General features: G+C 69.7%; 55 protein-coding genes (1 of these 55 cut by a window edge). 21 read left to right on the top strand and 34 right to left on the bottom strand.

Annotated features, from left to right (window positions below):
- The 12 genes from VFR64_09915 to VFR64_09860 all read right to left on the bottom strand — a co-directional run.
- Window positions 1-51 carry the beginning of a cytochrome c oxidase assembly protein gene (locus VFR64_09915; protein ID HET9490053.1) on the bottom strand. 714 nt of this gene lie to the left of the window's left edge, so only the first 51 of its 765 coding nucleotides appear in the window; its start codon is at window positions 49-51; the stop codon falls past the left edge of the window.
- Between the two features lie 324 nt (window positions 52-375).
- The gene (locus tag VFR64_09910; GenBank protein HET9490052.1) at window positions 376-591 is read right to left on the bottom strand and encodes a hypothetical protein; all 216 of its coding nucleotides are present in this window, start codon (window positions 589-591) and stop codon (window positions 376-378) included.
- Window positions 572-748, bottom strand: coding sequence for a cbb3-type cytochrome oxidase assembly protein CcoS (gene ccoS, locus VFR64_09905; protein ID HET9490051.1), 177 nt, complete (start codon window positions 746-748; stop codon window positions 572-574). The genes VFR64_09910 and ccoS overlap by 20 nt, the downstream gene beginning before the upstream one ends.
- A 3-nt stretch (window positions 749-751) precedes the next feature.
- Complete coding sequence (locus VFR64_09900; protein HET9490050.1) at window positions 752-2395, bottom strand: cbb3-type cytochrome c oxidase subunit II; 1644 nt, start codon at window positions 2393-2395, stop codon at window positions 752-754.
- 3 nt (window positions 2396-2398) lie between these two features.
- Window positions 2399-3814 (bottom strand): cbb3-type cytochrome c oxidase subunit I, encoded by a 1416-nt coding sequence (locus VFR64_09895; protein HET9490049.1) that lies wholly within the window; start codon window positions 3812-3814, stop codon window positions 2399-2401.
- Window positions 3815-3854: 40 nt separating this feature from the next.
- Window positions 3855-4676: a thiosulfate oxidation carrier protein SoxY gene (locus tag VFR64_09890; protein HET9490048.1), complete on the bottom strand. Its 822-nt coding sequence runs from the start codon at window positions 4674-4676 to the stop codon at window positions 3855-3857.
- A gap of 31 nt (window positions 4677-4707) precedes the next feature.
- On the bottom strand, window positions 4708-5175 hold the full coding sequence (locus VFR64_09885) for a hypothetical protein (protein ID HET9490047.1): 468 nt from the start codon (window positions 5173-5175) through the stop codon (window positions 4708-4710).
- Between the two features lie 20 nt (window positions 5176-5195).
- Window positions 5196-6338, bottom strand: a complete 1143-nt coding sequence (locus VFR64_09880) for a metallophosphoesterase (protein HET9490046.1) — start codon at window positions 6336-6338, stop codon at window positions 5196-5198.
- A 17-nt stretch (window positions 6339-6355) separates the two neighbouring features.
- Window positions 6356-7084: a carboxypeptidase regulatory-like domain-containing protein gene (locus VFR64_09875; protein HET9490045.1), complete on the bottom strand. Its 729-nt coding sequence runs from the start codon at window positions 7082-7084 to the stop codon at window positions 6356-6358.
- 44 nt (window positions 7085-7128) lie between these two features.
- The gene (locus VFR64_09870; protein HET9490044.1) at window positions 7129-7959 is read right to left on the bottom strand and encodes a zf-HC2 domain-containing protein; all 831 of its coding nucleotides are present in this window, start codon (window positions 7957-7959) and stop codon (window positions 7129-7131) included.
- Complete coding sequence (locus VFR64_09865) at window positions 7949-8539, bottom strand: sigma-70 family RNA polymerase sigma factor (GenBank protein HET9490043.1); 591 nt, start codon at window positions 8537-8539, stop codon at window positions 7949-7951. The genes VFR64_09870 and VFR64_09865 overlap by 11 nt, the downstream gene beginning before the upstream one ends.
- Window positions 8540-8676: 137 nt before the next feature.
- On the bottom strand, window positions 8677-10194 hold the full coding sequence (locus tag VFR64_09860; protein ID HET9490042.1) for an amidohydrolase family protein: 1518 nt from the start codon (window positions 10192-10194) through the stop codon (window positions 8677-8679).
- A gap of 161 nt (window positions 10195-10355) precedes the next feature.
- Between VFR64_09860 and VFR64_09855 the strand changes: the two genes are divergently transcribed.
- The 4 genes from VFR64_09855 to VFR64_09840 are packed head-to-tail and all read left to right on the top strand — an operon-like array spanning window position 10356 to window position 13943.
- Window positions 10356-10823 carry a (2Fe-2S)-binding protein gene (locus tag VFR64_09855; GenBank protein ID HET9490041.1) on the top strand — a complete coding sequence of 156 codons (468 nt, stop codon included), beginning with the start codon at window positions 10356-10358 and terminating at the stop codon, window positions 10821-10823.
- The gene (locus VFR64_09850) at window positions 10820-12970 is read left to right on the top strand and encodes a xanthine dehydrogenase family protein molybdopterin-binding subunit (protein HET9490040.1); all 2151 of its coding nucleotides are present in this window, start codon (window positions 10820-10822) and stop codon (window positions 12968-12970) included. The genes VFR64_09855 and VFR64_09850 overlap by 4 nt, the downstream gene beginning before the upstream one ends.
- Window positions 12967-13431, top strand: a complete 465-nt coding sequence (locus VFR64_09845; protein ID HET9490039.1) for a hypothetical protein — start codon at window positions 12967-12969, stop codon at window positions 13429-13431. Before VFR64_09850 ends, VFR64_09845 begins: the two co-directional genes overlap by 4 nt.
- Window positions 13432-13433: 2 nt before the next feature.
- On the top strand, window positions 13434-13943 hold the full coding sequence (locus tag VFR64_09840; protein HET9490038.1) for a glycine zipper family protein: 510 nt from the start codon (window positions 13434-13436) through the stop codon (window positions 13941-13943).
- Window positions 13944-13988: 45 nt separating this feature from the next.
- Here the strand turns inward: VFR64_09840 and VFR64_09835 are convergent, their stop codons facing one another.
- A complete protein-coding gene (locus tag VFR64_09835) occupies window positions 13989-14912 on the bottom strand; it encodes an OmpA family protein (GenBank protein ID HET9490037.1) in 924 nt (307 codons plus the stop codon).
- A 284-nt stretch (window positions 14913-15196) separates the two neighbouring features.
- On the opposite strand from VFR64_09835, the gene VFR64_09830 reads away from it, so the two are divergent.
- Window positions 15197-15619 (top strand): hypothetical protein, encoded by a 423-nt coding sequence (locus VFR64_09830; GenBank protein ID HET9490036.1) that lies wholly within the window; start codon window positions 15197-15199, stop codon window positions 15617-15619.
- Between the two features lie 19 nt (window positions 15620-15638).
- On the opposite strand, the gene VFR64_09825 is transcribed toward VFR64_09830, so the two are convergent.
- The 7 genes from VFR64_09825 to VFR64_09795 all read right to left on the bottom strand — a co-directional run bounded on the left by VFR64_09825 (window position 15639) and on the right by VFR64_09795 (window position 22724).
- On the bottom strand, window positions 15639-16751 hold the full coding sequence (locus VFR64_09825; protein HET9490035.1) for an ABC transporter ATP-binding protein: 1113 nt from the start codon (window positions 16749-16751) through the stop codon (window positions 15639-15641).
- Window positions 16748-17857, bottom strand: coding sequence for an ABC transporter ATP-binding protein (locus VFR64_09820; GenBank protein ID HET9490034.1), 1110 nt, complete (start codon window positions 17855-17857; stop codon window positions 16748-16750). Before VFR64_09820 ends, VFR64_09825 begins: the two co-directional genes overlap by 4 nt.
- Window positions 17858-17877: 20 nt before the next feature.
- Window positions 17878-19641 carry an iron ABC transporter permease gene (locus tag VFR64_09815; protein HET9490033.1) on the bottom strand — a complete coding sequence of 588 codons (1764 nt, stop codon included), beginning with the start codon at window positions 19639-19641 and terminating at the stop codon, window positions 17878-17880.
- Between the two features lie 42 nt (window positions 19642-19683).
- Complete coding sequence (locus VFR64_09810; protein ID HET9490032.1) at window positions 19684-20799, bottom strand: ABC transporter substrate-binding protein; 1116 nt, start codon at window positions 20797-20799, stop codon at window positions 19684-19686.
- Between the two features lie 119 nt (window positions 20800-20918).
- Window positions 20919-21815 (bottom strand): aldo/keto reductase, encoded by an 897-nt coding sequence (locus VFR64_09805; protein ID HET9490031.1) that lies wholly within the window; start codon window positions 21813-21815, stop codon window positions 20919-20921.
- A 17-nt stretch (window positions 21816-21832) separates the two neighbouring features.
- Window positions 21833-22456, bottom strand: a complete 624-nt coding sequence (locus VFR64_09800; GenBank protein ID HET9490030.1) for a dioxygenase — start codon at window positions 22454-22456, stop codon at window positions 21833-21835.
- Window positions 22446-22724 carry a hypothetical protein gene (locus tag VFR64_09795; protein HET9490029.1) on the bottom strand — a complete coding sequence of 93 codons (279 nt, stop codon included), beginning with the start codon at window positions 22722-22724 and terminating at the stop codon, window positions 22446-22448. The genes VFR64_09800 and VFR64_09795 overlap by 11 nt, the downstream gene beginning before the upstream one ends.
- Before the next feature lie 75 nt (window positions 22725-22799).
- Between VFR64_09795 and VFR64_09790 the strand changes: the two genes are divergently transcribed.
- Genes VFR64_09790 through VFR64_09775 form a run of 4 tightly spaced genes read left to right on the top strand, consistent with a single transcriptional unit; the run spans window position 22800 to window position 28218 of the window.
- Complete coding sequence (locus VFR64_09790; protein ID HET9490028.1) at window positions 22800-24824, top strand: molybdopterin-dependent oxidoreductase; 2025 nt, start codon at window positions 22800-22802, stop codon at window positions 24822-24824.
- Window positions 24825-24884: 60 nt separating this feature from the next.
- Window positions 24885-26117 (top strand): transglycosylase SLT domain-containing protein, encoded by a 1233-nt coding sequence (locus VFR64_09785; protein HET9490027.1) that lies wholly within the window; start codon window positions 24885-24887, stop codon window positions 26115-26117.
- Window positions 26118-26164: 47 nt separating this feature from the next.
- On the top strand, window positions 26165-27061 hold the full coding sequence (locus tag VFR64_09780; GenBank protein ID HET9490026.1) for an exodeoxyribonuclease III: 897 nt from the start codon (window positions 26165-26167) through the stop codon (window positions 27059-27061).
- On the top strand, window positions 27058-28218 hold the full coding sequence (locus tag VFR64_09775) for an MFS transporter (GenBank protein ID HET9490025.1): 1161 nt from the start codon (window positions 27058-27060) through the stop codon (window positions 28216-28218). Before VFR64_09780 ends, VFR64_09775 begins: the two co-directional genes overlap by 4 nt.
- On the opposite strand, the gene VFR64_09770 is transcribed toward VFR64_09775, so the two are convergent.
- Together VFR64_09770 and VFR64_09765 are read right to left on the bottom strand one after the other, a co-directional pair.
- Window positions 28219-28491 carry an SH3-like domain-containing protein gene (locus VFR64_09770; protein ID HET9490024.1) on the bottom strand — a complete coding sequence of 91 codons (273 nt, stop codon included), beginning with the start codon at window positions 28489-28491 and terminating at the stop codon, window positions 28219-28221. It lies immediately after the preceding gene.
- Window positions 28488-29492, bottom strand: a complete 1005-nt coding sequence (locus VFR64_09765) for a nitrile hydratase subunit alpha (protein ID HET9490023.1) — start codon at window positions 29490-29492, stop codon at window positions 28488-28490. The genes VFR64_09770 and VFR64_09765 overlap by 4 nt, the downstream gene beginning before the upstream one ends.
- A 74-nt stretch (window positions 29493-29566) precedes the next feature.
- Between VFR64_09765 and VFR64_09760 the strand changes: the two genes are divergently transcribed.
- The 7 genes from VFR64_09760 to VFR64_09730 all read left to right on the top strand — a co-directional run bounded on the left by VFR64_09760 (window position 29567) and on the right by VFR64_09730 (window position 36793).
- Window positions 29567-30607 carry an LLM class flavin-dependent oxidoreductase gene (locus VFR64_09760; protein ID HET9490022.1) on the top strand — a complete coding sequence of 347 codons (1041 nt, stop codon included), beginning with the start codon at window positions 29567-29569 and terminating at the stop codon, window positions 30605-30607.
- 4 nt (window positions 30608-30611) lie between these two features.
- On the top strand, window positions 30612-31856 hold the full coding sequence (locus VFR64_09755) for an MFS transporter (protein HET9490021.1): 1245 nt from the start codon (window positions 30612-30614) through the stop codon (window positions 31854-31856).
- A 46-nt stretch (window positions 31857-31902) separates the two neighbouring features.
- Complete coding sequence (locus VFR64_09750) at window positions 31903-33312, top strand: UbiD family decarboxylase (GenBank protein HET9490020.1); 1410 nt, start codon at window positions 31903-31905, stop codon at window positions 33310-33312.
- Between the two features lie 101 nt (window positions 33313-33413).
- A complete protein-coding gene (locus VFR64_09745; protein HET9490019.1) occupies window positions 33414-34961 on the top strand; it encodes a carboxyl transferase domain-containing protein in 1548 nt (515 codons plus the stop codon).
- Window positions 34962-34978: 17 nt separating this feature from the next.
- The gene (locus VFR64_09740) at window positions 34979-35596 is read left to right on the top strand and encodes a hypothetical protein (protein ID HET9490018.1); all 618 of its coding nucleotides are present in this window, start codon (window positions 34979-34981) and stop codon (window positions 35594-35596) included.
- Window positions 35597-35821: 225 nt separating this feature from the next.
- Entirely contained in the window at window positions 35822-35995 is a 174-nt protein-coding gene (locus VFR64_09735; GenBank protein ID HET9490017.1) for a hypothetical protein, read from the top strand.
- Window positions 35996-36445: 450 nt separating this feature from the next.
- A complete protein-coding gene (locus tag VFR64_09730) occupies window positions 36446-36793 on the top strand; it encodes an HNH endonuclease signature motif containing protein (GenBank protein ID HET9490016.1) in 348 nt (115 codons plus the stop codon).
- On the opposite strand, the gene VFR64_09725 is transcribed toward VFR64_09730, so the two are convergent.
- Window positions 36790-38556: a M28 family peptidase gene (locus VFR64_09725; GenBank protein ID HET9490015.1), complete on the bottom strand. Its 1767-nt coding sequence runs from the start codon at window positions 38554-38556 to the stop codon at window positions 36790-36792. The two genes, VFR64_09730 and VFR64_09725, sit on opposite strands and share 4 nt — an antisense overlap.
- Before the next feature lie 37 nt (window positions 38557-38593).
- Window positions 38594-40384, bottom strand: a complete 1791-nt coding sequence (locus VFR64_09720; protein HET9490014.1) for a thiamine pyrophosphate-dependent enzyme — start codon at window positions 40382-40384, stop codon at window positions 38594-38596.
- A 63-nt stretch (window positions 40385-40447) separates the two neighbouring features.
- On the opposite strand from VFR64_09720, the gene VFR64_09715 reads away from it, so the two are divergent.
- Both VFR64_09715 and VFR64_09710 read left to right on the top strand, forming a co-directional pair.
- A complete protein-coding gene (locus VFR64_09715) occupies window positions 40448-41647 on the top strand; it encodes an amidohydrolase family protein (GenBank protein HET9490013.1) in 1200 nt (399 codons plus the stop codon).
- Window positions 41648-41663: 16 nt separating this feature from the next.
- Window positions 41664-42119, top strand: a complete 456-nt coding sequence (locus VFR64_09710; GenBank protein HET9490012.1) for an ester cyclase — start codon at window positions 41664-41666, stop codon at window positions 42117-42119.
- Window positions 42120-42436: 317 nt separating this feature from the next.
- On the opposite strand, the gene VFR64_09705 is transcribed toward VFR64_09710, so the two are convergent.
- The 5 genes from VFR64_09705 to VFR64_09685 are packed head-to-tail and all read right to left on the bottom strand — an operon-like array spanning window position 42437 to window position 47835.
- Entirely contained in the window at window positions 42437-43405 is a 969-nt protein-coding gene (locus VFR64_09705) for an oligopeptide/dipeptide ABC transporter ATP-binding protein (GenBank protein HET9490011.1), read from the bottom strand.
- Entirely contained in the window at window positions 43398-44387 is a 990-nt protein-coding gene (locus tag VFR64_09700; protein ID HET9490010.1) for an ABC transporter ATP-binding protein, read from the bottom strand. Before VFR64_09700 ends, VFR64_09705 begins: the two co-directional genes overlap by 8 nt.
- 7 nt (window positions 44388-44394) lie before the next feature.
- A complete protein-coding gene (locus VFR64_09695; GenBank protein HET9490009.1) occupies window positions 44395-45285 on the bottom strand; it encodes an ABC transporter permease in 891 nt (296 codons plus the stop codon).
- Window positions 45286-45290: 5 nt separating this feature from the next.
- Window positions 45291-46211 carry an ABC transporter permease gene (locus tag VFR64_09690; GenBank protein ID HET9490008.1) on the bottom strand — a complete coding sequence of 307 codons (921 nt, stop codon included), beginning with the start codon at window positions 46209-46211 and terminating at the stop codon, window positions 45291-45293.
- 34 nt (window positions 46212-46245) lie between these two features.
- On the bottom strand, window positions 46246-47835 hold the full coding sequence (locus tag VFR64_09685; GenBank protein HET9490007.1) for an ABC transporter substrate-binding protein: 1590 nt from the start codon (window positions 47833-47835) through the stop codon (window positions 46246-46248).
- A 112-nt stretch (window positions 47836-47947) separates the two neighbouring features.
- Between VFR64_09685 and VFR64_09680 the strand changes: the two genes are divergently transcribed.
- Together VFR64_09680 and VFR64_09675 are read left to right on the top strand one after the other, a co-directional pair.
- Window positions 47948-48877, top strand: a complete 930-nt coding sequence (locus tag VFR64_09680; GenBank protein ID HET9490006.1) for a kelch repeat-containing protein — start codon at window positions 47948-47950, stop codon at window positions 48875-48877.
- Window positions 48874-49740 (top strand): aldo/keto reductase, encoded by an 867-nt coding sequence (locus VFR64_09675; protein HET9490005.1) that lies wholly within the window; start codon window positions 48874-48876, stop codon window positions 49738-49740. The genes VFR64_09680 and VFR64_09675 overlap by 4 nt, the downstream gene beginning before the upstream one ends.
- A gap of 19 nt (window positions 49741-49759) precedes the next feature.
- Here VFR64_09675 and VFR64_09670 read toward each other — a convergent pair whose 3' ends face one another.
- The gene (locus VFR64_09670; GenBank protein HET9490004.1) at window positions 49760-50680 is read right to left on the bottom strand and encodes an acyl-CoA thioester hydrolase/BAAT C-terminal domain-containing protein; all 921 of its coding nucleotides are present in this window, start codon (window positions 50678-50680) and stop codon (window positions 49760-49762) included.
- A gap of 92 nt (window positions 50681-50772) precedes the next feature.
- Here VFR64_09670 and VFR64_09665 point away from each other — a divergent pair, with 92 nt between their 5' ends.
- Window positions 50773-53121 (top strand): xanthine dehydrogenase family protein molybdopterin-binding subunit, encoded by a 2349-nt coding sequence (locus VFR64_09665; GenBank protein HET9490003.1) that lies wholly within the window; start codon window positions 50773-50775, stop codon window positions 53119-53121.
- Between the two features lie 3 nt (window positions 53122-53124).
- On the opposite strand, the gene VFR64_09660 is transcribed toward VFR64_09665, so the two are convergent.
- From VFR64_09660 to VFR64_09645, 4 genes are all read right to left on the bottom strand, one after another.
- On the bottom strand, window positions 53125-53874 hold the full coding sequence (locus VFR64_09660; protein ID HET9490002.1) for a 3-oxoacyl-ACP reductase family protein: 750 nt from the start codon (window positions 53872-53874) through the stop codon (window positions 53125-53127).
- A gap of 15 nt (window positions 53875-53889) precedes the next feature.
- Complete coding sequence (locus VFR64_09655) at window positions 53890-54747, bottom strand: alpha/beta hydrolase (protein HET9490001.1); 858 nt, start codon at window positions 54745-54747, stop codon at window positions 53890-53892.
- Window positions 54740-55114 carry a hypothetical protein gene (locus VFR64_09650; protein HET9490000.1) on the bottom strand — a complete coding sequence of 125 codons (375 nt, stop codon included), beginning with the start codon at window positions 55112-55114 and terminating at the stop codon, window positions 54740-54742. Before VFR64_09650 ends, VFR64_09655 begins: the two co-directional genes overlap by 8 nt.
- Window positions 55115-55137: 23 nt before the next feature.
- The coding region (locus VFR64_09645; protein HET9489999.1) for an efflux RND transporter permease subunit at window positions 55138-56314 on the bottom strand (1177 nt) is incomplete at its 5' end.

The following is a 56314-nucleotide window of genomic DNA, read 5'->3' as shown; positions in this document are numbered from 1 at the left end:
CCGCCACCAGCCGAGCGTGTAGACCGTCAGCCAGAGCGCCAGGGGGATCACGACCTCTGGCCGCCACTCCCCGGCGAGCGCCGCAGCAGGCGCGGGAAGGCCCAGCGGCGTGGCCGCCGCCGGGCCGGTTACGGATCCGGTCGGGTGCGCGATGGGCGCGGCCTCCTCACTTGCGGACGGTGAGCAGGAGGACCCACGCGAAGAAGATCAGCGTTCCCGCCAGAAAGATCCCGAAGGCCAGCATCTCGATCGGAGGCATGGTCGTCGTCTCCGTTCAGGGCCCCTGCCAGATCACCGCCACGACGTTGAACAGCGCGTCGCTCACGAGGATCGCCAGATTGATCACGGCCAGCGCCAGGAGCAGCCACACGGCCCTCATCGGGCCAGCCCCGGCCCCAGGCCGCCCCAGAACTTCACCAGGTAATAGACGCTCCAGATCGTGAGCGCGGTGTAGACCAGCAGGAGCCACTTGTTCACGAATCCGTGATAGCTACGGATCTCGCCCTGGGCGAACTCCTCCACGGGGCCCCGGTCGGTGGCGTGTTCGGCGATCACTCGCTCGCGATCGGCACTATCGCCGGTCGGCGTCATGCTCGATCCCTTCGATCTGCAGCACCTGGTACTTCACTCGCTCGACGTTGCTCAAGGCGCCGGCGGTCAGCGCCCACACGAAGGCGCAGAGGGCGGCTAGCCCCATCAGCATCGAGACGAGGAACTCACCGACCACGAGATAGATGAGCTGCTCCATGCCCTACCTCCCTTCCCCCGGGATGCCCTTGTGGAAGCGCACGAGGACTTTGGGATCGGTCTGGGCCGGCCGGGCCGGGTCCAGAGCCAGGCGCGAGCTGCCATAGGCCTCGCGGTCTGGCGTATTGAGCTTCTCGAGGATGTCCGCCGGCAGCTTGAGCCGCTCACCGGTGAGCGGGTCGTTGAACGCAGAAAAGGACAGGACGTAGTAGCTGATGGCCCACCGGTCTTCCTCGCTCGGGATCGCGTCGGCGAAGGACGGCATGGGCGTGCCGTCGAGCCCGGTGCTCATCGTGCGGAAGATGTCCCGGACATCGGCGCCGCCCTTGAACTGGCCCTTGGTGAAGTCGGCCGGGAGAATCTTGAACCCGAGGTCATCCTCGAGCTCGTCGGCCGAGGGGCCGTCGCCCTTGCCGGTATCGCCGTGGCACTGGAAGCACTTGGCCTTGACGTACCACTCCTTGCCCCGGGCCAGCAGCTCCGGGGTGGCCGGCGGCGGTTCCCCGATCAGCATCGCAGGCTCGGGCTTCTCCTCCTTCCAGCGGTCGGAAAACGTCTTGATGAAGGTCAGCACCGCCATCCGGTCCTTCTCGGAGATCTCGTGCCAGGTGGGCATCGCGGTGAACCGGACGCCCTGGGTGACGGTGCGGAAGAGGTCGCCGTCGGTCGGCAGCGAGCCCGAGGGCGTCGTGCGGAACTTGAACGAGCCGAGGGTGAAGTTGCGAGGTCGGGGATTCAGAAAGGTGGCGACGGGCCCGTTGCCATCCCCCTTGAGACCGTGACAACCCACGCAGCGGCGCTCGTAGATCTCGCGACCCCGGGCCTCCAGCCCCTCCGTGCGCGGGATGGACATCACGCTGGCCGACAGGTTCTGCGGCTCGAAGACGTCGCGCCAGGTTCCCCGGTTCATCCCCAGCTTCTGGATGTAGGCCACCAGTCCCCGCAGTTCCTCGGTGGGCACGACGACGGTCAGGGTCTTGCCCTTCCAGGTCTCGAGCTGGTTGTAGGGCTCGGGAAGGTTCGTCACGGCGAGCGCGGGGGTGCCGTCGGTCTGTTCGGCGAAGGCCAGCCCCTCGGGATTGGGGTGGAGCTGGATCGTCTTGTCGGTCCGTCCGCTGAACAGCGCCTTGAGCGAGGCCGACTCGCCGAGGGCCGGCTCGCCGTTCTTGTCCACGATGGGCACCTGCGCCGAGCGGAAGAGCCAGCGGAAGCTCGGCATGATGGAGTCGGGCACGACCAGGGTCGGGTCCCAGTGGTGTGCGTAGTGCCACTGATCGCCATGCTTCAGGCCCACCCGCGTGAGGTCCGGCCCGATGCGCCGGGTGGACAGCAGGTGCGGACGGTCGTGGGCGTATTCGCCGACCTGCGAGACCGGCCCCCAGCGGAACTCCTCGCCGGTGACCGGGCGGACGTACTGACTGTGGCAATACCAGCAGCCTTCCCGCTGATACACCTCGCGGCCCAACTGCTCCGGCGCCGTGTAGGGCGTGGCTTCGTACCACACCCATTTGACCTGGCCGAGCTCGTTGCGGACCGCACGGGAGGCCCGCGTCTCCCGTGACTCCGGGATGGCGATGGGCAGGATGCCCTGCACGAAGATGGCCAGGGAGATGAAGAAGAATCCGGCACCGAGGGCGTAGGTCTTCATCGGCTACGCCCGGGCCAGCCGCTCGGCCGGCTGGTGTCCCGTCCGCAGGCTGGGCAGGGGTGCGCCAGCCAGCGCGGTGCGCATGAAGTTGTAGACCAGGAGTGACATGCCGAGATCCATGGAGATCCCCGCGAAGGTCCGGATGAGCCAGAAGGGCTTCATCGTGACGAGGGTGTCGACCCACTCGGCGCCCCCGATCAGCATGTAGCCCTGCTGAAGCCCCTGGGAGGAGAGGACCAGCCCCATGGTGGAAATACCCAGGGTGATCAACCAGAAGCTCCAGTTCCCGAGCCGGAAGCTCCACAGCTCGCGGCCCCACAGCCGGGGCCACACGTAGATGGCGCCGGCCATGGCCCAGACCACGAACGTCCCGAAGACGGTGAGGTGGGAATGGGAGATCACGAAGTCGGTGAAGTGGGTGGGGCGCTGGATCCAGCGGAGAGCCTCGGTCGATCCCTGGAAGCAGCCGATGAGGTACATGATGGCTCCCATCATCAGGAACTTGGCGGGCAGGTTGCGCGAGAACCCTTGCCAGTGCCCGATCATGGTCCCGAAGAAGTTCTGGAGCACAGTCCACACCGGGATGATCAGCATCATCGAAGCCACGATGGCGATGCTCTCGGCCCAGTCGGCGATCGGGCTGAAGAGATAGTGGTGGATGCCCACGAAGGGGTAGAAGAAGGCCAGGGACCAGAAGCCGATGAGAGACAGCTTGTGGCTGTAGATGGGCGCCCGGATGGAAGCGGGCAGGAAGTAGTAGATCAGTACGTAGCCGGCCGGCGTGATCCAGAGGCCGACGACGTAGTGGATGAAGAGCCCGTGCAGGGCGGCGTTGTTGATCCCGGAGGCGGTCCAGTACGGCCCCACGACCAGGAGCACGAGATTGATACTCGTCCAGACCAGGGCACCGATCAGATACCACAGGCTCACGTACAGCGGGCGCTGCAGGCGCCGGGCGATGGTCATGAGGTGCTGCAGGGTCAGCGCCCACACCAGGCCCACGAGCACGACGAGGTTGGGGAGCGGAATCTCCCCCGCTTCCCAGCCGCGATTGGCGCCCAGCAGCGAGAAGGCCAGGAAGGTGGCGGCCAGGTTCAGGTTCCAGACCCAGAGGAGCGGGTAGCCCCAGCGCTCCTTCCACATCGGCACTCCGGCCAGTCGGGGAGTCACGTAGTAGGTGAGCCCGATGAACAGCGTGGAGAAGGCGCCCCAGATGACGCCGTTGACGTGCACGGGGCGGAGCCGGCCGAAGGTGAGCCAGGACTGCTCGCCCAGGAAGGCGGGGTAGTTGAACTTCGTGGAGACGATCACGCCGATGGTGGGCGCGAACATCAGCCAGAAGAAGCCCCAGAGGAGCCAGTTCCGGATGAGCCGGGGGTCGATCAGCTCGTCGTTGCGGGTCCTCACATCCTGCGCCATTCGGCGTGTCTCCGTGGATTCCGGACCGCGCGGGCCCGGATCAGGCCAGCGGCAGCTCGCGGGTGGTCTCGAAGCGCTGGCCGCGGTTGTTCGTCACGACGACGCGGAGCGGCCCGCGGTGCCGGGTCCGCACCCGGAACCCGATGAAGGGGTTGTCGCTGAGGGCCGAGGTCAATTCGAACCGGCTCAGGGGCTCCTCACCATAGTGCACCTCGATCGTCCGCACGTAGAACGGCTCGGTCACCTGCACCCACCGACCGTCCCGCCAGGCCAAACCGGTGCGGCTGGGATGGCGCATGAGGAGCTGCACCGGCACCACCGCGCCCCGGGGAAGGTCCGGGCGCTTGAGCAGGTCGGGCACCCGGATGACCGGCGCGCCGACCTCCTCCGCCGCCAGGCGCTTCGGCGCCGGGGCGGCGCAGCCACCGGCCCCATCGGGGACGGTGATCGAGCGCCGGGCCGACCACTCGCCGTCGCGCGTGCACTGCGCCGTGACCACGGCCTCCGAGCGTCCCACGTGCATGCGGCACTGGAACGAGAGATGGACCCGCCCGTTCCCGGGGGACAGGTGGAAGACTCCCTTGGAAGGAACGGGATCTCGTTCATTGGTGACGTGAATCGTCGTGATGTGATGGCCGGGCTCCATGGGATGGGCCATCTCGATCACGATGGGGACCTTGGCGCCATCGCTGGCCACGACGGGCAACTCGACCCGGGGCCGGTGCAGCCGCTCCAGCGGCGAGCCCTCGTCCGGGTCGTCCAGGGGACCCAGGTGACGGCGAGGAGGGCCCGCGCCGAGGAGCCCGACGGCCCCCGCCGCCAGAGCCAGGAAGCCTCGGCGCGAGCCCCCCCGCCAGGTCATCGTCCGGCCACCGGTCGTCGCGCCAACCTCCTCAGTGCCGGCCCGTGTCCAGCTTGGAGCCGCGATTGGACCAGTAGATGTAGGCCTCCAGCGCCTTCATGGCCGGCCCGTTGGGATCGATCTTCACGCCCTCGTTGGGCTTCTCGATGCACCAGTTGATCATGTCCCGCAGCGTGGCGAACTCGTTCATCTGCTCCTGGAACTTCGGAAACTCGTGAGGATGGTTGTCGGAGGCGAAGGGATGGCACATGGCGCAGGCCATGCCCGTCTTGGAGAGCTCCACTCGCATTTTCTTCTCGGTGTCGGCGTCCCCGTGGAACAACAGGTCGCCGACCCGGACCTGCTCCATCAAAACCTCCTCGAATGCGGCGAGTTGTTCCGGCGTGTGCTTCGCCTTGTGGGCCAGCGCCGGCAGAGGGGCCCAGAGATAACCGACCTCCGCCCCCAGCAGGCCCAGCAGTCCCGCGCCCAGCACCGCCAGCACCAGCTTGCGCTTCATGGGTCTCTTCCTTTCCGGCCCTAATAGGGCCAGATCCGATCGGCGATCCGCGGGTGCAGGATCTGGTTGACGTTGTCCGCGGTGCCGGAATCGACCATCGACTCGGCGAAGATCTCCTTGCGGCCCCACATCACGTACTCGTTCTCGACCCGGCCGGCGGCGCTGACCGAGTGCTTGGAGTAGCCGACGCCGTCGAAGTGATCGCCGGGATCGGCGCGGATCATGGGCTTGGTCAGTGGGGGGACGCCCTGGGGGGCGTAAGGCCACGGCCAGGACGTCGCCAGCATCCCGATCGAGCGCAGCTTGCCGACCTCGTTGTAGAGCACCTGATGGGTGTGCCCGTGGATGTTGGTCACGTTGCCGAACGGCTTGAGGATCTCGTTGACCTCGCGCCAGTCGCGGGTCCAGAAGTTCCAGGGCGGGTAGTACTCGTAGAGCGGCGTGTGGGTGAAGATCACCAGCGGCCGGTCCTTGGCCCAGCCCGACACCGTCTGCTGGAGCCACTTCATCTGGGCGTCACCCACGCCGGCCCAGGGGCCGGCCACGCTTCCATCCAGTGTCGCCATGTGCCCCATCCGCTCCTTGGGCGACATCTTCTTGGCCGACCAGTAGTCGGGGGCGAAGCCGACGGTGTTGAGGCCGATGAACCGCACGCCCTTGTGGTCGAACGTCCAGGGGGTCTTGCCGAACATCTTCTCCCACTTGGCCCCCATGTCCAGGTACCAGTCGTGCTCGCCGGGGATGAAGTGCTTCCGGATGGTGAGCTCCTTGAGGATGTCGGCCCCGAGATCGATCTCCACCGGGTCCCCGAGCTGGGCCAGGTCCCCGCCGAAGATCAGAAAGTCCGCCGGCGGGTTCATGGCCTTGATCTCCCGCACCGCGCGGACGGTCTTCTCCACGAACCGCGTGTTGACGTTCTTGGGATAGAGGTGGGTGTCGGAAAGCCAGGCGAACTTGAAGGCGGCCTGTTGCCCGAAGGCCAGGTCCAGGGTGTTGATGACGGGGAACCACCCGAGCGAGGCCGCCCCGGCCGCGGTGCCGGCGAGGATGGCCCTGTTGACGAACAATCGGCGCGTGATCGTCAGGGACCGGTCCGGGCGCTGGCCCGTGTCGATCTCCATGGCGACTTGCCGGGGGTCGAGGTCTACCTCCCGTGGCTCCATGGCCACTCCTTTCTCGGCTACTTCGTCTTGGCCAGATCGATGGTGACGGTCGCGGTCTCCTTGGCCTTGACGGTGACGGGGGCTTCCACCTCCTCTGTGTACTCCTGCCAGGCCACCAGGGTGTACTGTCCCGGCGGCACGTCCTTGAGCGTGAAGGAGCCGTCCTTACCCGTGACGACGTAGTAGGGGTGATCGGCGACGTAGATCCACGCCAGCATCCACCCGTGGGCGTCACACTCGACCCGCATGAGGCCGGACTTCTTGATGGGGCGCTTGACGGTCTGGCCCTGGATCGGCAGCGCGACGTTGAAGGCCGTCACCTTGCCGAAGAAGCCGTGGGTGTTGTGGAGCACGGGGTCCGAGTTGTGGATGGCCAGCGCGCCCACCGGGATCACCTGGACGCGGGGCACGAAGTGGCACTGCTTGTTGTCGATCACCGGGGGCTTGGCCGGCTTGTCCCAGGCCTTGCCCCTCTCGACCTTCTTGAGATAGACGAAGCTGCCTTCCACCCCGTTGTCCGGGCTCAGCAGGATGCGCGGCTCGTCGCGGATGCCGCCGCACACTTCCTTGTCCTTGGTGGGAATGACCTTCCGGGGTGACGGCGGCGACCCGGTGAACACGACCTTCCCCTGGATGCTCCCACCGTTCGTGACCGAGATCGCCTGATAGCCCGCCGCCGGCGGGCCGGGCAGCAGCAGGCTGCCGAGCAGGCCGACGACGAGGCCGAATCCGAAGCGCCGAGGCATGAAGCACTCTCCTTCTTCGACCCGGCCGCCAGCAGCCGGGCGACTCATAGCCGATCGTGAGCGCGCGCGTCGGCCGGCAGCCCGAGCGGCTCGTCGCGGGAGTGGCAGACGAGGCACGAGCGGCCGCCGATCTCCGAGACCAGGGAATAGGCCATGCCGTGGGAGGCCCACACGATGACGTCGTAGCCCTGGTGCGTGACCATCTTGAACTTCGGCGTCGCGTCGATGCCGAGGTCCAGATACTTCTCGAACGGGATGACGAACAGCGAGATGTCCCGGCCGTCCATCTTGAAGTGCAGGGCCGCCACTTCGAGGTCGCGCAGATGCGCGATCCGCCCGCCGACCAGGTCGAGGTCCTCCCGGGTGAGCTCGGGCAGGTTGACGTTGAAGTTCAGCCTCGACTTGAACCACTGCTCGGCGGCCTTGGGGGTGACCTGCGTGATGTCATGGGGCAGGATGCCGCGAGCCAGCTTCTGGTGCTGTTCGACGGAGGCGGCGGCCAGGCGCCCGAGCGGCGCCGACTCGAGCCGCCAGAAGCGGGGGCCACCGCCGGCGAGCAGGGCGCCCAGGCCGAGCGTGGCCACGGCGCCCGCGGCGACCAGCGTGTAGCCGAGCGCCAGGCGTCGTCCCCACCGCCGGGGCCGGACCGCGGGCACGGCGCCGAGCATCTCGGTGACGCGGGCGCGCAGCCGATCGGGGGCGGGGTCGGGTCGCAGGCGCTGGCCGTAGTGCTCGGCGAAGCTCCGCTCCAGGTCCAGCAGGCGCCGGCAGTCGGCACATGCCGTGACATGCGCCTCCAGTTGCGCCCGGGGCTCGGCGGGAAGCTCGCCATCCATGTACTCGAAGAGCCGGGCGCGGACGAGCTTACAGGCCATAGCTCTTCCGCAAGCCCGCGGAGACCGCCGGCGCGGGATCCTGGACCCGAGCCGACGCCTGGATCGCCGACCGGACGAGGTTACGCCCGCGGAATAGTCGCGACATCACCGTGCCCACCGGCTTGCCGATCACCCCCGCGATCTGCTCGTAGGACAACCCTTCGATCTCGCGCAGCTCGACGACCTCCCGGAGCACGAGGGGCAGGCGGCGGATCGCGTCCCGGACCTCCTCGACGGCGACCCGGCGGAGCAGGATCTCCTCCGGGTTCAACGGGACCGGGTACAGCAGCACGTCCCGCGCGGGATCGCCCGCCTGGCTCTCAGCGCCGTTGGGCGCCTCCAGAGGACGGGCCCGGAGCCGACGCACGCGATCGATCTGGGCGTTCTTGATGATCCTGAACATCCAGACCTTGAAGCTCAGATGGGGCTTGAAGGAGGGAAACGCCCGGAGGGCCTTCAGGAGCGATTCTTGCAGCAGATCCTCGGCGTCCGCGTCGTTCCGGCTCAGCAATCGCGCGTACCCATAGAGTGAGCTGAGCTGGCTCAGAGCCAGATCCTGGAACGCGACCGGTTGTTCCATGCGGTGCCCCTGTGCATACCCCCCGCATCGATATCTACGTACGGCCGAACGCGTTATTCCCGAGCTCCGGAGGCCGGGGCAATGAGCCGGGGGGGGGCGGGCCCGGCCCTCGCCGAACCCGCCCGCTCCCACGTGGATCAGGCCATCAGGCCGCTGGGCTTGAGGACGTAGCCGTAGCGGAGGTTGCTGCGGGACGGGCCGAGCTCCTCGTAGCGCGCCTTGGCGACCGCCACGCGATCGGTCGCCAGGGCAGCGACGGCGCGTCTGTCGTAGCTGTACAGGCGGGCGTTGTTCTCGCCGAGGATGGCGTTCTTGATCGGTCCGTCGGCCGGCCCCAGCGGCTTGAAGCCGTACTTCTTCTGCATGTCCTCCGGGATCTCCAGCCGCCGCAGGGCCTCGATCTGCCACTGGGGCGAGCCGGTCCACACCGCGTCGGTGCCCCACACCACGTGGTCGGCGCCCAGCCCCTTGATGAGCTGGCCCAGCATCGCCGCGCACACCCGGGGATCGGCCATCGTGCTGAGCGCGAAGAGCTGCCCGAGATCGCCGTACACGTTGGTCACCCCGTACTTGGCGGGGATCTCCGCCAGGTCCGTCACCCAGTCGATCCGGCCCGTCTTCTCGAACTGCGCCCAGGCATCCTCGATCCTCGCCGGGCCCCCGGTGTAGGCGTAGGCGGAGTGGTAGATGATGAAGTTGAGCTTCGGCCAGTCCTTGGCCGCCTTGCCCACGTCGCGCACGTCGGAGTAGGCGACCAGGTTCGGAAACTTCTTCTGCAGCGCCGGCGGGAGCAGGCCCTTGTGAACACAGACGTTGACGAGACCCGCTTTCTGGAACTTCTCGTAGGCCCTGTACGTGACCTTCTCGTCGTCCATGCGCCAGGGGTAGCGACTGCTCGCCTTGTGGACGTTGTCACCGACGGTATACCCCTTGAACGAGTCGGGCTTGAGCTCGGCGATCACCCGATCGATCGACTCCAGCCAGCCGGGCTGGCCCGGAGTGAAGATGGCGTGGCTCAGCATCCGTCGCGAGCCGGCTTCCTTGTTGACCTTGGCGCGGGCCGCGGCCTTCATCTCGTTGGTGAGGAACCAGTCCTGGGGGATGTCCGACGGCGAGCCCGAGATCAGCCCGACCTTCGTGTCGCTGTCAAGGAAGATCTCCTTGAAGTAGTTGGCGAACTTGAGGTCTTCGATCGTCTGCGGGTTGCCGGCGAGCGCGGGGTTCCAGCCGGCCTTGCCTACGGTTTCGCGCAGGCCGACGAAGACCATGATGCGGGTGTCGTCGCGGAGGAAGTGCGTGTGGCAGTCCATGACGAACTGCTTGGACAGGGCCTGGGCCCGCTCCTCGGCCATCTCCGGCGTCTGGGCCTCGGCCCGGCTCACGTCGTACAGGACGCCGTAGACCTCGTTCATGGCCAGGAAGGCCGCGGCCATGCCCGACGCAGTCTGGAAGAAGCGGCGGCGGGTGATGCCTTGCTTGGCGGCCAGCCCATCGCCCAGCGCCTTCACGCGAGCTTCGACCTCGCGCTGGGCCGGGGACTGGGGCCGCGGCATGAACTCGTCGCTGGACACGCTCTGCGTCGGGATCGGTCCCGCATACGAATGGGTCTCGGCTGGTCGTAGCTGCTTGAGCTCCTCGGGATCGAGCAGGTTCATGTCCCCTCTCTTCGTTGGTGCCGGGGCGGTTCGGATTTCCGCGTGCGGGAGGCCCTCCCCGGCCCCCCGCGGTGGCGGGAGTCTAGCACGAGGAAGCGGTTGACAGCGGAGCGCGCCGGGTGTGATCTGAGGCCCACCGGAACCGGCTTCGGGAGGTCGTCATGATCTCGTTGACCATCAACGGGCGGAAGCAGCAGGTGGACGTCTCACCGGACACACCGCTGTTGTGGGTCATCCGCGACACGCTCGGTCTCACCGGCACCAAGTACGCCTGCGGCATGGCGCTCTGTGGGGCCTGTACGGTCCACGTGGACGGCGCGCCCGTCCGCGCCTGCGTCACCCCGGTGTCGGCCGCCGTCGATCGCCGGGTGACCACCATCGAGGGGCTCTCGGCCACGGGCCTGCACCCCGTGCAGCAGGCCTGGATCGAGGTCGACGTGCCCCAGTGCGGCTTCTGCCAGTCGGGACAGCTCATGTCGGCGGCGGCGCTCCTGGCGTCCAAGCCCTCCCCCACCGATGCCGACATCGACGCGGCCATGGCCGGCAACCTCTGCCGCTGCGGCACGTACCAGAGGATCCGCGCCGCCATCCACCGGGCGGCGGCGCTGCAGAGAGGGGGCCGGTCGTGAAGACCTCGGCGGCGCTGACGCGGCGCACACTCCTCAAGGGCGGCCTCGCCGTCGGCGCGGGGCTGACGATCGGCGTTCCGCTGGGCGGGCGAGTCCCCCGGGGGCTGGCGCAGTCGTCCGGCGTGTTCGCCCCCAACCAGTGGTTGCGCATCGACCGTGACGGCATGGTCACCATCGTCAACTCCGTGCCCGAGATGGGTCAGGGCTCGCTGACCACCACGCCGATGATCATCGCCGACGAGCTGGACACCGAGCTCGGCAACGTCAAGGTCGAGCAAGCGCCGGCCAACGTCCCCCTCTACAAGAACCCCGTCACCGGCACCCAGTCCTACGGGGGCAGCCGAGGCGTGCGGGACCACATCGCGATGTGGCGCAAGGCCGCGGCGGCCGCCCGCGAGATGCTCAAGCAGGCCGCGGCCAACGAGTGGGGCGTCCCCGTGGAGGGCGTGGAGACCGAGCCCGACACCGTCATCCACCGGCCGTCCGGGCGCCGGCTCCGTTACGGGCAGCTCGTGGACAAGGCCCAGCAGCTCCCCGTGCCCCAGAACCCCAGGCTCAAGACGCCCGACCAGTTCCGCTACATCGGCAAGACGGTCCGGCGGCGCGACACGCCCGACAAGATCACGGGGCGCGCGAAGTACGGCATGGACGTACAGCTCCCGGGGATGCTCGTGGCGTCGATCGAGCGCTGTCCCGTCCGGGGTGGCAAGGTCAAGAGCTTCGACGCCACAGCGGCGCGCGCCGTGAGAGGGGTCAAGCACGTCGTCCAGGTCAGCAGCGGCGTGGCCGTGGTGGCCGACGGCTTCTGGCCGGCGCTCCAGGGGCGCCGGGCGCTGAAAGTCGAATGGGACGAAGGGCCGCTGGCGCAGGTATCCACACCCCTGATCGACGCCGAGTACGAGCGTCTGAGCAAGCAGCCGGGCCAGGTGGCCCGCAACGACGGCGACGCCCCGGCCGTGCTGGGCGCGGGCGGCCGCGTGCATGAGGCGGTCTACCAGGTGCCCTATCTCGAGCACGCGTGCATGGAGCCCATGAACGCCACGGCCCAGGTCACCGCCGAGAGCTGTGTGGTCTGGGTGCCCACGCAGAACCCGGGCGCCACCCAGGCCACGGCCGCGCGCCTCACCGGGCTACCGCCAGACAAGGTCACCGTGCACACCACGCTCCTGGGCGGCGGCTTCGGCCGTCGCGGCGAGGTCGATTTCGTCGTCGACGCCGTCGAGGTGGCCAGGGCGGTCAAGACGCCGGTCAAGGTGATGTGGACGCGCGAGGACGACCTCACGAACGGCTTCTATCGGCCCGCCACCTACAACGTCTTCCGCGCCGCCCTGGACGCCAACGGCACGCCGTCGGCCTGGCTCACGCGCATCGTCGGGCCGGGCATCCTCATCCAGAAGGGCCGCGGCAAGGCCGGCACGGTCGACCCCACCGCGCTGGCCGCCATGCGGGATCTGCCGTACGAGGTTCCCAATCTCCGGATCGAATGGATCCACAAAGACTTCGGTATTCCCGTCGGCTTCTGGCGCTCGGTCGGTTCCTCGCAGAACGGGTTCATCGTGGAGAGCTTCATCGACGAGCTGGCCCACCTGGCGGGCCGCGATCCCTTCGAGTACCGGCGCGCGCTCCTGGGCAGATCGCCGCGGCACAAGGCGATCCTCGAGCTGGTGGCGGCCCGGGCGAACTGGGGCGGCCCGCTGCCGGCCGGGCAGGGACGCGGCATCGCGGTCGTGTTCTCGTACGGCAGCTACGCGGCGAGCGTCGCGGAAGTGTCGGTGGCCGCCGATGGAACGGTCCGCGTGCACCGCGTCGTGTGCGGCATCGATGCGGGGCTGGCCGTCAACCCCGAGCAGGTCCGGGCCCAGATGGAAGGCGGCGCGGTCTACGCGCTGACGGCCGCGCTGTACGGGCAGATCACGTTCGACAAGGGCCGCGTGCAGCAGACGAACTTCCACGCGTACCCTCTGCTGAGGATCGACGAGATGCCGAAGGTGGAGGTGCACATCCTGGACTCCGGCGAGGCCCCGGGGGGGTTGGGAGAGCCCGGCGTGCCCACCGTGGCGCCGGCCGTGTGCAACGCCATCTTCGCCGCCACCCGAAAGCGGATCCGCCGCCTGCCGATCGACAAAGAGCAGCTCAGACGCGCATGAGGCCGGGTAAATACCTGCCCGGCCGGCGCCGTCTATTGAACTGGGAGGTCGCCGACGTGAAGAAGCTCATGTGTCTCGTCCTGGCCACGGCTACGCTCCTGCTCTTTGCGCCGCTGCCCGCCGACGCCCAGAAGGGTTTCGCCTTCAGGAGCAGGGTCGACGGCGGCTTCAGAGGCCACACGCACCGGCACGTCCACAGCAAGGTCTTCCTGGGCTTCGGTGTCGGATTGGGACCGGCCTGGTGGTGGGGCTGGCCCGGCTACTACTATCCCTACCCGGCCTACGCGGCGCCGGTGGTGATCCAGCAGTCTCCACCGGTCTACATCCAGCAGGAAGCCCCGGCGGAGCCGTATTACTGGTATTACTGCGAGGGCGCTCAGGCGTACTACCCGTACGTGCAACAGTGCCCGGGCGGCTGGATGAAGGTCGTGCCCCCGGCCGAAGGAGCCAGGCCGGAGTAGGCATGCGCCAGCCGGTGCTGCTCTCACTGGCCGCTGCAGTTTCTCTCAGCGCCTGCGCGACGCTGCCGACGGGCCCCAGCGTGCTGGTGCTTCCGGGCAACGGCAAGCCGTTCGAGGTGTTCCAGGCCGACGATGCGGCGTGCCGCCAGTGGGCCTTCAGTGCGGCCGGTCGGCAACCAGGTCAAGCCGCGACCGAGAGCACGGTGGCCGGCGCGGCCATCGGCACCGCCATCGGCACCGCGGCCGGAGCCGTGATCGGCGCGGCCGCAGGAAGTCCGGGCACCGGCGCCGCGATCGGTGCCGGCACGGGGCTGCTCACAGGAACGGCCGCGGGGGCCAGCGCGGGCTACGGATACGCGGGCGAAGCGCAGCGGCGGTACGACATCGCCTATCAACAGTGCATGTACGCCAAGGGCAACCAGATCCCGGGAGTGATGCGCTCCGCGAAGTCTTCTCGTCGTCCGCCGCCGCCCGGCGCTCAACCACCTCCGCCGCCACCGCCCCCCCGCTGAGGGAGGGCCGGAGGGGGGCATCGCGGCCCCCCTCCGGCTCGGGACCTACTGCATCTCGCCGGCGTCGAGCGGCGTCAACACGATCTCGATTCGGCGATTCTCAGCCCGTCCCTGCTCCGTGTCGTTGGCGGCCACGGGCCGGTGCTCGCCATAGCCGACGGCGGAGAGGTACTTCCCGTCGACGCCGGTGTTGTCCTGCAGGTAGCGCAGGACCGTCGTCGCCCGCCGCGTCGACAACTCCCAGTTCGTGGGGTACTTGCTCCTGAGCGCGGCGCTGATGGGCACGGAGTCCGTGTAGCCCTCGATGCGGATCTGCTTGTCGGTGACGGTGCGCAGGACGGTGCCGACCTTGTCCAGCACGGCTTTGCCCTGGGGCTTGATGTCGGTTTTGCCGGAGTCGAACAGGATCTTCTCCACCAGCTGGACCGAGAGCCGGTCCCGGATCTGCTTGACCTTGATCTCACCCTTGGCGATCTCGCTCTCCAGATCCTTCACCAGGGTGTCGTACGTCCCGCGCAACCGGCGGATCTCTTCGTCTTTCTGCGCGGCCAGCTGCGCCTTCTGATTGGCCAGATCTTCCTTCTGCGCCGCCAGCTCGCTGGCGCGCTGCTCGGTGCTCGACAGCCGGTCGTTCAGCGAGGCGATCTGATTCTGCAGCGACTGCCGCTGCGCCTCGAGCTCACTCCGCTGGGCCGTGCTCTCATGACTGAGCGAGGCGAGCTGTTGATTGACGGACGACAGCTCGCTCTCGCGCCGACCCAGCTCGTCGCGCAGGGAGGACAGCTGTCGCTCCAGCGACTTCTTCTGTCCTTCCAGCTCCTGCTGCTGGGACCGGAGCGACGCGATCTCCTGTTCCAGACTCATCTTTTCCGCCGCGGCTTGCGTCTCCAGCGTCTGATACTTCGATTGCGAGACGCACCCGGCGAGCAGCCCGATCGCCACCACCCCCACCGCAAACACTCTCAACATCGTTGGCACCTCCTCCGTAGCCATTGCTGAATCCCCGAACGCACGTGGTTAGGCCAAGTCTCTTCAAGAAGTCTACGAGGCGTGCCGCCGGGAACCGACATTTGTTCGCAGCAGTCACGCGGCAGTCACGCAGCAGTCACGCCGCTGACACCACGCAGAGTTGTCACGTCAACCTGGCACGGACGGGCCGCCGTTCGCCGAGAAGCGGCGGAAAGTCGGCGACTTGGCCGGCCGCCGGCCTCTGGTATCGCGCTTGCGGTGCCTGGTCCCAGGGGGGTGCTGCCATGAACGTTCGCTGGGGAATCGTGCTGGCGTTCGCCGCGATGAGCCTGACACCGGTCGCCGGGCGGGCCGACGAATCGACGGGGCCGCCGGCCCACATCGCGGCCGCCCAGGCGTTCCTGCTGGCCTGGGGACACGGACAGTGGGAGGAGCTGAGCGGCGTCGCGGCCGACGCCGTGCCCGTGAAGCTGGGCGAGCAGGTCTTTACCCTGGAGCCAGCCTCACGCAAGGCGGAGGTGATGCTCCAGTTCCCGTTCCGCGGCCTCGCCACCATCCGCAACGGCGCCGAGGTGAAGGGCGTCACGGTGAGTGAGCTGGCCGTACGCGTCGGCGACAAGGAGATGCGGGGGCCGGCCACGGTAATGCTGAAGGAAGAGGCCGGCCTGTTCCGGGTCACCGAAGTGGCGCTGGACGGCGCGCGCTGAGCGCGCCGGCCGCCGTCACCTACTCGGTCAGACAGAGCCCGTGGTCAGGCTGGAACGTCAGAAACACCTTCTGATCGGGGACGAGCTGCTCGTAGTGAGCGATCTGCACCCCGACCTCGTGGGTTCCCACCCGGACCTGGCAGTCGAGAAAGTTCCCCAGGTAGACGGTGTCGATGACCTGGCCCTCGATCACGTTCGGGCATGCGTCCGGGCGGGCCAGGTGGAGCGAGATGTCCTCGGGGCGCAGGCTCAGGATGATGCGCTGGCCGCGCGCCGCCCCCTCGCCTCCAGCGGCCCGGAGCCGGAGCGGTAGCCGCCCCTCACCCAGGGGGATTTCCAGCTCGCAGAGCTCGCCGTGGCGGCCGAGCAGGGTTCCTTCCAGGAGGTTGGCCACCCCGATGAAGTTCGCCACGAAGGCATTGGCCGGCCGCGCATAGATGGTCTGGGGGTCTCCCACCTGCTGGATGACTCCCCGGTCCATCACGATGACCCGGTCGCTCATGACGAGGGCTTCGGTCTGATCGTGGGTCACGTAGACGGACGTGATGCCGACGTCGTGCTGGAGACGGACCAGCTCGACCCGCATCTGCTCGCGGAGCTTGGCGTCCAGGTTGCTGAGGGGCTCGTCGAACAGGACGACCTTGGGGTTGTAGACGATGGCCCGGGCCAGCGCCACGCGCTGGCGCTGGCCTCCGGAGAGCTTCATGGCGTAACGGTCGGCCAGGTGAGCCAGGCCCACCAGTTCCAGCGCCTTCGTAGTCCGCGACTTGATCTCGGCCCGCCCGGCGCGCCGGATGCGGAGGCCGTAGGCCACGTTGTCGAAGACGGTCATGTGAGGCCAGACGGCGTAGCTCTGGAACACCATGCCGATATTGCGGTCCTCGGGATTGAGGAAGATCCCTCGCTCGCCCGAGGCCACGACCACGCCGTCGATGCGGACCTCGCCGGCATCGGGACGCTCCAGACCTGCGATGCACCGCAGCGTCGTCGTCTTCCCACAGCCGGACGGGCCGAGCAAGGTCACGAACTCGCCCCGGCCCACCGCGAGGCTCACGTCATGCACGGCCACCTCGGAGCCGAAGCGCTTGGTGAGATGGTCCACGTCGACGAAAGCTTCCGGGGGCCGCGTCATGGCCGGACCGCCAGCGAGTGCTCGGGGTCCAGGCGGAGAGAGACGCGCTCGCCGGGCTGCAGGCGGTCCCGCGGGTGGGCCAGCACCTTCCACTCGAACTCGCCCCAGCGCACGCGGCAATCGAGGCAGTTACCCAGGAAGATGGTTTGCAGCACCTCGCCTTCCAGCCGGGGCTGCCCCCCGTTGTCGCGCGAGGCCTCCACGTTCTCGGGCCGCACCGAGAGCACGGCGGCGTCGCCCTCGGCGAGGCCCTCGCCCAACCGGCAGGGCAGCTGCACGCGCTCGGCGCCCTGCCCGACCTCGATCTCGCCCCGTCCTGGCCCGGTGACGCGCACGATCCGGCCGGGCAGGAGATTGGCCGCCCCGATGAAGTTGCTGACGTACCGGTTGGTGGGGCGGGCGTAGATGTCGTGGGGACCGCCCTTCTGCTGAATCCGGCCCTTGCTCATGACGATGATCTCGTCGCTCATCACCAGGGCCTCGGCCTGGTCGTGGGTCACGTAGACCGACGTGATGCCCACCTCGCGCTGGATCCGCTTCAGCTCGACCCGCATCTGCTCACGCAATTTGAGGTCCAGGTTGCTCAGCGGCTCGTCGAACAGCAGGAGCTTGGGATGAAAGACGATCGCCCGGGCCAGCGCCGCGCGTTGCTGCTGGCCTCCCGAGAGCTGGGTGGCGAGCTTTCCGGCCATGGCCCCGAGCCCCACCAGACGCAGGACCTCGGCCACCCGGTCCTCGATCTCGGCCCGGTCCACTTTGCGGATCTCCAGGGGGTAGGCCACGTTCTGGGCCACCGTCATGTGGGGCCAGATGGCGTAGCTCTGGAACACCATGCCGATGTCGCGCTTCTCGGGCGCCACGAACACGCGCCCGGCCACCGAGGTGTAGGGAACCCCGCCCACCCGGATCTCGCCGGCGTCCAGACGATGAAGCCCGGCGATGCTCATGAGGGTGGTGGTCTTGCCGCAGCCCGAGGGCCCCAGCAAGGTGAGGAACCTCCCCCGGGGAATCGAGAACGACACGCCGTCCACCGCCCGATCGCTGCCGAACGACTTGACGAGGCCCTCTACCTCGAGATACCGGGCCTCGGCGCGTGGGGCCTCCACGTGGGGGGCGGCCGTCCCGTTCAGGCGGTCAGCGCCTCCCGCCCCGCCACGCGCCGGAAGACGACGATGCAGAGCAGAAGCACCGCGGTCTGGGCAATGGAGAGCGCCGACGTCAGCGGCTCGTTCTCGAAATTGGCCAGGTAGTAGACCCCGACCGACAGGGTCTCCGTTCCCGCGGTGTACAGGATGATCGAGATCGACAGCTCGCGCAGGAAGATGATGAAGAGCAGCACCCAGCCCGCGAAGATTCCGGGCTTGAGCAGGGGGATCGTCACCCGCCGCAGCGTCGTCAGCCACGAGGCCCCCGACATCCGCGAGCTCTGGTCCAGCTCCTCCGAGATGGCCAGCATGACGGACGAGACGTTGCGCTGGCCGTAGGGGAAGAAGCGGGTGATGTAGCCCAGGAGCAAAATCCACAGGGTGGCGTAGATCGGCGTCTGGATGTACGTCACCAGCACCCCCATGGCCAGCACGATGCCCGGGAAGCCGATGGGAACGACGCAGAGAAAGTCGAGCAGCCTGGCCCCGAAGCCCCGGGTCCGGTGGATCATGTAGCTCACCACGAGCGAGAGCACCATGGCGATCGTGGCGCCGGCAAAGGCCAGGATGAAGCTGTTGAGGATCCCGTTGGTCGCCGACCGGATGGCGTCGGGCCGCCAGAAGAAGAGGACCTTCTGGTAGTTCCAGACGGTCAGGTCGCGCGCGATGATTTCGCCCTCCCACACCGGGTGCAGGCTCACCACCAGCAGGCAGAAGAGGGGCAGCAGCACGGCGACGAGGATGAAAGCCAGGTTGAAGCCCAGGGCCACCCACTTCCAGCGGCCCAGGTCGATGAAGTTGGGCCGGAAGCCCTTGCCCGTCACCGTGGTGAACGAGCGGGGCGCGATGACGCGCTGCTGGATCCAGACGAAGAAGGCCGTGATGACCCCCAGGGCCATGCTCATGGTGGCGCCCAGATAGTGGTTGGCGTCGTCGCCCACGGCCTTGGAGAAGATCTGGGTGGTGAGGGTTTCCCAGCCGTAGGGCGAGCCCAGCTTGAAGGGCACCCCGAACTCTCCGGCGCTCGTGACGAAGACGATGATGGCCCCCGAGAGGATCCCGGGCGCCACCAGGGGCAGGGTCACCGTCAGGGTGGTGCGCACCAGCCCGGCACCCGTCGTGCGCGCGCTGTCCTCGAGCGACGGGTCCATCCGGCGGAGGGAGCCGACCACGAAGAGGTAGACCAGCGGAGTGAAGAAGATCCCCGTCACCCAGATCACGCCGTAGATGTTGTCGACGTTGAGGAGATGTCCCTCGATACCGAAGAGCTGGCGGGCCCAGGCGTTGAGCAGCCCCGTCCTCGGCGCGGCCAGGTTGTGCCAGGCGATGGCGCCCACAAAGGGGCTCAGGAAGAAAGGGATCAGATTGAACGGCTCGAGCTTCTCCCGCCCCGGGCAGTTCGTCCGCGCGTTGATCCAGGCCAGGGACACCCCCAGCACGGTGGCCAGGAGCATGGAGCCAGTACTGATGAGCAGCGTGTTGACGAACGCCTTGCGGATGATCCGGTCACTGATGAGCGTTCGGTAGTTCTCCAGCCCCCAGCGAGTGTCGAACCCCAGGTGGTCCAGGACCTGGAAGCTGCTCACGATCAGCGTGGCCAGAGGCAGGAGGACGGCCGCGGCCACGACGACACTGGCCACCAGCGTGATGACCGATTCCTGGGTCACCAGGCTCCGGGCCAGGCTGCGCCAGCGGCTCGCTACCGGCGCGCCGTCGAAGGTCTCGAGGGCGGCTTCAGTCCGCATGAGGGAGCAGGGGACCCGGCCGCCGCCGGGTCCCGGCCGTTCCTATTTGAACCGCTTGATCCACTCGCCCCGCACGGCCTTGAACTTGGCCTGGGCGCCCACCCAGTCCTTCAGCCCGAGCAGCTTGTGCTGGCTGAGATCCAGGAGGTACGGCTTGGCCGCGTCCGGGGGGGTGTAGCCCTTGCGGAAGGTGTAGATGCCCTCGGTCTCGACGAAGATGTCGGCCCCCTCCTTGCTCAGGAGGAACTCGACCAGCAGCTTCCCCGCATTGGGATGCGGCGCGCCCTTCAAGACGGCGATCTGGTTGCCGAGCATGACCTGGCCTTCCTTGAAGTGGCCGATGCGGAGGACCTTGGCCAGCTCGGGCTTCTTGAGGACGTTCTGGTAGACGCGCCCCGAGAGGTTCCACATGTCGAACGCCCGCTCGCAGGAGATGACCATCTGCATCTTGGGCTCGGAACGGAACTCCACGATGGGATCGGTCGCCTTGAGCTTGTCCCAGTAGGCGTTCATGTCGATGCCCGACTCCATGAGCGAGATCGCCGTGTTCGTGTAGGTGAAGCTCTTGGTGATGTCGGGCGAGATGGTCTTGCCCTTCAGGGCCGGCTGGACGGTGTCGGCGTAGGACGTCACCTTGATGTCCGCCATCCCGGGGCAGGAGCTGTTCCACACCGGCTGGAACGTGTAGGCCAGCGGCACGACCACGTAGGGATAGTTCGAGTACTGCCCGGCCTTCTCGACGAGCTCGATGTGGTCCTTCCAGTACCCGCTGTCCAGCTTCTCGAAGGCCCCGCGCTTGTTGGCCTCGTCGAAGAACCCGGGCGCGCTCACCATGTGCACGTCCACGGTGAACCGGCCGGCCTGGATCTCCTGACGCACCTGGGCCACGGTGGCGCCGGTCCCCTTGCGCAGGTTGTTGAACTTGAAGTCGCTGCCCAGGCCGTAGCGTTTGATGAAGGCGGCGCCCAGCCGCGTACCCGTCTCGTCACTGAACAGGGGGTTCAGGAAGGTGACGGCCCCCTCCTGCTTGGCCGCGGCGACCAGCTTCTCTTCCTGGGGAGTCAGCTCGGCCGCCGAGGCCGGAGTTGCCGCGGCGACCACCACCCCGGCCAGCGCGGCCGCGGTGAACAACGCAAAGATATCCGCGCGATGCCGCATCGATCTTCTCCTTTCACTCGATCAGCCGCCGATCGGCGCTGGTACAGCGCTCCACGGGCCGACCGGCCCGGGGGTCCCAATGCTCGCACAGAACGTTTGGGCCGGGAAGCCCAAACCGCTCAGACCTGCCCCACCCAGGAGGCGTCGGCGACCTGGGCCCAGCGCGTCCGGATCCGCTCCACGTCGGCCGCCGGCAGCAGACCCCCGCGAAGCAACGCCGCGTTCTGCTCCCACCGCTCCGGCCTGGCCGTGCCGACGATGACCGCGTGCACGCCCGGCACGCTGAGCGTGAACCGCAATGCGGTCGCCACGGCGCTCTCGGCCGGGCCGCGCAGGAACGGATAGTCGAGCACGCGCAGCCGCGACCAGTACGTCTGGTAGTACGGCTCGGCGGGCTTCCGCGCGTAGGTCCAGGCCACGTTGGCCAGCGGCCGTTTGGCGATCACGCCCATCCCGCGCGCCCGCGCCAGGGGCAGGGTCAGCTCCACGGCCTCCTGGTCGGCGATGCTCAGCGACGTCTGCAGCGTGTCGAAGCGGCCGCACTCCACCGCGTAGCGGGCAGCCTGGCCGTCGCCGCTGTAGCCGATGTACCGGGCCCAGCCTCGATCCCGGGCCCGCTCGAGCGCTGCGATGGCGTCGCCGCGCTCCAGCTCGGCCCGCGAGCAACTGTGGAGCTGGATCAGGTCGAGGTACTCGGTGCGGAGCCGGCGGAGGCTCCGCTCGATGCTGGCCAGCAACGAGGCCGGGCGCCAGTCTTCCCGCCCCCAGCCGTCGGGATGCCCGCATTTGCTGAGGAGGTACACCTCCCGGCGGCGGCCAGCGATCGCCTGCCCGATGAGGACCTCGCTGTTCTCGTAGCACTCGGCGGTGTCGACGATATTCAGGCCGGCGTCCAGGGCGCTGCCCAGCAGGCGGGCCACGGCGCGTGCGCTCACCCGCTGGTAACCGATCTCGGAGCCGCCGAAGCCGAGGATGCTGGCCTCGATGTCCGTCTTCCCCAGGCGCCGCCGCTCCATCGGCGACGACATCGAGCTCACGCGCGCCGGGCGCTGCTCACGGGCAGGACGAAGTCGAAGCTCGCCGCCCTGCCGGTCCGACCCTCGCGCACGTTCAGCACGAGCTCGGGCCGGAAGAGCCCGTCGCGTTCATTGGCGGGGTCGCCCGGAAAATAGAGCTGGGTCGTCAGGACGGGCCGGCTCGGGGCCTGGACCTTCACGTGGATGTGGCGGGTGCGACCCGGATAGTGGCCCGGCACGATCGTCTCGAGCCGGTACCGGCCCTCGCCATCGGTGAACTGGTGCCCGCGCAGACGATCCCCGGCGTTGTCGTAGTGCCCGCGGTCGTCGGCCTGCCAGAAGTCCACGAGCGCGCGCGGGACCGGTGTGCAGTCCGTCGTCCGGACGGTCCCCGCGATGACGATCCGCGTCCCCGACGTGCCCGGCTCGACCAGCGAGGTCCGCCGCGGGGAGTTCGGTTTGAAGTAGGGCCCGGCCGTCTGGGCGGGAGTGTGCGCGTCGCCCTCGCCGCAGGCCGGCGTGGGCGGAGCCCCGGGGGCCTGGGCCTGCACGTCCACGGACGCGCCCACCGCGAACGCCGCCGGCAGGACGGTCGCAGATCTCAGAAATTGCCGACGAGTCTGGCTCGCCTCATCGCTCATCTTGAATCTCCTCGGGCTGGTCCAGTAGCGCGCGGGCCGCCGCGAGCTCGGCCTGGACGGCGTCGGGGCCGGGGAAGCGGCGATCAGCGCGTCGGTACCAGTACTGTGCGTTGTCGAGGTCGCCCTCCAGCGTGTGCACGATGCCGTGAAGCCAGGCCGCCAGCGCACCTCGCTCGTTCTGGACGATCTCGTGCGCCGGCTGCCAGGCGCCTTCGGCCAGGAGCTGCACGGCCCTGGTCAGGGCATCGTGCGAACGCGCGGTGGTCATGGTTCCGGCCCTCCTGGACAGAGTGTAAACCACGGTGTTCTCGACAGGCGGCGGTGGGCGGCTTAGACTGACGCCGTGCCCCACACCGTGCGGACCATGTGCCCGATGAACTGCCACCCCACGCTGTGCGGCATGCTGGTCACGCTGGACAACGGCCGCGTGGTCGGAGTCAGCGGGGACCCCGCGAACCCCGACAGCCAGGGCTTTCTCTGCGTGCGGGGCCAGGCCACCCGCGAGCTCGCCGACAACCCCCGGCGCCTGCTTCATCCACTCATCCGGGATCGCCGCGATGACGACGCCTGGCGGCGCGCGAGCTGGGACGAGGCGCTGGAGCGCATCGTCACGGCGATGCGCCAGGCCGGACGTGAGTCCGTGGGCCTGTGGTCCGGTCACGGGCTGCTCGCCAACAACTACGGCACGCGCTTGCAGTCCCAGCTGCTACGCCGCTTCGCCAACCTGTGGGGCTGCCAGTGGTGGAGCCCCGCCATCATCTGCTGGGGCCTGGGCGGGTTCGGCCTGGGCCTCACCGGTGTGGTGCGCGTGAACACGAAGGAGGACCTGGGCGCGCACGCGAACCTCGTGCTGTTGTGGGGCGCGAACCTCGCGTCCCAGCCGAACACCGGGCGCCACCTGATGGCCGCCCGCCGGCGCGGCGCCCGGGTCGTCAGCATCGACATCCGCGAGACGGAGACCGCCGCCCAGGCCGACGACGTGCTGCTGATCCGGCCCGGGACCGACGCCGCCCTGGCCCTGGCCATGATGCACGTGATCATCGACGAGGGGCTGTGGGATCGGCAGTTCGTCGACCAGCACACCGTGGGGTTCGCCGAGCTGCGCGAGCACGTGCGCGCCTGCTCGCCGGCCTGGGCGTCCGGGATCACCGGCCTCGCCGCCGAGCGGATCACCGCGCTGGCCCGCCGTTACGCGCGCACGCGACCGGCTATGATCCTCGTCGGCGGCAGCTCCATGCACAAGGGCGCCAACGGCTGGCGCTCGGCCCGGGCCATCGGCTGTCTGCCCGGGCTCACCGGCAACCTGGGCATCCCCGGCGGCGGGCTGGGTCCGCGTCACGGCGCGTCCACCTCGGGTCAGGATCTGGCCGACATCGCGGCCGCGGACCGCCGGCCGCCGGGCGACTACATCCCCAGCCAGATGCCGCGCATCACGGAATCGCTCCTCGAGCGCCGGGTGCGCGTGCTGCTCCTGTTCGGCACCAACATGCTGTCGTCGTTCGCCGACGCCGAGCGGTTGGCCCAGGGCCTGGCCCGGACCGAGCTGGTGGTGAGCCACGACCTGTTCATGAACGACACGGCCCGCCGCTTCGCCGACGTGATCTTGCCGGGCACGAGCTGGCTCGAGGAGCTGGGCTGCAAGAGCACGAACACCCACCTCTACCTGATGCCGCAGGCGCTGCCGCCCGCCGGCGAGGCGCGCTCGGCCGTCCGGGTCCTGCGCGAGCTGGCCAGCCGGCTCGGCGTAGAGGAGTTCTTTCCCTGGGCCAGCGCGGAAGGCGCGCTCGACGCGCTGCTCGCCCACCCGTCGACCGGGCACGCGACGGTGAAGTCGCTCACCTCCCGGGACGGCATTCAGGCGCTGCGGATCTCGCACGTCGCGTACGCGGACCACCGCTTCGACACGCCGTCGGGCAAGGTCGAGTTCTATTCCGAGCGGGCCCGCGGCCTCGACCTGCCGCCCCTGCCCGTCCACGAGGATCTGCCGGCGGCACCTGGGCGGCTGGTCTTCAGGCAGGGCCGGACGCTGACCCACTTCCACGGCTTCTACGATCACGGGCGGGCCCTGCCCACCCTGGCCGCCGCGGATCCCGGACCGGTGCTGTGGATCGCCCCGGCTGACGCGGCTGCCCGGGGCATCGCCGACGGGGCGCCGATCCGCATCCACAACGAGCGCGGCCAGTTCGAGGCCCAGGCTCGGGTCACGCCGAAGATCCCGAGCGGAACCGTGTGGATGCGCGATGGCTGGGAGGGCCTGAATCGCCTGACGTCGGGGGCGGCGCTCATCCCCGACCACGCGGTCGAGATCTTCCCCTTCGCCGCCGGGCAGGCCGCGTTCGAAGCGGAGGTCGAGGTCAGCCCGGGCTGAGGTCGTCCGGCTTTTTCCTTCCGAGAGCCCGGAACCAGCACCTAGCATAGAAGGTCAGTGATGGCGGCCCTGCTGCTGATCCTGGCCCTCGTTCTCGGCGTTCCCCCGGCGGCGATGGCCGCCGAGCCGCACGATGATGCCGAGGCCGAGTCCACCGGCGCCGAGACGGACCGCATGGCCGAGCTCGAGGCCCAGGTCGAGGCGCTGGGCGTACAGATCGAACACCTGCGGGACGAGGTCGCCGGTCTCAAGGAGATCGTGTCCAGCCGGCGGGCCGCGCTGCACACCTACCGCGTGCCCGACAGCGTCACGTTCGCCGACCACCAGGTGCCACTGGACCGTCCCGACGTCGTCGAGCGTCTCGAGCGGGAGTTCTACGTGGCCCTCGGGGACCCCGCCCAGGTGATCCTGTGGCTGAAGCGCAGCGCGCGCTACTTTCCCTACATCGAGCAGGAGCTGCGCAAGGCCGGGCTGCCGGACGATCTCAAATACGTGGCCGTGATCGAGAGCGCCTTGCGTCCGCGCGCCTACTCCCACGCGCGAGCGTCGGGGATCTGGCAGTTCATCGCCAGCACCGCCAGGCTCTTCGGCCTGCGGGTCACGGCGAGCTGGGACGACCGCCGGGACCCGGAACGATCCACCGCCGCCGCCATCCGGTATCTCCGCGAGCTGCACCAGCAGTTCGGGGACTGGCCGCTGGCGCTCGCCGGCTACAACACGGGCGGTGACCGGGTCGCGGCCGCCTTGAAGCGTCAGGGTGTCGGCGAGTACTACCACGTGGCCCTGTCCCCCGAAACCGAGGCCTATTTCTTCCGGGTGCTGGCGGCCAAGCTGATCCTGGAACACCCCGGCCGGTATGGCTTCGAGGTTCCCCCGGAGGCGCGTTATTCTCCGCACGCCGCCGAGCTCGTGAAGATCCACGTCCCCCGGCGTATGGCGGTTCGCGAGCTGGCCGAGGCCGCCGGCTCCTATTACCGCCAGATCCGCGCGTTGAACCCGGCGATCATGAGGGACACGCTGCCCCCGGGCCAGTACCAGGTGCGGATCCCGGAGGGCCGCCCCGCGCGATTTCTCGCCAACCTGGCGGAGCGCAATCGGGCGGCGCGGGAGCGCAGCAGCTGGCGCCACCGGTACCGCGTGCGGGCCGGGGATACCCTGGCTTCGATCGCCCGGCGCTTCGGCGTGTCGGTGAGCGCGATCAAAGCGGACAACCCCGCCGCCCGTCGGCCCCACATCTACCCGGGAGACGTCCTCGTCATCGAGCCGGTCGGTCGCGGCGGGCCCGACTCGTAGGGTGCCAGGCGGTCGGCGATGAACCGCACATGGTACCCTCGGATGCCATGCGCATCGCCACCTGGAACGTGAACTCCCTGCGGGCGCGCCTGGAGAAGGTCACCTGGTGGCTGGAGCGGGCCAGGCCCGATGTGCTCCTGATGCAGGAGACGAAGCTGGCTGACGGCGACACGCCGACCGCGACGTTCCGGGACGTCGGCTATGAGCTCTGCCACCACGGCGAGGGCCGCTGGAACGGCGTGGCGGTGGCCAGCCGCGTGGGGGTGGCCCAGGTGGTGACCAACTTCGGCGAGCCGCTGCGACCTCCGGCCACGCCCGACGTCGCCGACGACGAGCCGCTGGCCGAAGCGCGAATGCTGTCGGCGGTGTGCGGCGGCGTGCGCGTGGTCAGCCTCTACGCGCCGAACGGGCGCAGTGTCGGCTCGCCTTTCTACCAGGCGAAGCTGTCCTGGTACGAGCGCCTGGCCCGCTGGCTCGCCGAAGCCTGCGACCCCCGGGAGCCGCTGGTGCTGGGCGGCGATTTCAACGTGGCCCCCACCGATGCCGACGTGTGGGATCCCCGCGCCTGTCACGGGGGCACCCACGTCTCCGAGCCCGAGCGCTCGGCCTTCGCCCGCCTCGTGCACTGGGGGCTGATCGATGTGTACCGCCTGCACCATCCCGAGCCCGGGCGCTACTCATGGTGGGACTATCGGGCCGGGAACTTCCACAAGAACTTCGGCATGCGCATCGACCACCTGCTCGTCAGCGAGCCGGTCGCCAAGCGCACGCTCTGGGCCGAGATCGATCGCGAAGCCCGCAAGGGCAAACCGCTGCCCTCCGACCATGCGCCGCTCGTGATCGACCTCGACGTGCCGGGCGTGCCCTTCGACGCCGGCTGGACGGCGGCCGAAGCGCGGATCGCCAGCCGCGGCGGGCCCGGGCGGGAACAACCGCGATCGTGACATCACGGTGGGCGGTGGTCGCGGCGCTGTTCGCCGTGACCGCATCCGTCTCCACCTCGCTCACCGCCTTCGGCGTCTTCCTGCCGGAGCTGTCGGACGCCTTCGGCTGGAGTCGGGGCGGCGTCTCGGTGGCGCTGACGATCAGCCTGATCGTGGGGGGCCTGGCGGCCTTCCCCGTCGGCTGGCGCGCCGACCGCTACGGCCCCCGCGGTGTGCTCGTGCTCACCGTGGCGACCGGCGCCATAGGCTTCGCGCTGAGCGCGGCGATCGAGCGGCTGTGGCACTTCTACCTCTCCTACGGTGTGCTCGTCGGTCTGGGGGCGTCGTCGATCTACGTGCTGGCCGCAGCCACGGTCTCGCGCTGGTTCCAGGAGCGGCGCGGCCTGGCGCTGGCCATCGTGCTCAGCGGCTTCAACCTGGGCTGGCTGGCGGGCGGACCGCTCGCCGCGCTGCTGATCGGCGTGGGAGGCTGGCGCTTCGCCTACCTCGCGTTCGCCCTGCTGATCGCCGGGATCGGGATCCCGGGAAGCCTGTGTGTCCGCTACCCCACGGCGCCGAGCGCGCCCCGGCCCGCCGCGGCCGGCGCCAGCGAGGCCCTGGGCGATCGTCGCCTCTGGTACCTCGTGGGCTCCTGGGCGCTCCTGGGCCTCGTCTTCATGATGGTCGCTGTGCACAGCGTTCCCTTCGCCCGGGATCGCGGGTGGCCGCTGGAGCGGGCCTCGCTGGTCCTCACGGCGTTCGGGGTGGGGGCCGCTATGGGCCGGCTGCTGGCCGGGGCGGCCGCCGACCGGCTCGGCGCCGGCCCCACGATGCGGGTCTGCGTGCTCGTCCAGGGGGCGGCCCTGATCGCCCTGGTGGCGCAGCCACCCGGCTGGGCCCTGCCTGTCATCCTGCTGGCCTTCGGCGTCGGGGCGTCGGGCACGGACAACACCTTCGTGAAAGTCGTCCCCGATGTGTTCGGGCTGGCCGCTCTGGCGACGATCATGAGCATCCTCGGTATGGGCTGGCGCAGCGGCGCGGGGCTGGGACCGGCCGTGGCCGGATTCGTCCACGACCTGACGGGCTCCTACACGGCGTCGTTCGGGGGCGGGCTGGCCGCCCTCACCGGCGGCTGGGCGCTCTTCCGGCTCGGCAGCGTGCGAGCGCGAGGGCGCTGATCACGCCGGCTCCAGCCAATCCTCGTGGATGTCGGCGTGCAGCGCGCCCTCCCCGCGGCCGGGAAAGACGTCGCTGATCGGAAACACGATCGTGTACAGCGGCGGGTAGACGCCGCGATGGTCCAGCGGGTTCGGCATACAGCCGTGGACGGTGACCACGATCCCCACCTTGCCCCGCGCATAGGACGGCGTCCGGGGGTTGCCGTGCAACGTCTGCAGGCGGACGCGGACCGCGTCGCCCGTCTTGAACCGGGACGGCGCCGACTCCGTCATCGCCCGGGCTGCAGACACTCGCCGGCGCCGATCAGGCTATCCCGCGTCACCAGGCGGGCCAGCTCCGCCTCGCTCATCCCTTCCGTGCCGGCCGGCCGCCGCGGCAGCACCATGTACCGCACGTCGGAGGTGCTGTCGTGGACCTGGATCTCCATCCGGGACGGCAGCTCGAGCTGGAACATGTCCCGGAGGGTGGCCCGGGGATCCGCGACGATCCGCTTCTTGTAGCTGTCGTGCTTGTACCACCAGGGCGTGTCCCCCAGCAGATCGTGCGGATAGCACGAACAGAGCGTGCACACGACGACGTTGTGCACCGACGCCGTGTTCTCGACCACGCCGAGCTTGCCCAGCCGGCCCGGCGGGATCTGCAGCTCGCGTACCGCCTCCCGTCCCCTGGTCATGAGCCGGGCCTTGAACTCGGGGTCGACCCAGGCCCGGGCCACGATCCGCGCTCCCGCCCACAGGCCCGCCGGGCTCGAGGCTTCCCCGTGCTTGTCCACGTCGCTCTCATCGAGCAGCGTTCGCTGGACGAGCGCGCGGGTGAAGGCCTCGAGCAAGCCGAGGTCCTCGGCCAGATGGTGCTCGAGCCGGGCCACGCGCTCTTCCAGGCTGCCCTCGTGTGAGCGCTTCGTCATCCGGAAGTCGTCGTCGTAGTCGCCTCGCTCCTTGCGGATGTCCTCGATGACGGCGTCGGCTCGGACGAGGTCGGAGGACACCAGCGCCGTTCCCCGCACGTAGCGGTCGAGCGCATCTTCCAGCCGGCGGATGCGTGATTCCAGGTGGCCCGAGGCGTCGAGGGCCGGGGGCTCCAGGGCTCGCCCGGCCTGGACGACGTCGTACAGCGACAGGTACCCGCGACGGATGAGGAAGAAGATGCGCGGCTCCAGGCGCTTCGTCCGATAGTACTCGAGGTCTTCCTCGACGGCCCGGACGTGGGCGGCCGGATCGTGCATGTGGCTGGTGGTGTCGTGAGGATGCGCGTGGTCGTCGTGATCAGCCATGACGCGCCGACTCTAGGGCAGCCGTGAACCTCCGTCAAGGCGGCGCCCGGCGGTCGCCACGTTATACTCCTGCCGTGGACTTCGGGCTCTTCTACTACTGTCAGGGTCGCGGCGCCCCCCACGAGCAGGCCTACGCGGAGATGCTGGAGCAGATCGCCCTGGCCGAGACGCTGGGATTCGGCGAGTGCTGGTTCGCCGAGCATCACTTCACCGACTACTCGATGCTGCCGAGCCCGAATCTCATGATCGCGGCCGCGCTGCAGCGCACGCGGCGCATGCGCTTCGGCAACTACGTGAACGCCCTGCCCTTTCATCATCCGCTCCGCCTGGCCGCCGAGGCGGCGATGCTGGACAACATGGCCGGCGGGCGCTTCGACTTCGGCATCGGCAAGGGCGTCCGGCCGGGGGAGTTCGTCAAGCTCGGGCTGAACTTCGACGAGGCCACGGCGATGACCGAGGAGGCCATCGAGGTTCTGGTGAAGGTGTGGACCCAGGACACCGCCTCCTACGACGGCCGGTACTGGCGCTTCCCGGAGCTCAGCCTGCGGCCCCGGGTGCTCCAGCGCCCCCACCCCCCCCTGCACATGGTGGCGAGTCGGCCCGCCACGGTGGCCCGCGTGGGCGCGCGGGGCTGGCCGGTGGCGATGCACTTCACGCCGAGCGCGGTGGTGGCGCGCTGTGTCCGGGAATATCGGGAGGCGGTGGCGGCCCGAACGGAGCCTTCCGGGAGCGGGCCCTATCGCCCGCGCCTGCTGCTGTGCCGGGAGACGTATGTCGCCGACACGCCGGAAGCGGCGCGCGCCGACGGCGCGCTGGCCCTGCAGGGATTCTGGTACCTGTCGTCCCTGGCCTCGCCGCCGCTGCCCACCACGTACTCGGACGCGCGCTTCAAGGAGTTGACGGGCCGGGTCTGGGGCGGCCAGACCTACGACGAGCTCGACGCCATCGGCGGCATGATCATCGGCTCGCCCGCGCAGGTGGCGGCGAAGGTCAAAGAGCTGGAGGCCATCGGGGTCGATACGCTGCTGCTCGTGTGCAGCTTCGGCGATCTCTCGCACGCCCAGGTCTGTCGCTCGCTCGAGCTGTTCGCCCGGGCCGTCATCCACAAGCGCTGACCCGGTGCCCAGGGGCAGGGTGTTCTACGGGTGGTGGATCGTCGCCGCCGGCTTCGTCCTCGAGTTCCTGATCGGGGCCCTGATGTTTCACGCCTATGGCGCCTACGTGGTCCTCCTGCGCGAAGAGTTCGGCTGGAGCAAGACGATGCTGTCGGCCGGCTTCTCGATGGCCCGGGCCGAGAGCGGCATCCTGGGTCCGATCCAGGGCTGGCTCACCGACCGCTTCGGCCCGCGCGTCCTCATCCGCGTCGGCGTGGTCATCTTTGCCCTCGGCTTCATGCTCTTCAGCCAGATCAACGGCCCGGTCGCGTTCTTCGTCACGTTCTTCATGATCGCCCTCGGCTCCAGCCTGGGCGGCTTCTTGCCGATCGGCGTCGCCATCGTCGCGTGGTTCCGGCGGCACCGCGCGCTGGCCCTGAGCCTCAGCGCCAGCGGGATGGCGATCGGCGGCCTGCTCACTCCGCTCGTGGTCCTGGCCCTGGAAAACATCGGCTGGCGGTGGACCGCCTTCGCCTCCGGCGTCCTGGTGCTGGTCGTCGGCCTGCCGCTAGCCCAGCTCGTGCACCACCGACCGGAGCCCTACGGCTGGCTGCCCGACGGCGACCCGCTGCGCGCGCCGGGGGCCGACTCCGCCGCGCCGGCGCCGCCTCTCCGGGCCGAGCGCAACTTCACCGCGCGCCAGGCCATGGCGACCCGGGCGTTCTGGTTCCTGGCCATCGGCCACGGCGCGGCGCTGCTGGTCGTCTCGGCGGTGCTCGTCCACATGGTCGTCCACGTCACCGAGCGGCTGGGCTACTCGCTCCAGCAGGCCAGCGCGGTGGTGGCGCTCATGACGGTCACGCAGGCGATCAGCCAGATCGGTGGCGGCTGGCTCGGCGACCGCTTCAGCAAACGTCGGATCGCAGCCGGCTGCATGCTCGGGCACGCCGTCGGGTTGGTGGTCCTCGCCCTGGCCACGGCGTTCTGGATGGTGCTGGTGTTCGCCGTGCTGCACGGGATCGCCTGGGGGCTCCGGGGCCCGCTGATGTCGGCGCTCCGCGCCGACTACTTCGGCAGCCTCTCGTTCGGGACGATCACGGGCGTGTCTTCGATGATCGTGATGATCGGCATGATGGCCGGGCCGCTCGTGGCCGGCGTGCTCGCCGATCTCACCGGCAGCTATGTCCCCGGCTTCAGCGCGCTGGCGGCGATGGCGGCCCTGGGATCCGTCTTCTTCGCCCTGGCCCGGCGGCCCGTATTTTCGGCTTGATTTGTGGAAGCCAGCCGCGCACCCTCTTGCGCAAAGGAGCCTGCTGATGGCCTACCGCGACCTGCGCGAGTACCTGCACGCCCTGGAGACGCGAGGCAAGCTGCATCACGTCAAGAAGGAAGTCGAGCCCGACTGGGAGGTCGCCGCCGTGCTGCGCCGGGTCTTCCAGCGGATCCCCCGCGATCGCCGGCCGGCCGTCATGTTCGAGCGCATCAAGGGGCACGCGATGCCGCTGGTGGCCGGGGTCCTGGGCGCCTCGCCGGAGATCTACGCGCTGGCCCTGGAGACGACGGTCGACAAGATCGCCGACAAGTGGGCCCAGGCCCAGAGCCATCCGATCCCGCCCGTCGGCGTGACGACGGGGCCGGTCAAGGAGACGATCCTCCTCGGCGATCGGGCCGACGCCACCCGATTGCCCCTCTGCATCTGGACCCGCGGCCAGGACCCGGCGCCCTACGTCACCGCGCCCTGCGTGGTCTCGCGGGACCCGGAGACGGGCGAGCGCAACATGGGCACCTATCGGATGATGCTCAAAGGTCCCCGCAAGTTCGGGCTCTACCTCACCAACACCTGGCGCGACATGTACGCGCACATCAAGAAGAACGAGGACAAGGGGCTGGCCACGCCCTGCGCCGTCGTGATCGGCTGCGACCCACCGGTGCCGCTCACCTCCGTGGCCCGGATCCGGGGCGACGAGTTCGGCGTTGCCGGGGCCCTGCGAGGCGCGCCGCTGGAGGTGGTCCGCTGCGAGACCAACGATCTGGAGGTGCCGGCGCACGCCGAGATCGTCATCGAGGGCAGCATCCCGCCCGGCGTGCGCGAGCCCGAAGGGCCGTTCGGCGAGTACACGGGCTACATGGGCGCCGGTGGCCCCAGCTACGTGATGGAGGTCACCGGCATCACGCACCGGGCCGATCCGATCTATCAGGCCTTCTTCAGCCAGATGCCGCCCAGCGAGTCGAGCTGCATCCGGGGCACGGGCCGCGACGTGGCCCTGTTCAAGTTCATGACCCGCGACCTCAAGCTGCCCGTGCGTGACGTGCACCTCCTGGAGGCGGGCGGGGGCGCGGCCTTCCTGGGCATCTCGCTGCGTCGGGACCACCCGGCGTTGCCCCAGCGCGCCATGTGGGCGGCCTGGAGCTACGAGCCGTCGCTGTCCAAGATCGTCGTGGTCGTCGACGAGGACATCGACGTCCGCGACTATTTCCAGCTCCTGTGGGCCATGTCCTGGCATGTGCAGCCGGCGCGCGACGTCTACGTCGTCCGCGACACCGCGGCCACCGGCCTCGATCCGTCCGTCGCCGAGGCCGACGTCCTCTTCGAGCACCAGGACCTCCTGTCCTCGAAGGTCGGCATCGACGCGACGCGCAAGCACAAGTTCCCGGCGCGCTCGATTCCGCCCAGGGCGGATCTCGACCGCGTGGACGCTCAGTGGAGCGACTACGGCTTCGAGTGAGCGGGTGACCCTGGCGCCAGCGTGAAGCCCGCGCCCTTCGACTTCAGCCGGGCGCGGACGCTCGACGAGGCCCTCGGCTGGCTGGCCCGCGACCCGGCGCGATGACCTGGGATCCCGAGCTCGAGGAGCTCAAGCGGCGCGAGGCGCTGGCCGAGCGGCTCGGCGGCCCCGAGCGGGTGGCGCGCCAGCATGCGGCGGGGCGGCTCACCATCCGGGAGCGGATCGCCCGGCTCGTGGATCCGGGCAGCTTCCACGAGATCGGCAAGATCGCCGGGCGCGCGACCTACGACGAGCGCAACGACCTGGTGGATCTCACGCCCTCGAACTTCGTCTTCGGCCGGGGCCGCATCGACACCCGGCCGGTCGTGGTCGGTGGCGACGACTTCACCGTGCGCGGTGGCTCCGCCGACGCGACGATCAAGGAGAAGCACCACCAGTGCGAGCGGATGGCCCACGACCTGCGGCTGCCCCTGGTGAGACTCGTGGAGGGCTCGGGCGGGGGCGGCTCGGTGAAGACGATCGAGACCACCGGACGCGCCAACGTGCCGGCGGTGGCCGGCTGGGAGCAGGTCGTCGCGAACATGGCGGTGATTCCCCGGGTCGCGCTCGGCCTGGGCTCGGTCGCGGGGTTGGGCGCGGCCCACCTCGCCGCCGCCCACTACTCGGTGATGGTCAAAGAACGATCGGCCCTGTTCGTGGCCGGCCCGCCGGTGGTGGAGCGGACCGGCGAGAAGCTCTCCCAACAGGAGCTGGGTGGCTGGGAGCTGCAGCTCAAGGCCGGCGCCGTGGACGACGCCGTCGACAGCGAGGACGAGGCCTTCGCCCGCACGCGGCGCTTCCTCTCCTATCTGCCCTCCTCGATCTACGCGCTGCCGCCGCGCGGACCCGAGACCGACGACCGCCAGCGGCGCGAGCCCGGGCTTGCCGACGCCGTTCCGCGCGATCCGCGCAAGGTCTACCGGATGCGGCCGATCGTCGAGGCCCTCGTCGACCAGGGATCGTTCTTCGAGATCGCGCCCCTCTACGGACGCTCCATGATCACGGGGCTGGCCCGGCTCGACGGCTGGCCGGTCGCGCTGATGGCCAGCGACCCGATGTTCTACGGCGGCGCCTGGACCGCCGACACCTGCCAGAAGGTCGAACGCTTCGTGGATCTGGCCCAGACGTTCCACCTGCCCGTCGTCCACCTCGTGGACTGCCCGGGGTTCCTCATCGGCTCCCAGGCCGAACGGACCGGCACCATCAAGCAAGGCGTGCGTGCGATGTCGGCGATCTGGCAGACCACCGTCCCCTGGTGCGCCGTGATCATCCGCAACGTGTTCGGTGTGGCCGGGGCCGCCCACCGCAACGGCGGCCGCTACTGCATGCGCTACGCGTGGCCGTCGGGCCGCTGGGGCTCGCTGCCGCTGGAGGGCGGCATCGAGGCCGCCTACCGCGCGGAGCTGGACGCCGCGCCCGATCCCAAGCAGAAGCTCGCCGAGATCGAGGAGCGCCTGACCAAGCTGCGCTCGCCCTTCCGCTCGGCGGAGACGTTCTGGATCGAGGAGATCATCGACCCGCGGGACACGCGGCCGCTCCTCTGCGAGTTCGCGACCCTGGCCGCGCCCCTGCGCGAACCGGGGCCGTGGTCACACGGCATGCGGCCGTGAGAGAAGGAGAAAGAGGGATGAGGATGCTGTCCGGCTGCTCGGTGCTCGGTCTCGTTCTTCTGATAGGGGCCGGATGCGGCACGGTGTCCCAGTCGACGGTCCGCGGGGAGGAGCGCCCCGCCGTTTCTGCGGAGCTGGAGAGGGTCCGCAGGGCGCTCGACAAATACCGCGATCCCTACGTCGCCGTCCGCGACGGGTATTTCTCCACGGTCGGCTGTGTTCACTACCCCCGAGCCGGAGGAGCGGGCCAGGTCCCGTATCCAGTGGGCGGGATGGGCATCCATTTTCTGAACCCCGCGCTCGTCGCCCCCGTACCTGACCCGCTGCGTCCGCCGATCCTGCTCTACGAACCGGACGGCACGACGCTCCGGCTCGTCGGGGCCGAGTGGTTCGTTCCGCTCGCCACCGGCGTCAAGGAACGGCCGATGATCTTCGGCCAACCCTTCGACGGGCCGATGGAGGGCCACGAGCCGCTCATGCCAAGAGCCTTGCAGCACTACGACCTGCACGTCTGGCTCTGGAAGGAGAATCCGGCTGGCCTGTTCAGCCCGACCAACCCGCGGTTGACCTGCCAGGGCTACGGGCACGCGCTGGCCGAGGAGGCGCCCGCCATCGTGCCGCATCCCGCGCGGTGATTCGCGTATTGATTTTTGGGCTCGACACGCTTAGCCCAGGAGCGATGAGCGCCGTCGCTAGCGCTGAACAAATGCTGGCCTAGCGGCCGGCAAAGACGCAACGCCTCACGTTCGGGCGTGGAAGCATCAAAAATCATTCCCCGTCGCACGATCGTTCATCCTGCGCGCTCCGGCTCGAGCCGAAAACCACGGTGTAGAGTTCCTCCAGCAGATGGAGGACTCGCCATGCACACGCATTCGCCAGCTGTGCTTCCCACCCACGATCGCATCGCGGAGCTCGACCGGCTGGGCGACGAGATCGCCGAGCTGGCGGCCCACCTGGACGCCGCGACGGCACGCCTCCTGGATCTGATCCGGGAATTCGACGCGGCTGGAGCCCGAGGTCGGCGCAGGCGCTGACGGCGGCCCGGGAGACGCTGTATCGGAAAGCGCGCGCCATGGAGCAGCAGTATCCCGCCGAGACGGACCCCAGCTCGGCCGACGTTCCGGCGGGAGCATCCTCCTTTTACCCGGACACGTCCACGCTGGCCCAGCAGCAGGCCGACGCCCTGGCGCTGCGGGCCGAGACGGCTTTGCACCACGGGCTCGATCCCGGGGCCCCGGGAGAGCGCTACCAGGTGGTGATCCACGTCGACGCTGAGGTCCTGGCGGATCAGAACGCGCCCGGCCAGTCCGTCCTCGAGGAGGGGACACGCGTTTCCGCGGAAACGTCCCAGCGCCTGGCGTGCGGTGCCACCAGGGTGGTGATGCGCCACGACCAGGACGGCCGCCTGCTGGAAGTCGGCGCCCGAACGCGGACGATCCCGCCCGCAGCACCGCGACCGCGGCTGCCGCTTTCCCGGCTGCAGCGTGCGTTTCGGCCAGGGCCACCACATCCGTCACTGGGCGCACGGTGGCCCGACCACGCTCTCGAACCTCACCTTGCTCTGTCGGCGGCATCACCGGGCAGTGCACGAGGAGGGCTTTCAAGTTGACCGACAGCCCGATGGCACGTTGCAGTTCAGGCGACCCGTCGGCTCCCGTACCCTCGGATCCTGCGCATACTCTGCGGGCCGGCGCAGCGCACGAGGCCTCAGCATTCACCCACGGAGCTCCTGCCCCGGCTGGCTCGGCGAGCGTCTTGATGTCCGCTGGGGATCGATGTGCTGCATCCACGCGCTCTCGTGGAGTCCCCCGACCTCGGGGAAAGCTGACTAGCGGCGCTCCTCCAGCACCGCGGACATCTGCGCCTCGCGTCCGTCACGGACGACGACCACGTCGACTTGATCGCCCGCCCGCCGGCTGCGCAGGGCGAACGTCAGGTCGTCCAGGGTCCGCACCTCGACGCCGGCGAACCGCACGATGATGTCGCCCGCCCGCACGCCGGCCTTCTCGGCCGGGCTGCCGGGGCGCACGCTGGTGATTTTCACGCCGGGGCGCTCGGCCGCACCGAAGTCCGGGACCACGCCGAAGAACGGTCCGTACCCGCCACCGCGGCTGCCCGTCCCCGGCGCGGCCACCTTCACGTACGCCGGCCCGTTGGGCTGCGCGGCGATCGTCGCGATGACGCGCGCGACCAGCTCGCCGACTGTCGCCATTCCCTTCGGGTTCAGCTTGTCCCAGGTGTCGGTCGGGCGATGGTAGTCGCCGTGGGCGCCGGTGAAGAAAAAGAGCACCGGCGTGCCCGCCCCGTAGAAGGCCACGTGGTCCGAGGGCGCGAAGGGATCGCCGCGTAGCTCGAGCGTCACGCCCAGCCCCTGCGCGGCATCGGTCACGATGCGGCGCAGGCCGGTCCCGCTGTCGACGCCACCCACGTAGAGCTTGCCTTCGCGTAGCCAGCCCACCATGTCGAGGTTCACCATCAAGACGATCCGGCCGTGGGCTCCGGCCCGATGGTTCGCGTAATGACTGGAGCCGAGAAGGCCCATCTCCTCGCCCGAGAAGGCGATGAAGACCAGCGTCCGCGGCACGCCACCGGTCGCGGCGAAGGCGCGGGCCAGACCCATGACCACGGCGGCGCCCGAAGCGTTGTCGTCGGCGCCCGGATGCACCGCGCCGACCTGATCGGGCGCCAGGGACCCCTCGCCACCGCGGCCGAGATGATCGTAATGGGCCCCCAGCACGATCGACTCCCGGCGAAGCGCCGGATCCGTCCCCGGCAGGACGCCGATCACGTTGGCCGTGGCGGCGTGATCGCGCTCGAGGTCGATCTGCAGTCTCAGCGTGGTCCCGGCGAGCGCGGCCGATCGTGCCCCCAGCGCCTGATCGATGGCCGTGGCACGCTCGGCCAGACCGGGACCGGCCCGCGCCAGCATGGCCTCGGCGACCGGACGGGTGATCGCGGCGGCCAGGATACCCCACGGCTGGCTGACGCCGCGAAGCGCCGGCAACGTGTCCCGATCGCCGGCGGGGTGATTCACCAGGAGGATGGCCCGGGCGCCGTGCTCGCGTGCGTTGATGATCTTGTGCCGGCCTTCGGAGTAGTGATAGGCGTCCGGCCGGCGAAACGGGCTGGCGGGATCGCGGGCGCGCGGCTCCTTCGTCATGGCCATGACGATCTTGCCGCGTACATCGACACCGGCGTAGTCGTCGTACTGCAGATCGGGTGCGGTGATCCCGTAGCCGACGAACACCACCTCTCCCGTCACGTCGCCGTCGGTGGAAACGGCCAGCGGCACGAAGTCGCGCCGCACCGCCAGGGTCCGGGGCTGGGGATCGAGCAGCGTCAGCGCGTTGCTGGCGCCCAGTCGGGTGCCCGTCGGCACCTCGAACGGCTGCAGGAAGCTGCCGGCCTCTCCGCCCGGGCGCAGCCCGGCCTCCTGGAAGACCCGGGCGATGTGGCGGGCGGCCCGGTCGGCGCCGGCCGTCCCCGCCGCGCGGCCATCCATGTCCGGCGCCGAGAGGACACGGACCTGGTCGATGAGCCACTCGGCAGGCGGTACGACGGCGGCGGCGTGCGCAAGGCCCGCGGCGAGCGCCACGAGCGCCACGGACAGACGACGGGACGTGGGAGCTGCCTCAGCGCCGGCGCGGGCTCGGAGTGCCGCTCATGTCGGTGCCGTAGCCGGGTAACACGCGCGCGTCGATCACGCAGACGGCGCCCTGCTGGACCATCGCCAGCCCCTGAGCGATCGCCTTGCCGGCCTCGGCCGGACGCGTAACTGGCCCGATGCCCTCGGCGCCCTGGGCGCGGGCGATGGCGGCCAGGTCGATGTCGGGATCGGCCAGGCGCTGGCCGATCCACTTGTTCTCCACGGGCCGGCCGCGTTCCCGGGCCACGCGCTCCTGGTGGAGCTCGTCGTTGTAGAAGGCTCGGTTGTTACATACGACGATGAGACAGGGGATCTGGTAGTGGGTCGCCGTCCACAGCGCCGTCACGCTCATGAGGAAGTCGCCGTCGCCCATGAGCGCTACCGGCACCCGTCCCGAGCCTTTGAGGGCGAGCGCCGCCCCCACGGTGATGCCCGGCCCCGAGCCCACACCGGCGCCCCCGTCGGCGCCGATGTAATCGAGGGGATGACGGAAGTGGCGATAGGATCCGTGCCAGCCGAGCGGCACCCGCGTGAGGCTCACCGAGATTCCCCGGGCCGCCTCGTTGAAGACGCCGGCCAGCGCCTGCAACGAGAGCGCCTCGTCGTCGATCGGCCGGGCTTCCTCGTATGATGGCCCCGACGGGCGCTCCACCCGGCGCGGCGACACGGCGTCGATCAGGGCCGGCAAGGCCGCATCGGGCTCGCACAGCAGATAGACGTCGGCGACGGGAAGGCCCTGGTGGTCCATGCTCCAGCCGCGGTGGGCGTGGGCGTCGAGGGAGACGTTGACCACCTTCGCCGACACCCGCTCGCCGCCGAACGCGGTTTTCAGAGTCCCGGCCAGATCCGTCCAGTCGAGCGAGAGGACCACGTCGGCCTCGCGGAGGGCCGCCTGGGCCCGGGTGTGCGGGAACGATCCCGGCGGCGCGACGTGCAGCGGGTGGTCGGTCGGAAAGGCCGCCGCCAGCTTGAGGTCCGTGATGACGGACGCGTTCAGCGCCTCGGCCAGCGTCACCCGCGCCTTCCAGGCCAGCTCACTGCGCCGGCTGCGCCCGACCAGGATGACGGGCCGCCGGGCCGCCGACAGCAGCCGCGCCGCCTCGGTCACCAGCTCGGGGGCCGGCCGCGGGCTTTCCGGAGCTCGATGGCGAGACGCTTCCGGCATCGGCGGCAGCGCGTCGATCCTCGTCTCCTGCAGCCCGGCGTCGAGGTTGACGTAGACCGGCCCACGAGGCGGCGTGTTGGCGAGCTGCGCGGCGCGCATGAGCGCTTCGCAGGCCGCCGGCACCGAGGCCGGCTGGTTGTCCCACTTGGTGTAGTCGCGGACCAGCGCCCCCTGGTCGGCCGCGGTGTGGATCCAGTCGATCCACGGGCGGCGCCGGGCGGCGTCCCAGGGGCCGGTGGCGCCCAGGATCAGCACGGGCTGCCGATCGCACCAGGCGTTGAAGATGGCCATCGTCGCGTGCATGAGCCCCACGTTGGAATGCACGACGGCCCCCATCATGCGCTCGGCCACCTTGGCGTAGCCGTGGGCCATGGTGACGGCGGCCTCTTCGTGGATGGCCAGCAGCATTTGCGGTCGGCTGTTCCCCAGGTAGTTCACCAGGCTGTCGTGCAGCCCGCGGTAGCTGGCCCCGGGGTTCAGCGCCAGGTACGGGATGTCGAGCGTGCGCAGGCAAGCGGCGATGGCGTCGCTGCCCCATACCGCCGGCGACGCGGCCATCGGGGACGGGGTCTCGTGGACGATGACGGGGCGGGACGCGACCGGGTCGCTCATGGTGAGGGTTCATGCTAAGTTCTCGGGTCACAGGCGTCAACCGTCCCCCGAGGAGAACCGCCTATGGCACGCGCGGGCTATCGGATCTTCGACGCGGACACCCACATCATCGAGCCCACCGAGCCGATCGAGGAATACCTCGCGGCCACCGATCGGGCCAAGCTCAAGGAGCCTCTGGTCCGGCACCTGCCCGGTCGCGGCGGCAAGTCCCGCTATCGCGTGGGCAAGCGTCCCGAGCTCGATCGCCGTCTGGGCTCGCGCGAGCGCGTTCCGCCCGCCCCCGCGGTGACGCGGGGGCTGAAGGACGGCGGCACGCCCTGGGACGTGCGCTGGCAGGGCCCGCCCTTCCCGAGCGACCGCGTCAACTTCGATCCTCACGCCCGGGTGAAGGACCTGGACATCGAGGGCGTCGACGCCAACATGATCCTGCCCTCGGGCGGGCTGCCGGCGTTCTGCGGCCTCGACGACGTGGGGCTCGAGCTGGCCATGTACCAGGCCTATCACCGCTTCCTCAAGGACTACTGCGCGCCGTATCCCGACCGGCTGACCAGCGTCATCCTGGTCTCGGGCCGCGACGTCGCGGCCTCGGTCGCGGAGATTCGGCGCTGCGGCCGGGAGCCCTGGCCGGTCGGCGTTTTTCCCATCTGCCCGCCCGAGATGTCGCTGGACGACCCCGACTGGGAGCCCATCTGGGCGGCCGCCCAGGAGCACGACCTGACCATCGTCATCCATTCGTTCACGATGACGATCCCCTACCCGCCGGGGATGTGGGACACCTGGGACAACGTCTTCCTGCAGCGCGCGGCCGGCCACGTGTGGAACGCCCAGCGCAACATGGCGGCGCTGATCGGCGCCGGCGTGCTGGACCGTTACCCGGAGCTGCGCCTGACGTCGCTCGAATGCGGGCACGGCTGGCTGGCCTTCTGGGCCGCCCGGCTGGACGAGCACGCCGAGATGTGCCAGCACGCGCTGCCCCCGCTCAAGCGCAAGCCCAGCGAGTACATCCGGGGGCCGCAGTACTACCAGAGCATCCAGCTCCACGAGGGGGAGCTGTCGCTGCGCCAGGCCATCGAGGCGCTGGGCGAGGACACGCTCATGTTCGCCACCGACTATCCGCACTCGGAGAGCTGGTTCCCCAAGTCGGTGGACGCGGTGCTGGGCTGGACCTCGATCCCCGAGACGGCCCGGCGCAAGCTGCTCTGGGACAACGCCGTGCACTGCTACCGGCGCTTCCGCAGTCGCGCGGCAGCCACGGCCTCCTAGCCGGGCCGAGACGAGCGTGACTCTCACGGAAGACGCCAACGTCCGGCTGGCCCGCGAGCACTTCGCCGCGGAAAGCGCGCACGACCACGAGCGCACGCTGGCCACGCTGGCCGACGACGTGATCTACCGCGTCGTGGCCGCGGGCGTGACCCTGCGCGGCAAGGCTGCGGTGGCCCGGTACTACGATCTCTGGTGGAAGGCCTTCCCCGACGTGACGATCGAGATCGAGCGGCTCGTCGCCATGGGCGAGTGGGTCATCTGCGAGAACGTCGCCACGGCGACGCACCTGGGACCGTTCCTGGGCCTGCCACCCACCGGGCGGCGGGTCACCCAGCACCTGTGCGCGCTGATCTGCGTGCGCGACGGCCGGATGGTCGAGGAGACCGTCTACTACGATCAGCTCGAGCGCATCCGCCAGCTCGGCGCCGTGGTCGAGCTCGACGGCCGGCGGCTCGAGCTGCCGCCGGCCTGAGGCGCGTTCTCCCGAGCGCATACGTGTACGGCGGCTTCTGCACGGGGGAGATCTTCCAGCTCCACCCGCCGGCCAGCGGCGCTCCCCAGACGCTGTTGCTCGACACCACGCTGAACATCGCGGCGAGGCGCGCGCCTACACGTGGTACTCGCCGAACGGGCGCAACGGCTTCCGGATCGACCAGGCGTTCGTCAATGCCACCCTGCTCGGGCGACTGAAGACCGTGGATTACGTCTGGGGTGGCACGGGCCGCTGGCGCCGCGACGCGCTCAGCGACCACGCCGCGCTCCTGATCGACATCGCCGACGGCTGACGCTTCAGTACAGGTGGCAGGCGACACGGTGGCCGGGGACGAGCTCGCGGACCTCCGGATCGACCTCGTTGCACTGGGGTAACACCGACGGGCAGCGGGTGTGGAACCGGCAGCCCGGGGGAACCTGAAGCGGGCTCGGGACCTCGCCGGCCAGGATCACCTCCTCCCGCTTGACGTCCGGATGGGACGGCAGCGCCGCCGATAGCAGGGCCCGGGTGTAGGGATGGCTGGGGCGCGTGAACAGCTCCTCGGCCTCGGCCTCTTCGACCAGACGCCCCAGGTACATCACGCCCACGGTGGTGGCCATGTAGCGGACGGTGGCCAGGTCGTGGGCGATGAGCAGGTAGGCCAGCCCCAGCCGCTGCTGCAGGTCGCGCAGCAGATTCATGATCTGCGCGCGGATGGAGACGTCGAGGGCCGACACCGGCTCGTCGAGCACGACGAGGGCGGGGTTGAGGGCCAGGGCTCGCGCGATGGCGATGCGCTGGCGCTGGCCGCCGCTGAACTCGTGAGGGTAGAGGTCGCCGCTCTGGGGCGACAGCCCGACCTGATCGAGCAGCTCGGCGACGCGGGCGGCCACCTGGGTTCGAGGCAGCGCGCGGTTGACGATCAGTGGCTCGCCGACGATGGCGCGCACCCGCTTGCGGGGATTGAGGCTGCTCCACGGGTCCTGGAAGACCGCCTGGATCGTGGCCCGATGGGCGCGCAGCTCGCGGCCCTGCAGCCTCGTGATGTCCTGGCCGAGGACGTGGATCGTGCCCTCGGTCGGCGATTCCAGTTTCAGGATCACCCGCGCCGTCGTGGTCTTGCCGCACCCCGACTCGCCGACCAGGGCGAACGTCTCGCCGCGGCCCACGGTGAAGCTCACGCCGTCCACCGCCCGGACCTGCCCGACGACCCGGCTCACCATCACCCCGCGCTTGACCGGGAAGTGCTTGACGAGGCCCCGCACGGCCAGGACGGGTTCACCCATCCCAGCGCTCGGCCACCTTCCAGCAGGCGGCGCGGTGTCCGTCGTCGTGGCCGGCCGCCACCACGGGCGGATACTCCTGGCGGCACACCGTGCGGGCGTGAGCGCAGCGAGGCACGAAGGGACACCCCGGCGGCAGCGCGTGCAGCGGCGGCGGCTGGCCCTCGATCGAGGCCAGGCGCTCGACACGCGACTCGAGCGGAGGCACCGAGGCGAGCAGGGCCTGCGTGTACGGATGCCGTGGCCGGTTGAAGATCTCTCGCACGTCCCCCGTCTCCACGATACGGCCGGCGTACATCACCGCGACCCGGTCGCACATCTTCGCCACGATCCCGAAATCGTGGGTGATGAAGACGAGGGCCAGCCGCATCTCCTGCTGCAGCTCCTTGAGCAGGCGCAGGTACTGCGCCTGGATGGTCACGTCCAGCGACGTCGTGGGCTCGTCGGCGAGGAGGACCCGCGGCCGGCAGGACAGCGCGATGGCCCCGACCACCCGCTGGCGCATCCCGCCCGAGAGCTGGTGGGGGTAGGCGCGCAGCCGGAGCTCCGGCGAGGGAATCCGCACGCGGCGGAGCATGTCCCGCGCGGTGGCCCAGAGCCGCGACCCGTCCAGGCGCTGGTGGATGCGCAGCGCCTCGGCCACCTGATCGCCGATGGTGAAGACCGGGTTCAGCGAGCTCATCGGATCCTGCAGGATCATCGAGACGCGGCTGCCCCGGATGCGCCGCATCTCGCGCTCGCTCTTGGCCAGCAGGTCGTCGCCCTCGAGGAGCACCTGGCCGCCCATGATGCGCCCCCCCGGCCGGGGGACCAGACGGAGGACGGAAAGCGCGGTCATGCTCTTGCCGCACCCCGACTCGCCGACGATGCCCAGGGTCTCGCCCTGGTGAACGGCGAAGCTCACGCCGTCCACGGCCTTCACCACGCCCCAACGCGTGAAGAACCAGGTGCGCAGATCGCGCACCTCGAGGAGCGGCACGCTCATGCGGGCGTCAGACCTGCCGGAGTCTCGGATCGAGACGGTCCCTCAGCCAGTCCCCCAGCAGGTTCAGCACGAGCACCGTCACGAGGATGGCCAACCCGGGAAAGAACGACACCCACCACGCGGAGACGATCAGTCCCCGGCCGGTGGCCACCATGAGCCCCCACGCCGGCGACGGGGGCGGAATGCCGACGCCCAGGAAGGAGAGCGTGCCCTCGAGCAGGATCACGTAGCCGACCTGCAACGTGGCGAGCACGATCAGGGTGTTGCTGACGTTGGGCAGGATGTGACCGAAGATGATGCGCAGATGCGAGCACCCGGCGATCCGGGCCTGGGCCACGAAGTCGCGCTCCCGTACGGACAGGACCTCGCCGCGGACCTGCCGGGCGTAGCGCGCCCACAGCAGGAGCGCGACGATGACGATGACGGTCTGAAAACTCGGCCCCACCACCACGGCCAGAACCAGGGCCAGCAGGATCGTGGGAAGCGAGAAGGCCACGTCGACCACGCGCATGATCAGCGTGTCGGTCCAGCCGCCGAAGTAGCCGGCGACCAGTCCCAGCACCGTGCCCACCAGACCGCCGATGACGATGGCCACCAGCGACACCGAGAGCGAGACCCGGGCGCCCCAGATGAGCCGGCTCAGGATGTCCCGTCCCAGCGGGTCGGTGCCCAGCGGGAACTCCCAGGTGCCACCGGCCAGCCAGGCGGGGGGCTTGAGCTTCTGGGCCAGGCGCCCTTCCAGGGGGTCGTGGGGCGACAGCCACGGCGCCAGCACCGCCGGAATGACCAGGATGACCAGGAGGACCGCCACGAACACGATGACCGACGTGTGGCGCCTGGCCTTGCCCTCCGCCGTTCCCGGTGCGCTCTCCTCGACCCGAGCCGTCGCGATCGCCATCGGCCCTATCGCTGGAAGCGGATTCTGGGATCGACGTAGACGTAGAGCACGTCGACCAGCAGGTTGATGATCACGAACTTGGCCGCATAGATGAGGACGATCGTCTGCACGAGCGGAAAATCGCGGTAGCGGACGGCGTCGATGGCCAGCAGGCCGATCCCCGGCCACGAGAACACGGTTTCGATGACCACCGAGCCCGTGAGCAGCACCGCCACCACGAACCCGATATACGTGAGCGGGGGGATGGCCGCGTTCCGCAGGCAGTGCTTCCACACGACCCAGCGTTCGGCGACGCCCTTGATGCGGGCCAGCTTCACGTATTCACTGTCCATCACGTCTAGCATGGCCGAGCGGACGAGCCGCATCACCGCCGCCACCTGGTACCACCCCAGCGCGATGGCCGGCAGGATGTAGTGCTCGGTGCCCCCGCGGCCGGACGCGGGCAGCCACCCCAGCATGACGGCGAAGACCCAGATCAGGACGATGCCCAGCCAGAAGCTGGGCATGGACTGCCCCGTCAGCGCCACCGCCTTGCCGATGTAATCCAGGGGGCCACCGCGCCGGATCGCCGACAGCACCCCGACGGGAATGGCGATGAGCAGACTCACCGCGATCGCCGCCCCCGCCAGCTGCAGCGTGGCCGGGACACGCTCGAGGACCAGTTCCAGGGTCGGCTGCCTCAGCCGGATCGACCGGCCCAGGTCCCCGCGCAGCGCGTTGCCGACGAAGGCCAGGTACTGGGTCGGCAAGGGCCGGTCCAGCCCCCATTTCTTGGCGGCGCTCGCGTAGTCTTCGGCCGTGGCCTCCTCGGGCAGCATGATGTGCAGCGGATCTCCCGACAGCCGAGCGAGCAGGAACACGATCAGGGAGATCACGAACATCGTGAGCACGCCCTGGAGCAGCCGCTGGAGCAGATAGCGCTGCATCGTGCCGGTCCGCGTTCAGCCGGCCCGCCGGTCGCTACTTCTTCTGGGCGTATTCAAGGTGCGTGAAGCCGTAGTACCCCGTCGTCTTCCAGTCCCCGACCTTCTTCTGGTTGACCCCGAAGAGCGGATAGAGGTCCACGAGGGGGACCGCGTGGTAGCCCGAGTAGATGATGTCGCCGATGGCCCGGACCATCTTCGCGCGCTCCGCGGGATCGGCGCTCCTGTCGAGCCGCGAGAACAGGTCCTCGATCTCCGGCAGCTCGACGCCGCCCAGGATCCCGGCCTTGGAGAAGAAGATCGCCATCTGGCTGCCGGGGATGGGCGGGATGCCCGTGCGGTGCAGGAGCCCGATGCCGGTCAGCTTCCGGGCCCGGGCGTCGGGGCGGACGCCGGCGGCGTACTCGACCAGCTTGAGCTCGAGCTTGATCCCGACCTTGGCCAGGTCGATCTGAATGGCTTCGGAGGCCGACACGAGCTCGGGGACGCCGCTCAGGAGATAGGCCCGCCACTCGGCGGTGAAGCCGTTGGGGTAGCCGGCCTCGGCCAGCAGTTTCTTGGCCCGCTCCGGGTCGTACGGGTACGGCTTCCAGGCCGGATTGCTGAACTCCTTCACCCACGGCGGGACGATGGGCACGATGTTCACCTTGGCCTCGCCCAGGAACAGGTGCTCGACGATCGCCTGGCGATTGATGGCCAGGTTCATCGCCTCGCGCACGCGCTTGTCCAGCCAGGGAACCTTGGGATTGAAGGTCGGCCGTTCCTTCGAGTACTGCCCGCCCATCAGGCCGAACACGACGATACCGGGCCAGAGCGAGCGCCGCGCCTCGAAGCCGGCCCCCTGGACCTCCTTCTTGAGACTCCGCGGCAGCTCGATGATGTCCGCGTCGCCGGTACGGAGGGCGGCCACCCGGGTGGCGTCCTCGGGCACGAACTTGTAGACGAGCTCCTTGAACTGCGGGACCACTCGCCAGTGCTTGTTGACGGCCCGGAACTTCATGTGCTCGCCCTTGAGCCACTCCACCATCTCGTAGGGGCCGGTGCCCACCGGCTTCGAGCTGGCCTTGTCCACCCCGACCGAGGTCACGTACTTCTTGGAGAGCATCTGCGACTCGCGGCCGTTGGACAGCTCGAACAGCAGGTCGGGGTTGGAGGCTTTGAGGTGCAGCCGGACGGTGTGGGGATCGACCACCTCCACCCGGTCGAGCGTCTTCCGCCAGAAGGCGGTGGTGCTGGCCAGCGAATCCTTGCCGGCGAGCAGCTCGAGCGAGAACTTCACGTCCTCGGCCGTGAAGTCGCCGTGACCCCCGTGGAAGGGGACGTCGCGGCGCAGGAAGAAGGTCCACGTCTTGGCGTCCGGAGAGACCTGCCAGCGCTCGGCCAGCATCGGACGCTTGTAGTCCCAGGTGACGGGGTCCACCTCCACCAGGTGCTCGTAGACCGGCCGGGTGAGCAGCTTCGAGGACTGCGCGCCCAGGTGGGGCATGGTCACCTCGTGGATCGGTGGCGCCCCTGCCACGACGAGCTGCTGCGCTCCGGCCACACCGGGACCGAGCAGGGCGACGAACAGGACGACAACCAGCGACAGGGAGGCCAGGCGAGCCACTCGAGCGGGCACGTTCCTCATAGTCGTCTCCTCAGAACCCCGTAGGTTCCGGCCATCCTGGGGCCGCTGCGGCATGTTGTCAATAGCCGGCCAGGCCATGTGGCGGTACGATCCGGCTGGAAAGGGAGGACCGATGAGGCTCGGAGGGCTCGCCGCCGCGTCAGTCGGCATCGTAGCCGTGGCCGGGGCCGCTGCCGGCGGACCGCCAGGACGCTGGGTGCAGGCCGCCTCCATGCCGGAGGCGCGCACCGAGGTGGCCGTCGCCGCGCTGAACGGTCGCATCTTCGTGGTGGGCGGCTTCGGCGGCAGCGGCGCGCTGCTGGAGTACGACACCGCGGCCGACCGGTGGCGACAGCGGGCGGCGCCGCCCGCGAATCTCAACCACGCCGGGGCCGTGGTCCTCGGCGACCGGCTGTACGTCGTCGGCGGCTACACCGAGAGCTGGCAGCCGGTGGCCAGCACCCTGATCTACGACCCCGGTGCCGACCAGTGGCGAACGGGCCCGCCCCTGCCGACCGCGCGCGGGGCCCTCGCCGTCGCGGTCCTCGATGGCCGCATCCACGCCGTGGGCGGTGCCGGGCCGGGGCGTCGCAACACCGCCGCCCACGAGGTCTACGACCCGGCCGCCGATCGCTGGACGGGGCTCGCCCCACTGCCCACGCCCAGGGATCACCACGCCGCCGCAGTGGTCGACGGTCGCCTCTACGTCGTGGGCGGCCGCGTCGACGGCAGCTACGCGCGGAACCTGGCCGTGAACGAGGAGTACGACCCCCGCACGAATCGCTGGCGCGCACGAGCCCCGCTGCCGACCCCGCGCAGCGGGATCGCGGCCGTGACGCTGGCCGACAAGGTGTTCGTCTTCGGCGGAGAAGCGCCTGCCGGCACGTTCGATCAGGTCGAGGCCTACGAGCCCTCCACCGACGCCTGGACCGCGTGGGCGCCGATGCCGACGGCGCGGCACGGACTGGGCGCGGCGGTGGTAGGCCGGCGCATCTTCGTCATCTCGGGGGGACCGACACCGGGCGGATCCTCCTCACGCGCCAACGAGGTGTTGATGCCATGATCGAGCGCCGACCGTTCGGACGCACCGGACATTCGAGCACCGCCGCGCTGTTCGGCGGGGCGGCGCTGGCCAGGGCCAGCCAGGCCGACGCCGACCGCGCCCTGGACCTCCTGCTCCGCTACGGCGTCAACCACATCGACACCGCGGCCCGCTACGGAGACTCCGAGCTGCGCATCGGGCCGTGGATGGCCCGCCACCGCAAGGACTTCTTCCTGGCGACCAAGACGGGAAGCCGGACGGCCCGGGGGGCTCGCGACGATCTCCACCGCTCGCTCGAGCGGCTACGCGTCGACCGGGTCGACCTGATCCAGCTCCACTCGCTGGGCCATCCCGACGACTGGGACCAGGCCATGGGAGCGGGCGGCGCCCTGGAGGCGCTGACCGAGGCCCGCCAGCAGGGACTGGTCCGGTTCATCGGCGTGACGGGGCACGGCTGGAACATCGCGGCCATGCACAAGCGGAGCCTCGCCCGCTTCGACTTCGACTCCGTGCTGCTGCCCTACAACTTCCTGATGGCCCAGAACGAGCGCTACCGAAAGGAGTTCGAGGAGCTGCTGGCGTTGTGCCGGGAGCGCAACGTCGCCGTCCAGGTGATCAAGGCCGTCGCCCGCGGGCCCTGGGCCACCGCCGACCGGACACATACCACCTGGTACCAGCCCCTCACGGAGCCCGCAGACGTCGATCGGGCGGTGCACTGGGCCCTCGGCGTGCCGGGGGTCTTCCTCAACACGGCGGGCGACCTCACCGTGCTGCCGGCCTTCCTCGACGCGGCCAGTCGCTTCTCCCGACGCCCCGCGGACGAGGAGATGGCGGCGATGCTCGACGCCACGCGGATGACGACGCTGTTCGGCATCGGCACCTGAGGGGCGCCGCTGCCGTCCGTCACTTCATCTGGCGTCTGAAAAAGTCGATGGCGAGATCGATCGCCGCCTCCTGCGCGCGATCGACAGCGTAGGCGCCGTCGGCGCCGCGGAACGGGAAGAGGTAGCCGTGCAGGGGGTGGTCGTAGGAGGCCCACTCGGCGGTCTTGCCCTCCTCCCGCAGGAGGTCGTAGCTCACGCGGAAGATCCCCTGCAGGTGATCCGTGTCGCGACCCAGAACCAGGATGGGGGTGCGGATGCCGCGGATGCGCTCGCGGGCTACCCGCTCGTTGATGCGCGCTCGCACCTTCTGCACCTCGCGCATCTGCATCTCCTCGATATCACGCATCTGGGTCTGGGGCTTGACGTGCGCGGTGGCGTCGGGGGTGAGGTCGAGGAACTCGTGGTTGGCCGGCTCGCAGGCCACGCCGGCGGCGACGCCAGGGTACTCGCTGGCGATCTTGAAGATCATCTCGCCACCGTGGCTCACGCCGGCCAGCCCCACGCGGTCCGGGTCCACGAAGGGCAGCGTCTTGACGAACGTGATGACGTCGATCTCGTCCTCGTATTCCAGCGGCGAGCGGTTGAGCAGCTGGCGTCCCTGGCGGATGTCCTCCACCAGACGGCCGCCCTTGTTGTAGCCGAGCTCGACCTCGGCGCGGTAGCGCAGCCAGGCGACCGCGTACCCCGCGTCCAGCAGCCGGTCCATGATGTAGCCACGGTTGCGCACGGCCTCCCGCACCCACGGCATTCCGCCGCCGCCGTTGCCGGAGGCCAGCAGCACGATCGGCGCACGGCCGTCGCCGGGCGGGCGCCGCAGGCCGATGGGCGTATAGAGGCCATCCAGCGTGGGCACGTACATGAGCTGCACGGGGATGGTCGAGCCCGGCACCGGCTCGGTGATGACGACGCGCTCGGGATCGATGGCGGATTGCCGGCTCATGGCGCTCCTCCCTCGTAGTATCCTCTCGCAGCCGAGGGGATACATCAGACCACCCCGCAGGGCAAGGACCATCATCGGGGAGGAATCGCGCAGTGAGTGAGCCGGTCAAGGCCGAGAAGTTCGCCATCGGGCAGTCGGTGATGCGCCTGGAAGACCCCCGCCTGGTGCAGGGGCTGGGACGATATTCCGAAGACTGGAGCCTGCCCCGCCAGGCCCACGCCGTCGTCGTGCGCTCCCCGCACGCCCACGCCGACATCCGGGGCATCGACACGGCGGCGGCCCGGGCGGCCCCCGGCGTCGTGGCCGTCTTCATCGGCGCCGACCTCGTGGCCGACGGCGTCGGCACGCTGCCGACCGACCGCCTGCGCAAGCGGCGCGACGGCTCCCCGGCCTTCCCCACGCCCCGCGCGGCGCTGGCCCACCGGCGGGCCCGGCACGTGGGTGACCCGGTCGCGCTGGTCGTGGCCGAGACCCGCGAGCAGGCGATCGACGCCGCCGAGCTGGTCGCCGTCGACTACGCGGCGCGCCCGGCCGTCGCCGACGCGGCGGACGCGCTGCGGCCGGGGGCGCCCGCGGTCTGGGACGAGGCGTCGGACAACGTCGCCTTCGTGTGGGAAGCCGGCTCGCGCGAGGCCGTGGCCCGCGTCTTCGAGGGTGCGGCCCACGTGACGCGGCTCGACTTCGTCGTCACCCGTGTGGCCGCAGCCCCGCTGGAGCCGCGCGCCGCCACCGGCGAGTGGGACCGGCGCGCCGGGCGCTACACCCTGTACACGGGCATCCAGGGCCCGCACATCGTGCGGGGGCTGCTCGCCGACATCCTGAAGGTCCCGCACAGCCAGATGCGCGTCGTGACGGCCGAGGTGGGCGGCAGCTTCGGGATGCGCAACGGCGTCTATCCCGAGATGGTGCTGGTGCTGTGGGCGGCGCGCCGGCTGGGTCGGCCGGTGAAGTGGGCGTCGCATCGCCGCGAGGGGTTCGTCAGCGACGAGGCCGGGCGCGACAACGTGTCGACGGCGGAGCTGGCCCTGGACGCCAACGGCAAGTTCCTGGGCCTGCGCGTGGGCATCGCCCTCAACGTCGGCGCCTACCTCACCCAGCGCAGCGCGGGGCCGGGCACGAACAACGTGGGGGGGCTGGCCGGCGTGTACACCACGCCGGCCATCCACGTGCAGACCACCGGCGTCTTCACGAACACGACGCCCACGGGCCCCTATCGTGGTGCCGGCCGGCCCGAGGCCACCTACGCGATCGAGCGCGTGATCGACGTGGCGGCCGGCGAGCTGAAGATCGACCCGCTCGAGCTACGCCGCCGCAACCTGATCCCCTCCACCGCCATGCCCTTCAGGACCGGCCTGGTGTTCACCTACGACTGCGGGGATTTCGCGCGCGGCATGGGCATGGCCCTGTCGCTCGCCGATCAGGCCGGCTTCGAGACGCGCCGCGCCGAGGCGCGGCAGCGCGGCAAGCTGCGCGGGCTCGGCATCGCCAACCCCATCGAGGTCGCCGGCGGTCCCTACAGCGGCCCCAACCCCGACACGGCCCGGGTGTGCGTCAATGCCGACGGGTCGGTCACGCTCTACACCGGCTCGACGTCGATGGGCCAGGGCAACGAGACCGCCTTCGCCCAGATCGTGGCCGACCGGCTGGGCGTGCCGCCCGAGCGCATCCAGGTCCTCTGGGGCGACAGCGATCTGCTCGGCGCTGGACGCGGCAACGGCGGCTCGGGCGCCCTCACGGTGGGCGGCTCCGCGGTGGTGCGGGCGACCGAGAAGATCATCGAGCGGGGCCGTCGGATCGCCGCCCACCTGCTGGAGGCCGCCACCGAGGACGTCGTGTTCCGCGACGGCCGCTTCCTCGTGGCCGGCACCGACAAGGGCGTGGCCCTCGCCGCCGTAGCCAGGACCGCCTATCAACCGCGCCAGATGCCGGCCGGAATGGAGACCGGGTTCAGCGAGACGGCGGCCTTCGCGGCGCCCGCCGTGACCTTCCCCAACGGCTGCCAGGTGTGCGAGGTCGAGATCGACCCCGAAACGGGCGTCGTGAGCATCGTGCGCCACACCGTGGTCGACGACGTCGGCACCATGATCAACCCCATGCTGGTCAAGGGCCAGATCCACGGTGGCGTGGTCCAGGGCCTGGGTCAAGGCCTGTTCGAGGTCCTCGCCTACGACCGGGAGACGGCGCAACTCCTGGCCGGCTCGTTCATGGACTACGCCATGCCGCGGGCCGACGACGTCCCCGCCTTCGACGTGGACTCGTACGAGGTCCCCACGAAGATCAACCCGCTGGGAGCCAAGGGTGTGGGGGAGGCCGGCACGGTGGGCGCGCTGCCGGCCCTGCTCAACGCAGTCAACGACGCGCTGGCCCCGTTCGGCGTCCGCCACCTCGACATGCCGGTGACGCCAGAGCGGGTCTGGCGCGCGCTCCGGGAGGCCCGCTAGGGCTCAGTGCACGCCGCCGCCGCCGTCCACGAGGATGGTCTGCCCGGTGATGAAGTCGCTGTCATCCGAGGCCAGGAAGATCAGCGTGCCCACGATGTCCTCGGGGACCTCGGCGCGCTTGAGCATCCGCATGCGGATGTTCTCCTGCTTGCGCTCCTCGGAGATGTTCTTCTCGTTCTCGCCGCTCAGGGTGAACCCGGGCGAGATGGCGTTGACCCGGATGCCGAACTCGCCGAGCTCCCGGGCCAGGGACCGCGTGAACCCCACCACGCCGCCCTTGGAGGTCGTGTAGTGGATGTAGTGCGGCACGCCCTTGAAGAACGTGGACGACGCGATGTTGATGATCTTGCCCTTGCCCTGAGCCTTCATGGTCGGGAACACGGCCCGCGAGGCGAGGAACAACCCGCGGAGGTTGACCGCCATCACCCGGTCCCACTCCTCCACCGGGATCTCCATGAACGGTCGGCGCTTGAGCGTGCCGTAGACGGCGGCGTTGTTCACCAGGACGTCGATGCGGCCGAACCGGGCCAGGGTCTCGGTGGCCAGGCGCTGCGTGTCCCCCTCGCGGGAGACGTCGCAGACGACGCCCAGCGCCTGGGCGCCTAGGGCCTCGATGTCCTTGACGGTGGACGTGGGGTCGGCGATGTCGGCCACCACGACGCGTGCTCCCTCCGTCGCCGCGCCCAGGCAATAGGCCCGGCCGATCCCCTGGGCGCCGCCGGTGATGATGACGACTTTGTCCTTGAGCCGCATGGAAGCCTCCTCGAGTTACTTCAGCGCCCGGATCTCGTCCAGGACCGGTAGAATATACCGCCGGAACCGGTCGGGATTCTCGCTCATCGGAAAGTGGCCCAGCCCCTCCATGACCGTCAGCTTGACGCCCGGGATCTGTGCGGCCGTGCGCGCGGTGTCGTCCGGCGTGCACGAGAAATCGTACTCTCCGGTGAGGAGGTAGAGGGGGCAGCGCGCCGTGTCGACACCGCCGAGCTGGCCGCGCAGATCGGAGTCGACCCGGTAGAAGTACAGGTCGCCCTTGAACACGCCGGAGCCGCCCTGCATGTACCCCCACAGGGTTTCCCAGCGCGCCTCGCTGGGGCTCTGGGGAGCGATGAGCCCGGACATGAGCGCGGCGCTCACCTCGCCGCCGTGGACATCGGGCCGGTGGAGCCACCCGGTGTCGTCGTACCACGGGGCCTGATAATCGGCCGCCTCGAGGCCGATCAGCGCCCGGAACTCGGGGGCGTGATCGCGCGCCAGGTGGAGCACGATCTTGCCCCCGATCGAGCAACCGAGGACGACGGGCCGTTCCAGGCTCAGCGCCTGGCAGAAGCTGCGGATCATCTCGACGTACCCCGCGGCGGTGAGCCGGTACTCGTCGTCCTGCCAGCCGACGGGCGGCAGCGACTTGCCGTGCCGGGGCATGTCGAACGCCAGCACGCGGAAGTGCCGGGTGATCGCCTCGTCGGTCATCAGATGGCGGAACTGGCGCCCGTCGGAGCCAGCGGTGTGCAGACACACCAGCGGGATGCCCTGTCCGGCCTCCTCGAAGTAGAGCCGGTGCGGCCGCGATTGCAGCGTGAGGCGCAGATACCGTCCCACGATGGGCTCCAGCCCGGGGTCAGCCACGCCCGTGCTTCCGCGGTGCCGCCAGCACCTCTTTGACGTAGCGCAGGTTCGCCATCAGCGGCTGGAGATCGCCCTCGATCCGGGCCTGGCCCAGCTTGGCCATGGCGAAGAGATCGTGATAGCCCGGCGCGGGCACCGATTCCCAGAACCGCCGCCAGGCCTCGGCGGAAGCGCGCACCGCGAAGCGCCACTGCCGCATGAGAAAGGGCCCCCGCTCGAGGCGGGCGATCCGCCCCTCGATCACCGTGACCAGCCACGCCGTGTCGCCCGTCTCGACCAGGAACGTCGTGGTCAGGTAGCGGCCGCGACGCACCAGGGCCTCGTTGCCATTGACCAGCTCCGCGAGCCCCTCGAGCACGGCGCCCATGATAGCGCCGATCCGGGGCGGACTCAGGACTGGACGGCGGGGCTCGGCTGCGGGCCGTACCGCGCCCGGCGCCAGAAGAAGATGCGCGAGACGGGGTGCGCGGCCAGGTGCTTCTGGACCGACTCCATGTAGAGGTAGAGGACGGGCGTGATGTAGAGGGTGAGCAGCTGGGAGACGAGCAGGCCGCCGACCACGGCCAGGCCCAGCGGGCGCCGGGCGTCGGCGCCGGCCCCGATGCCGAGCGCGATGGGCAAGGCCCCGAGCAGCGCCGCCATGGTCGTCATCATGATCGGCCGGAAGCGCAGCAGGCAGCCCTGATAGATCGCCTGGGCCGGTGCGGCCCCCGCCCGCTCGGCCTCCAGCGCGAAGTCGATCATCATGATGGCGTTCTTCTTCACGATGCCGACGAGCATGATCATCCCGACGAATCCGTAGACGTTCAGCTCGGCCCCGAACAACATCAGCGTGAGCAGCGCTCCGGCGCCGGCCGAGGGCAGGCCCGAGAGGATGGTGAGGGGGTGAATGAAGCTCTCGTAGAGCACGCCCAGCACCAGGTAGATGACGAGGACGGTGATGAGCAGGAGCATCCCTTGCCCGCGCAGCGAGTCCTGGAAGGCCTGGGCCGTGCCCTGGAAGGTGGTGCTCAGCGTCGCGGGCACCCCCAGCTCCCGCTGGACCGCCTGCACCTGGGCCACGGCATCGCTCAAGGACACGCCCGGCCTGGTGTTGAACGAGATGGTGACCGCGGGCAGCTGGCCCAGGTGCTGCACCGTGAGCGGTCCCAGCCCGGGCGTCAGCGTGGCCACCGCGCCCAGCGGGATCAGGCGCCCACTGCTCGAGCGCACGTAGAGCCGCTCCAGGGCCGTGGGATCCCGCTGGTACTGCGGCTCCAATTCTAAAATGACCCAGTACTGGTTGGACGGCGTGTAGATGGTCGAGACCTGGCGCGAGCCGTAGGCGCTGTAGAGCGCGTCCTCGATCTGGTCGGCCGTCACGCCCAGCGACGACGCCCGGTCGCGGTCGATGTTGACGACCACCTGGGGGCTCGTGATCTGCAGATCCGAGTTGACGTCGGTCAGCATCGGGAGCGCGCGGATGCGCTCCTGGAGGCGCGGGGCCCACTGGTAGAGCTCGGTGAGGTCCGGGCTCTGGAGCGTGTACTGGTAGAGCGCCTTGGTGAGCTGGCCGCCGATCCGGATC

The sequence above is a fragment of the Candidatus Methylomirabilota bacterium genome (assembly GCA_035709005.1).
Lineage (GTDB): Bacteria > Methylomirabilota > Methylomirabilia > Rokubacteriales > CSP1-6 > 40CM-4-69-5.
The sequence above is the reverse complement of the archived record's forward strand: the minus strand, read 5'-3'. Positions and strand labels throughout refer to the sequence as shown.

What these genes read in the sequence shown, in the direction of transcription:
- VFR64_09685 (HET9490007.1), bottom strand. Translation starts at nt 47,835, where the DNA reads ATGAGGAACGTGCCCGCTCGAGTGGCTCGCCTGGCCTCCCTGTCGCTG.
- VFR64_09715 (HET9490013.1), top strand. Translation starts at nt 40,448, where the DNA reads ATGGCACGCGCGGGCTATCGGATCTTCGACGCGGACACCCACATCATC.
- VFR64_09660 (HET9490002.1), bottom strand. Translation starts at nt 53,874, where the DNA reads ATGCGGCTCAAGGACAAAGTCGTCATCATCACCGGCGGCGCCCAGGGG.
- VFR64_09770 (HET9490024.1), bottom strand. Translation starts at nt 28,491, where the DNA reads ATGACGGAGTCGGCGCCGTCCCGGTTCAAGACGGGCGACGCGGTCCGC.
- VFR64_09750 (HET9490020.1), top strand. Translation starts at nt 31,903, where the DNA reads ATGGCCTACCGCGACCTGCGCGAGTACCTGCACGCCCTGGAGACGCGA.
- VFR64_09810 (HET9490032.1), bottom strand. Translation starts at nt 20,799, where the DNA reads ATGCGGCATCGCGCGGATATCTTTGCGTTGTTCACCGCGGCCGCGCTG.
- VFR64_09745 (HET9490019.1), top strand. Translation starts at nt 33,414, where the DNA reads ATGACCTGGGATCCCGAGCTCGAGGAGCTCAAGCGGCGCGAGGCGCTG.
- VFR64_09860 (HET9490042.1), bottom strand. Translation starts at nt 10,194, where the DNA reads ATGAACCTGCTCGATCCCGAGGAGCTCAAGCAGCTACGACCAGCCGAG.
- VFR64_09895 (HET9490049.1), bottom strand. Translation starts at nt 3,814, where the DNA reads ATGGCGCAGGATGTGAGGACCCGCAACGACGAGCTGATCGACCCCCGG.
- VFR64_09675 (HET9490005.1), top strand. Translation starts at nt 48,874, where the DNA reads ATGATCGAGCGCCGACCGTTCGGACGCACCGGACATTCGAGCACCGCC.
- VFR64_09800 (HET9490030.1), bottom strand. Translation starts at nt 22,456, where the DNA reads ATGAGCGATGAGGCGAGCCAGACTCGTCGGCAATTTCTGAGATCTGCG.
- VFR64_09900 (HET9490050.1), bottom strand. Translation starts at nt 2,395, where the DNA reads ATGAAGACCTACGCCCTCGGTGCCGGATTCTTCTTCATCTCCCTGGCC.
- VFR64_09855 (HET9490041.1), top strand. Translation starts at nt 10,356, where the DNA reads ATGATCTCGTTGACCATCAACGGGCGGAAGCAGCAGGTGGACGTCTCA.
- VFR64_09805 (HET9490031.1), bottom strand. Translation starts at nt 21,815, where the DNA reads ATGGAGCGGCGGCGCCTGGGGAAGACGGACATCGAGGCCAGCATCCTC.
- VFR64_09870 (HET9490044.1), bottom strand. Translation starts at nt 7,959, where the DNA reads ATGGCCTGTAAGCTCGTCCGCGCCCGGCTCTTCGAGTACATGGATGGC.
- VFR64_09795 (HET9490029.1), bottom strand. Translation starts at nt 22,724, where the DNA reads ATGACCACCGCGCGTTCGCACGATGCCCTGACCAGGGCCGTGCAGCTC.
- VFR64_09705 (HET9490011.1), bottom strand. Translation starts at nt 43,405, where the DNA reads ATGGGTGAACCCGTCCTGGCCGTGCGGGGCCTCGTCAAGCACTTCCCG.
- VFR64_09670 (HET9490004.1), bottom strand. Translation starts at nt 50,680, where the DNA reads ATGAGCCGGCAATCCGCCATCGATCCCGAGCGCGTCGTCATCACCGAG.
- VFR64_09890 (HET9490048.1), bottom strand. Translation starts at nt 4,676, where the DNA reads ATGACCTGGCGGGGGGGCTCGCGCCGAGGCTTCCTGGCTCTGGCGGCG.
- VFR64_09720 (HET9490014.1), bottom strand. Translation starts at nt 40,384, where the DNA reads ATGAGCGACCCGGTCGCGTCCCGCCCCGTCATCGTCCACGAGACCCCG.
- VFR64_09815 (HET9490033.1), bottom strand. Translation starts at nt 19,641, where the DNA reads ATGCGGACTGAAGCCGCCCTCGAGACCTTCGACGGCGCGCCGGTAGCG.
- VFR64_09695 (HET9490009.1), bottom strand. Translation starts at nt 45,285, where the DNA reads ATGGCGATCGCGACGGCTCGGGTCGAGGAGAGCGCACCGGGAACGGCG.
- VFR64_09765 (HET9490023.1), bottom strand. Translation starts at nt 29,492, where the DNA reads ATGGCTGATCACGACGACCACGCGCATCCTCACGACACCACCAGCCAC.
- VFR64_09690 (HET9490008.1), bottom strand. Translation starts at nt 46,211, where the DNA reads ATGCAGCGCTATCTGCTCCAGCGGCTGCTCCAGGGCGTGCTCACGATG.
- VFR64_09910 (HET9490052.1), bottom strand. Translation starts at nt 591, where the DNA reads ATGACGCCGACCGGCGATAGTGCCGATCGCGAGCGAGTGATCGCCGAA.
- VFR64_09840 (HET9490038.1), top strand. Translation starts at nt 13,434, where the DNA reads ATGCGCCAGCCGGTGCTGCTCTCACTGGCCGCTGCAGTTTCTCTCAGC.
- VFR64_09880 (HET9490046.1), bottom strand. Translation starts at nt 6,338, where the DNA reads ATGGAGCCACGGGAGGTAGACCTCGACCCCCGGCAAGTCGCCATGGAG.
- VFR64_09680 (HET9490006.1), top strand. Translation starts at nt 47,948, where the DNA reads ATGAGGCTCGGAGGGCTCGCCGCCGCGTCAGTCGGCATCGTAGCCGTG.
- VFR64_09735 (HET9490017.1), top strand. Translation starts at nt 35,822, where the DNA reads ATGCACACGCATTCGCCAGCTGTGCTTCCCACCCACGATCGCATCGCG.
- VFR64_09740 (HET9490018.1), top strand. Translation starts at nt 34,979, where the DNA reads ATGAGGATGCTGTCCGGCTGCTCGGTGCTCGGTCTCGTTCTTCTGATA.
- VFR64_09875 (HET9490045.1), bottom strand. Translation starts at nt 7,084, where the DNA reads ATGCCTCGGCGCTTCGGATTCGGCCTCGTCGTCGGCCTGCTCGGCAGC.
- VFR64_09835 (HET9490037.1), bottom strand. Translation starts at nt 14,912, where the DNA reads ATGTTGAGAGTGTTTGCGGTGGGGGTGGTGGCGATCGGGCTGCTCGCC.
- VFR64_09785 (HET9490027.1), top strand. Translation starts at nt 24,885, where the DNA reads ATGGCGGCCCTGCTGCTGATCCTGGCCCTCGTTCTCGGCGTTCCCCCG.
- ccoS (HET9490051.1), bottom strand. Translation starts at nt 748, where the DNA reads ATGGAGCAGCTCATCTATCTCGTGGTCGGTGAGTTCCTCGTCTCGATG.
- VFR64_09780 (HET9490026.1), top strand. Translation starts at nt 26,165, where the DNA reads ATGCGCATCGCCACCTGGAACGTGAACTCCCTGCGGGCGCGCCTGGAG.
- VFR64_09830 (HET9490036.1), top strand. Translation starts at nt 15,197, where the DNA reads ATGAACGTTCGCTGGGGAATCGTGCTGGCGTTCGCCGCGATGAGCCTG.
- VFR64_09845 (HET9490039.1), top strand. Translation starts at nt 12,967, where the DNA reads ATGAGGCCGGGTAAATACCTGCCCGGCCGGCGCCGTCTATTGAACTGG.
- VFR64_09865 (HET9490043.1), bottom strand. Translation starts at nt 8,539, where the DNA reads ATGGAACAACCGGTCGCGTTCCAGGATCTGGCTCTGAGCCAGCTCAGC.
- VFR64_09650 (HET9490000.1), bottom strand. Translation starts at nt 55,114, where the DNA reads ATGGGCGCCGTGCTCGAGGGGCTCGCGGAGCTGGTCAATGGCAACGAG.
- VFR64_09825 (HET9490035.1), bottom strand. Translation starts at nt 16,751, where the DNA reads ATGACGCGGCCCCCGGAAGCTTTCGTCGACGTGGACCATCTCACCAAG.
- VFR64_09885 (HET9490047.1), bottom strand. Translation starts at nt 5,175, where the DNA reads ATGAAGCGCAAGCTGGTGCTGGCGGTGCTGGGCGCGGGACTGCTGGGC.
- VFR64_09700 (HET9490010.1), bottom strand. Translation starts at nt 44,387, where the DNA reads ATGAGCGTGCCGCTCCTCGAGGTGCGCGATCTGCGCACCTGGTTCTTC.